Here is a 55,753-nt window from a genome sequence, read left to right as displayed (position 1 = left end):
ACATCGCGATCGGCGAAGTAATCCAGGCGGCCCCGTCCGGTGGGCGGTTCCCCGTGTCACGCGCCTCCGCGCCCCCGGCCGGGCGCCGCCGCGCCGGCACCGTCCTGCCACCGCCCCGTCGCCGGATATGGCGGCGATCCCCGTGACTACCATGGGGTACATGTCCTCCACACCCACCACCGAGCAGGTGAACGCGGCTCTGGCGACCGTCCAGGACCCCGAGATCCACCGCCCCATCACCGATCTCGACATGGTCAAGAGCGTCGAGATCGCCGAAGGCGGCGTCGTGCACGTCGGCATCTACCTCACGGTGGCCGGGTGCCCGATGAAGGGGCGCATCGAGAAGGACGTCACCGCCGCGGTGTCCAAGATCGAGGGCGTCTCGCGGGTCGCCGTCGAACTCGACGTCATGAGCGACGACCAGCGCAAGGCGCTGCAGACCAAGCTGCGCGGCGGCCAGGCCGAGAAGGAGATCCCCTTCGCCAAGCCGAACTCGCTGACCAAGGTGTTCGCGGTGGCCTCGGGCAAGGGCGGTGTCGGCAAGTCGTCGGTGACCGTCAACCTGGCCGCGGCAATGGCCGACCTCGGGCACAAGGTCGGCGTGGTCGACGCCGACATCTACGGGCACTCGGTGCCCCGCATGCTGGGGGTCTCCGACCTCCCCACCAAGGTCGAGGACATGATCCTCCCGCCCAGCGCCCACGGCATCAAGGTGATCTCGGTCGGCATGTTCACCCGGGGCAACCAGCCGGTGGTCTGGCGCGGCCCGATGCTGCACCGCGCGCTGCAGCAGTTCCTCGCCGACGTCTTCTGGGGCGACCTCGACATCCTGCTGATGGACCTCCCGCCCGGCACCGGCGACATCGCGATCTCCGTGGCCCAGCTGCTGCCCGGCGCCGAGATCCTGGTCGTCACCACCCCGCAGCAGGCGGCCGCCGAGGTCGCCGAGCGCGCCGGCGCCATCTCCGCCCAGACCCACCAGCGGGTGGCGGGCGTCATCGAGAACATGTCCTACTTCGTGGCGCCCGGCAGCACCGAGCGCACCTACCTGTTCGGCGAGGGCGGCGGCCAGACCGTCTCCGAGGGCCTGACCAAGGCGCTGGGCGCCCAGGTGCCGCTGCTGGGCCAGGTGCCGCTGGACGTCCGGCTGCGCGAGGGCGGCGACGAAGGCAGGCCGCTCGTGCTCACCGACCCCGACTCCGAGGCCGCGCAGGTGCTGCGCGGCGTCGCCGAGCAGCTGGCCGGCCGCCCCCGCGGCCTGTCGGGCATGCAGCTCGGCATCACCCCGGCGCGGCGCTAGCCCGCCGCACCCTCAGCGGGCCGCCGTCGCGTCGCGACGGCGGCCCGCGCCCGTTCGCGCCCCGGCACACCGGCGGCGCGGGTGCGGGCGCGCCGCGGGCCCGCCGCTACGATCGGTCCCGTTCCCGCGCGGACAGCGCGCCCGACCGCACCCGTTCCAGGAGGTATGGCCCATGACCGCACCCGGCACCGGCACGTTCGGCGACTGGCTGGCGATCGCCGTCGAGGAGGCCCGGGCCGGACGCGACGAGGGCGGGATCCCCATCGGCGCCGCGCTCATCGACCGCGACGGCACCGTGCTGGGGCGCGGCCGCAACCGCCGGGTGCAGGACGGCGACCCGTCAATCCACGGCGAGACCGCGGCCTTCCGCGCCGCCGGCCGGCGGCCCTCCTACCGGGGCACGACCATGGTCACCACGCTCTCGCCGTGCTGGTACTGCAGCGGGCTCATCCGCCAGTTCGGGATCTCGCGGGTGGTGATCGGCGAGGCCGGCACCTTCACCGGCGGGCACGACTGGCTGGCCGGGCACGGCGTGGAGGTCGTGGTGCTGGACGACCCCGAGTGCGCGGAACTGATGGCGGCGTTCGTCCGCGACAACCGCGAGCTGTGGCTGGAGGACATCGGCGCGGGCGGCGAGGACTGACCCCGCCGCCCGCGCGGCCCCGCCTGGGGCGGCTCAGTCGCCGGCCGCCCCGAGGGTGACCTCGGTGGTCTGCTCCCGGCCGTCGCGCTCGAACACCACCTCGACCCGGTCGCCGGGGGCGTGCTCGCCGACGATCCGCTGCAGGTCGGCGAAGTCGGCGACCTCCTCGCCGCCGATGGCCGTGATCACGTCGCCGGGCTCCAGCCCGGCCTGCTCGGCGGGGCTGCCGGGCGGCACGGCCGGGGAGCCGTCGGGGTTCTCCTCGGCGATGAGCGCTCCCCCGGTGTGGGTGGTGTCGAAGACCGCCCCGATGGCGGCCTGCTGGTCTCCCCCGGCGGGCGGCGGCGCGCTCCCGCCTCCGGCGATGATGTCGTCGACCACCTGCTCGACCTGCGAGGAGGGGATGGCGAAGCCCAGGCCGATGCTGCCGCCCTGCTCGCCGTCGGGCCCGCCGCCCAGCGTCGCGATGGCGGTGTTGACGCCGATGACCCGGCCCTGGGCGTCGACCAGCGGGCCACCGGAGTTGCCGGGGTTGATGGCGGCGTCGGTCTGCAGCGCCTCGATGGCCGCGCCCGGGCCCTCGCCCTCGCCGAGGCTCACCGGGCGGTCGACGGCGCTGATGATACCGGAGGTGACCGTGCCCGCCAGGCCCAGCGGGGCGCCGATGGCGATGACCTGGTCGCCCACCGTCACGCCGGCGGAGTCGCCGAACTCCAGCGGCTGGACGTCGATGGGGTCCGCCAGTTCCAGCACGGCGAGGTCGGAGGCGGGCTCGGTGCCCACGATGCGGGCGCCGCTGGCCCGGCCGTCGCTGTAGACGACCTCGATGTCGCTGCCGGCCAGCGCCGAGGCGACGTGGTTGTTGGTGACCACGTGGTCGTCCTCGATGACGAATCCGGAGCCGTTGCCGCTGAGCCCGCCCGAGCCGCCGTCCTGGATCAGCACCACGCTGGGGCTGACCCGCTGGGCCACGCCGGCGATGGTGTCGGGGGCGCGGCTGGGGGTGTCGGTGGGGATGGCGGTGTTCAGGCGGGGCGACTCCGAGCGGTCCGACGCGCCGGCCTGGACGCCCAGCGAGCCGCCCACGGCGCCGCCGATCCCGGCCGAGGCCAGGCCGACGACCAGCACGATGAGCAGCACCGCCCACACCGGCACGCCGCGCCGCGGGGGCCGCGGCGGCCCCGCGCCGAAGGGGGCGGAGTAGGCGCCGCCGGGCGGCGGGCCGCCGGGAGCGCCCGGTCCGCCCGAGCCGCCGGGGCCGCCGGGTGCGCCGGGACCGCCCGAGCCGCCCGGGCCCGCGGGCGGCTGCCGGTGCGCGGACGGCGGTGCCGCCCACTGGCCGGTTTCGGTCACCGACGCGCCCGAATGCGGTGCGCGGCCGTCGTCGGGCCGGGGGCCGGTCTGGCGGGGGTCGCCGCCCTCGGGGCGCGGCGGCCCGGCTCCGCCCGAGCCCGGCGCGGCGGGATCGCCGCTGCGCGCCCAGGGGGCGCCGGGATCGCGTTCGGGGGGCGGTCCGGGGCGGTCGTCGGCCGGGGGGTGCGGCCGCGCCCAACTGGGGTTCCCACCGGTGGCGGGGGGACGGGGTCCGGTGTCGTCGGTCATCCAGGTCTCCGTTTGTCGCCTCCGCCCCAGCCTGGAGCGTTCCGCGTAAGCCGTGCGTCAATCGGGCGCCGTGCGCGTCCGCGCCGCCAACGCCACCGGCGCACCCTATGCCCCGTTCGGGGGTGTTCGGGAACGGGTCCGCCCAATGCCGGAGGTGCCCTACGTGTCCGTGCCTGCCACCATTGTGCGCGGCGTCAGCCCTGAACGGCCGCTGTGAGCCGACCGAATCCCCGCATGACCCGCGCCCAGAACTCGGGCTCGCCGTCGGTGGGGAACCCCCGCTCGGCCGCGGCGAGCAGATCGGCGGGAGCCTCGCCCATGGCCGTGTAGACGAACCCGCGGGAGTCCCACACCCGCTGCGCGCCTCCGGCGCCGTCCTGGGCCAGGGTGTCGGCCGCCGCCTCGGCGCTCTGCCCGGACCCGCCCGGCAGCCGGCCGCGCTGCACGAACACCGACACCACCGACAGGCCGTCGGAGTAGGCCAGGTGCACCACGCGGCCCTCGGGGTCGTCCCGGGACCACGCGCGGATCAGCCGGAGGTTCCACGCCACGTGCTCGGGCAGCGGCCAGCCGTCCTCGCGCAGCGCCGTGAGTTCGCCCTCCGACAACTCGTCCTTCCAGGGCCTGGCCTCGACGCCGTCCTCGGGCAGCGGCCCGGGGTCGCCGCCGATCTCGACCTCGACGAACTCCGTCGCGTGCACCACCGCGCCGGTGTCGTCGAGGACCACCTTGCGCAGCGGCAGGGCGGTGCGCTGGTCGATCCACACCCGGGCGGCCGCGGTGCCGTCGGCGCGCAGCACCTCCAGCACCGCCGCGTTGCGCCCGCACACCACGCCTCCGCCGGTGCGCGTGACCCGGTAGTTGGCGGCCAGCTCGGCCAGCATGAGGTCGTCGACCTTGGTCAGCGGCGGGGACTGGCCGACCACCAGGTCGGCCCCCGCCGGGCTGACATCGCCGTAACCGGTGGCCTCGCCGGCCCGGTGCACGACGCTGACCAGCCGCTCGGAGCGCGTCCCCGCGCCGGTGGTGGTGACCCGCTGCACCCCCGAGAAGGAGACGTCGCCCAGCGACCGGGCGGCGCGCCGCAGCAGCGCCAGGCCGTCGTCCTCGCCGGGGGCGGGGACCTCGTGGGCGTCGGCGGCGTGGGAGGAGGTCAGCAGCACGACGACCACGAGCGACAGCGACAGCAGCACCACGGGCACCAGTCCGCGCCGGGGGAAAGAGCCCGCGGCGCTCACCGGGACCCGGTGGCCGGAGGGGTGTCCTCCAGCGCGGTCGTGACCACGGCGGTGCCGGCGTCGAAGTCGGGCACGGGGGCCTGGCGGGCGGTGACCGCGTGCTCCACGGCGTAGTCGCTCAGCTCGGGCTCGACCACGGGGCCCTCGCCGGGGTCGCCCCCGGCGACGAACGCGGTGCCCAGCGCGACCGCCACCACCGACGCCCCGGCCACGGCGAAGCGCGTGCGCTCCCAGCGCGGGCGCAGCACCGACAGCGGGCGCGGGCGGCGGAGGCGGCGCTCGCGGGCGGGCCGCGCCGGCTCGGGCGCGGGCCCGGCGACGGCGAGGGCGGTGCCGTCGACCGTGCGCGGCAGCCCGCCGCCCAGCGGGCGGCTGGAGCCCAGCGGCGGCAGGGAGCCGAACCCGCCGAAGGCCCCCGGACCGCCGCCCGGCGGATCGGGCGGGGGGTCGGCGGGCGGGCCGCTGAGCGCGGAGAGGCGGCCCAGGAAGTCCATGGAGGGCTCAGGGGTGTCGAGCCGGTGCAGCCGCCGCTTGAGTCGGCGCAGCATCTCGGCCTCGAAGCGGCAGGTCTCGCAGCCCGCGAGATGGATGAGCGCGCGGTCGCGCTCGGCGTGGCCCAGTTCGCCGTCGACGAGGGCGGACAGGCGTTCTCCCAAGTGGTCCATTCTCACTCCACCTCACCGGTCCGTGTGTGTCTCGGCCTGCGCACCGCCCTGCGGAAGGGGCCCGGCCCCGGGGGCGGGGCTCCCCTCGGCCAACTGGTCGGCCAGGCGCCGCCGGTGCTCCAGGGCCTTGCGCAGCTGCGCCCGGCCGCGGTGGATGCGGCTGCGCACCGTGCCCAGTTTGACGTCCAGCGTCGCGGCGATCTCCTCGTAGGAGAGCCCCTCGATGTCGCACAGGACGACAGGCGCGCGGAACTCGGCGGGCAGGGCGTCCAGCGCGGCCTGGATGTCGGCGTCGAAGTGGCGGTCGTCGTAGGACTGGGCCGGCGAGGGCTCGTGGCCCTGCAGGCGTTCGTCGGCGTTGTCGGACAGGCCCTCGAACCGGATGCGCGCCTTGCGCCGCGCCATGTCGAGGAAGAGGTTGGTGGTGATGCGGTGCAGCCACCCCTCGAAGGTGCCGGGGGTGTAGCTGGACAACGAGCGGAACACCCGGATGAAGACCTCCTGGGTGAGGTCCTCGGCGTCGTGCTTGTTGCCGGTGAGGCGGAACGCCAGCCGGTACACGCGCGCCGAGTGGTTGCGCACGACGTCGTCCCAACTCGGTGGCTCCCACTGCTCGAAGTCCACGGCAGCGTCGGAGTCTGCCACCGCCACTCCCTTCGCGAGTCTGCTGCGGCGCGCGGGCGCGCGGCGCGCCAAGGGGCGGCGCGCGACGCCCGGTCGCCTGGGTTCGGCCGGGGCGCGGACGCGCCGCGGCCGTGGCTGCGGGGCGACCCCCGCGTTGGTTGCAACGCTCGGCGGGGCCGATTAAGTTCCCCGGTGCCGCGAGCACACCGCGACCGCCCGGGGCAGGCTAGTCTGTGCCCTGGAACCCGGCCCATGGGTGATCGCGCGGGCACGCACGGTGACGGTCACCGCGGTCGCCGCGTCCGTTGGGAGCCCGGGCCGCTTCCGGCCCCCTCGGGGCCGCACGCCCCGGTCATGTCAGTCACACGCGCGGGGAGGCCGTCATCGCCGGTCGAGACGACACACTGGCCCACACTCTGGCCCATGTCGAGCAGTACGCCCAGGAGGACGACCCGCTGACCTCGGCGCGCGAGACCGGCCGGCGGGCCGAGTCCTCGCCGATCAGCGCGGCGGGCGGCGCGGCGCTGCGCTTCCTGGCGGCCGCCATCGGCGCCCGCTCCGTGGTCGAGGTGGGCACCGGCTGCGGCACCTCGGGCATCTGGCTGCTGCGCGGCATGCGCCCCGACTCCGTGCTGACCAGCGTCGACATCGAGCCCGAGTACCAGGAGCTGGCCCGCGCGGCCTACCGGCGGGCCGGGTTCGCCGCCAACCGGGTGCGGCTGATCCACGGCCGGGGGCTGGACGTCCTGCCCCGCCTCACCGACTGCGCCTACGACCTGGTGTTCGTCGACGCCGAACCCGCCGCCTACCCCACCTACCTCGACGAGGCGCTGCGGCTGCTGCGCGTGGGCGGGATCGTGGTGTTCAACAACGCGCTGGAGGGCGCCGAGCGGGCCGACGGCCCGCTGAGCGTGCCCGATCCCGGCACCGCCGGCGCGCGCGAGGTCGGCCGCCTGGTGCGCGCCGACTCCGCCCTGATCCCCCTGCTGCTGCCCATCGGCGAGGGCCTGCTCGCGGCGATCCGCGACCACTCCGCCGATTCCTGACCCGGCGCGGGGCGCACCGCCGCGCCGCGGGCGCCGGCCGCGCCGCCTCGGGGCTCGGCCGGTTCAGGCGGTCAGGCCGCGGCGCCGGTGCGGGGCAGCCCGGCCGGGTCGGCCAGCCAGCGCAGCAGGGTGCGGGTGGCGAACCCGGTGCCGCCCTTGGTCAGCACGCCGTCCTCGCCGCTGGAGCGGCCCGGCCCGGCGATGTCCAGGTGGGCCCACGGCAGGCCGCCGGTGAACTCCCGCAGGAACAGCGCGGCCTCGGTGGCGCCCGGCCGGCCGTAGTCGCCGGTGGTGCCGATGTTGGCGAGGTCGGCCACCCGGGAGTCGAGCGAGGGGCGGTACTCCTCGGTCAGCGGCAGCCGCCACAGCGGCTCCCCGGCCGCGCGCCCCGCCGCCGTGAGCGCGTCGGCCAGCGCGTCGTCGCTGGCGAACAGCGCGCCGGTGCCCAGCCCCAGGGCGACCTTGGCGGCGCCGGTGAGCGTGGCGACGTCCACAAGGGCGTCGGGCGCGAGCTCGGCCACCGCGTACCCCAGGGCGTCGGCCATGACCAGCCGCCCCTCGGCGTCGGTGTTGAGGACCTCGATGGTGCGGCCGTTGTAGGCGGTGATCACGTCGCCGGGCCGCTGGGCCGACCCGGAGAACGCGTTCTCGGCGATGGGCAGCAGCGCCGTGACCGCGGTCGGGACCTCCAGGCGCCGCAGCGCCGACATCACCCCCAGCACGATGGCCGACCCGCTCATGTCGGTCTTCATGAGCTTCATGTTGTCGTTGGGCTTCAGCGACAGGCCGCCGGTGTCGAAGGTGATGCCCTTGCCCACCAGGACGACGTGGCCGGCGGGGTTGTCGGGCCGGTGGTCCAGCCGCACCAGGCGCGGCGGGCGCAGCGAGCCCGCGCCCACCGCCAGGATCGCGGCGAAGCCGTCGGCGCGCAGCGCGGACTCGTCCCACACCCGGTGGTCCAGCCCGGACTCGGCCGCGACCGCCACCGCGCGCTCGGCGAGCCAGGCGGGGTCCTTGTCGGTGGAGGGCGTGTTGATGAGGTCGCGGGCCAGCGCGGTGGCCTCCGCGAGCGCGGTGCCGCGCGCCAGCGCGTCGGGGGCCGCGCCGGTGGTGCCGCCGACCAGCTCGACGGACTCGACCGGCGCGGGCCCCTTGGGGGAGGACGCCAGGGTGAAGCGGTAGGAGGCGAGCAGCACGCCTTCGGCGAAGGCGGCGAGCCCGGCTCCGGCGTCGTCGTGGGCCCGGTCCAGCAGCGCGACGGTGGTGGCCGCCGCGCGCCGCCCCTTGGCGGCACGCGCGAGGGCCGCGCCCGCGGCGCGCAGGTCGTCGGGCGTGGCGTCGCCGACACCGAGCAGGACCATCCGCACCAGGCCCCGCCCGAGGTCCACCGGGAACTGGGCGGTCTCGCCGGGCCGGCCGGCGAGATCGTAGTGCGCGACCAGCTCGGCGAGGGAGGCCGGCAGCCGCGCGTCCAGTTCGGCGGGGTCGAGACCGACACCGGCGGTCGCCGCGGCCGGCGTTTCGCCACCGCGCAGGACGGGGACGGCCACCAGCTCGGCGGCGGAATCGGTGAGGGCGCCCGAGACCGGGCGGATCTCCGTAGCGGCAGGCACGGATCGCTCGCAATCGTGGATCGGGTTGGCGCCGCGGGCGGTGGTCCGGTGTGGCGGGGCCTCCGGCTGGAGGCGCCTCGGGCGGCCGCCGCGCGCCCGGCTGGTCAGACGGTGGGGTCGCGACGGGGCCGCGGGTCAGCCGACCGCGCCGTCCAGGGCCTCCTTCAGTTCGGTGGCCTCGTCGGGCGTCAGCTCGACGACGAGCCGCCCGCCGCCCTCCAGCGGGACGCGCATGATGATGCCGCGGCCTTCTTTGGTGACCTCCATCGGACCGTCACCGGTCCTCGGCTTCATCGCCGCCATGCCGTATCCCCTTCCATAGGACTGTGTCGCGGGCTGAATGGGCCGATCCGGTGCAGATGCCCCTGCGTTCAGGGCGGCCGGTCCGGGGTCGCGCCGCATCCGCGTGACTCAGGGAATGAATCACTGTTCTGCCATTATCTCGGTTTTGGGAACCGATTGGGAACGATCGGACAGCGCCGGGACCTTCGGCCCCGAGGAATCCGAACAGTAAGGTTATAGCCGTCAGCGCCCCGCCGCGGTCGCTGGGACCTCAGCAGCACCCCCCACGAGCAGGGAGTTGGGCGTGTCCGAGTCAGACGCCGCAGACCGCGCCACCGGCACCGAGCGGCCCCGCGAGGCCGCCTCCGACGACCACGGGATCGAGTACGAACTCAGCGACGGCGTGGCCGTGATCCGGCTGAACCGGCCCGACTCCATGAACTCGCTGACGGTCGCCGCCAAGGAGGCGCTGCTGGCCGCCATCGAGCGCGCCAAGGCCGACACCGGCGCCCGCGCGGTGCTGCTCACCGGCACCGGCCGCGCCTTCTGCGCCGGGCAGGACCTGCGCGAGCACGCGGAGTCGCTGGAGTCGGGGCGCGGGCTGTCCGACACCGTCCGCGCGCACTACAACCCGATCGTGCTGGGCCTGGCCCGCATGCCCAAGCCGGTGGTCGCGGCCGTCAACGGCACCGCCGCCGGCGCGGGCGCCTCGCTGGCCTTCGCCTGCGACCTGCGCATCGCCTCGGAGAAGGCGTCGTTCCTCATGGCCTTCGCCAACGTGGGCCTGGGCGCCGACTCCGGCGCCTCGTGGACCCTGCCGCGCCTGGTGGGCCACGCCCGCGCCATGGAGATGCTGATGCTGGCCGAGCCGGTCAAGGCCGACCGCGCGCTGGAGATCGGCCTGGTCAACCGGGTGGTGCCGCACGACGACCTCGCCGAGGCCGCTCACGCGCTGGCGGTGCGCCTGGCCAACGGCCCCACGGTCGCCTACGCCGCCATCAAGGCCGAACTCACCTTCGGCTCCGGGCTCGACCTCGCCAACGCCCTGGAGATGGAGGCGAACCTGCAGGACCAGTGCGCCGACACCGCCGACCACGCCAACGCCACGCGCGCCTTCGTGCGCAAGGAGAAGCCGGTCTTCGAGGGGTCCTGACCCGCGCGCCGCGGCGGGGCCCGGCCGGCCTCAGCCGGCCACCGCGACGATGATGACCACCACCACGACCACCACGAGGATCGACAGGCCGGTCACCGCCGCGATGATCGCCCCGCCGCCGCCCCGGCCGCCGTCGGGGCCCCGCGACGCGGGGCCGCCCGGCCCCGCCGCCGGCCACTGGGCGCCGGTGTTCGCGCCGTAGCCGCTCTGCGGCCCGGTCGCGCGGAACGAGGGCTGGGCGCCCGTGAGGGGCGCGCCGCCGCCCGGGTAGGGCGGCTGGGGGCCCGAGTGCGGCGCGGCCGGGTAGGGCGGCTGGGCGGCCGAGGGGTGGGGCGTCTGCGGTCCGGAGTGCGGCCCCGGGCCGTAGGGGGCCTGCGGTCCCGAGTGCGGCTGCGAGCCGTAAGGGGCCTGCGGTCCCGAGTGCGGCCACGACCCCCCGCCCGGCCCGCTCGGCGCCGGGCCCCACGGGGCTGGGCCGCCCGTGCCTCCCGGGCCGGGCCCGTAGCCGGGCGCGCCGCCCGGCAGGGGCTGCTGGGGGCCGGAGTGCGCCGGCGGGGTCTGCGGCCCGCTCGGCGGCGCCTGGGGGCCGGGCGGCGCGTAGCCGGACCCGCCGCCGTAGTGCGGCCCCGGCCCGGCGGAGTACTGCGGCCCCGTGGCGCCGTGCTGGGGGCCGGGCCCCGCGGCGGGGGTGTACTGCGGGCCGGTGCCCGCGGGGTACTGCGGCCCGGTGCCGGCCGCGGGCTGGGGGCCGGTGGCGGGCGGACCCGGCGGGAACGAGCGGAAGAGGTCGCCGCCGGGCGGGTGGGGCAGGCTGTCGCGGATCTCCTCGACGGCCCGTTCGCGCGCCTCGGGCGCCGCTGCGGCCACCGCGCCGGTCGCCAGGGTCTGCAGCGGCACCTCCCCCGGCCGCTCCGGCTGGTCGGGGGCGTCGGCCACCGCCTCGGCGGCCTGGGGAGCGTCGGCCATGCCCACGCCCAGCACGCCCATCAGGGTCTCGGCGGCGGTGGGCCGGGCGGCGGGGTCCTTGGCCAGGCAGCGGGCGGCGATGTCGCGCAGCCGGCCGTCGAGCGCGCCGAGGTCGGGCGGCTCGTTGACGACGTTGTGCAGCACCTCGCGCAGGGAGTCCTGGCCGAAGGGGGCGAACCCGTTGGCCGCGTAGACCATGGTGGCGCCCCAGGCGAACAGGTCGACGGCCGGGCCCAGGGCCTCGCCGGCGACCTGCTCGGGCGCCATGTAGGCGGGGGTGCCGGCGATCTGGCTGGTCAGGATCGCCGTGCCCTCCAGCGCGCGGGCGATCCCGAAGTCGATCACGCGGGGGCCGTCGGGGCCCATCAGCACGTTGCCCGGCTTGAAGTCGCGGTGCACGATCCCGGCCTGGTGGATGGCCGCGAGCGCGGTGAGGGTGCCCACCGCCAGCCGCTCCAGGGCGGCGCCGGACATGGGGCCGTCGCGGCGGACGACCTCGCGCAGGCTCGGGCCCTCGATGTACTCGCTGACGACGTAGGGCGGGTCGGAGTCGATGTCGGCGGCCAGCACCTGGGAGGTGCAGAAGCGGGCGACCTTGCGGGCGGTCTCGACCTCCTCGGCCAGCGCGCGGCGCAGGCCGGCGGCGTCGAGGCCGTCGGCGTGCAGGGTCTTGACCGCGACCGGGGTGCGCTCGGGGTCGGCCTCCGGGTAGCCGAGGTAGACGACGCCCTGCCCGCCCTGGCCGAGCCGGCCGGTCAGGACGTAGCCGCCGATGCGCCGAGGGTCGTCGTCGGTCAGGGGTTGGGTACCGGTCATCTGTCCTCCCGGGCCCGGTCCGCCGGCCGCGGCGCCCTGCGGGCCTCAGCGGCCCACCCTAACGGAGAGTTCCGGTGGAGGTCATCGTCACGCCGCTGTGGGAGACCGCGGTCCACTCGGCGCTGAGGGTCCCGGCCGCGTCACCGCTCGTCAGGACCAGGCGGGACTCGTCCACGCAGCGCTCGTCGGGGTCGTAGGTCTCGACGTAGTCGAAGACCAGGCGGCCGCCGTCGCGCTCGCTGAGGGACAGGCTGCCGCGGCAGTCGAAGGTGTACCACTCCGAGACGCCGCGCTCCTCGCCCTGCTCCAGCTTGATCTCGGCGCCCCAGTCGGTGACGTGGTCGCCGTTGTCGTCGACCTGGCTCATCTCGCCGCGCCAGGTGCCGGCGTAGGACTCGGGCACGGTGGAGTCGCCGGCGGCGGTGCCGCGCAGCGCCCACAGCACGGCGCCCAGCCCCGCGCCCAGCACCACCACGACCGCCACGGCCAGGACGACGCTCCTGCGCCGCCGGGCGGTGTGGCGGGTCGAGCGCGGCGGCGGGTAGAGGGACAACTGCCGCACCGGGGAGTCGGCGGGCGGGCGCTCCCCGCGGGCGGGCGCCGGCCCCGCGCCCCGCACGTCGCTCACCGGGCGCTCCGGGGCACGCGTTGACCAGGGCCGTTCGAAGTGCTCATGGTTGCAAGACCTCCCAAGGCGAACCCGCCGAACCGGCGCGGTGGCCATTCGCGGTTCAGCGACAGAGAATAGGCCACACCGCCGCCCGGCGACGCCGGATTGCGGTGATGAGGAACACATGACCCGATCGGTGTGGTATGCCCGCTTTATGGCGGGACGGCCGGGTCCGCGCGGCGCCGCGTCCGGTGCCGGCCGCGCCGGGCGGGCGGGTCAGCCGCGGCCGGCGGCGCCGCGGAAGCAGTCGCGCAGGTGGTCGTCCACCACCCCGGCGGCCTGCATGGTGGCGTAGGCGGTGGTGGGCCCGACGAACCGGAAGCCGTGGCGCTTGAGCGCCTTGGACAGCGCGGTGCTCTCGGGGGTGGCGGCGGCCACGTCGGTGATGCGCTCGGGCGGGGTGTGGTGCTCGGGGGCGTGCTCCCAGACCAGCTTGGCCAGGCCGCCCGGCAGGTCCAGGGCGGCGCGGGCGTTGCCGATCACGGCCTCGATCTTGGGGCGGCTGCGGATCAGCCGGGGGTCGCCGAGCAGGCGCTCGACGTCGGCGGGGGTGAACTCGGCGACGGCGGCCGGGACGAACCCGGCGAAGACCTCGCGCAGCGCGGCGCGCTTGCGCAGCACCGTGAGCCACGACAGGCCCGCCTGGAAGCCCTCCAGGCTGACGCGTTCGAACATCGCGTCGTCGTCGGTGATCGCCACGCCCCACTCGGTGTCGTGGTAGTCCAGCAGGTCCTCGGTCGCCAGGGCCCAGTGGCAGCGCCGCCGGCCGTCGGGGCCGGGGCGCGCGGTGCCGTCGTCGTCGGTCACGGTGGTGTCCCTGTGCGGCTAGGAGGAGTGGGAGTCCGACGCGGGGGCGCCCTCGGAGCGGGCGCGGTCGGCCCCGGAGCCGGGTTCGGCCGGGCCGTCCTCGGCGGGGGTACCGCCGTCCGGGAGGTCGCCGCCGAGCGGGTAGGCGCCCGCCTCGGCGGCGTCGGCGGAGCCGTCGGAGTCGTCGAGTGGCGGGCCGCCGTCGTCGGAGAAGCGGTCGCCGGGCACGGGGTCGTCGGAGCCGGACTCGGCACCGGGTCCGGCCGAGGGCTCGTCGGGCGGGGTGCTCGCCTCCACGGTCACGGCGCCGTCGACCGCCACGGAGGCCGATCCGGAGTGCGGGGTGGGCCCGGCGAAGGCAGGCGGCGCCAACGCGGCACCGGGTCCAAAGCCCCGGGGCGGCAGCGGGAGCCCGGCCTCGACCAGGCGGCGCTCCAGTTCGGCGATACGGGCGTCGCGCTCGCCCAGCGCCCCGATCACCCGGCGCAGCACCTCGTCGACCGCGCGCACGTGGTAGCCCCACAGCGCCAGCGGCAGCAGGACGCGGCTGACGTCGGTTCCGGTCAGCGGCCGGTCGGCGGGGAGGTCCAGCGGCGGGTGGTCGGCGTCGAAGCGCGCGAGTTCGCCGCCCCTCCCCATGACCACGAACGCCACACCGGCGAGCACCGCCACCGCGGAGAGAGCGATCAGGCTGAGGATGATCGGAGACATTAGGCTCAATGGTGCCACAGCCGCGCGGCGGACTCGTGTGTCCGGCGGCCCGCCTGCGGCACGACGGAAGGGGCTGCGGGAGCGATGGAGGCCGGCGACGACTACCGCGTGGTGGGTCCCCACGACACCGTCGAGGGCGCGGTGGACCTCGGCCTCCGGCCCAGCCCCGAACGGGTCCGCGCCCTGGCCGAGGCGGGCCGCACCGTGCTGGTGCGCTGCTCCCCCGGCACCGGCGGCGCCGACGACGCCGCCGAATCCGCTGAGGCCGTCGCGCTCGCCGCGCTGTACGCCTGGCTGGGCGCGCGGGTGTTCGCCACCGCCCACGAGCGCCCGGTGCGCCAGGCGCTGGACATGGTGGCGTCGGTGCGGGGCCGCCGGCCGCCGGCCGCGGCCCGCCGGGGCCTGGCCTGAGAGGGCGGGGCCCCTCCCCGCCGCGGCGACCGCGCTCCTGGGGCGGCACGGCGGCCTGCCGCCCCAGGAGGGCGGTCGCGCAGGCGGAACGGGGACCGCGCCCGGCACGCGGCCGCCGCCGGTCCCCGTTTCCGGGCGCCGCCGCCCGCGCGTGGGCCGGCGGGCTATCCCTCCGAGGCGTCCTCGGCGGCGTGGACGCTGGCGGCCTCGTCCACCACCCGCGCCGCCTCGAACTCCCGGCGGGCGAGGTCCACGTGGGACTTGCGGATGATGTCCACGACCTCGTCGGGGTCGTCGGTGAGGTACATCAGGTCCGGGTCGTCCGGCGAGATCGTGCCCTCCTCCAGCAGCGTGCCGCGGATCCAGTCGACCAGACCGCCCCAGAAGTCGGTGCCCACCAGCACCACGGGGAAGCGGGTGACCTTCCCGGTCTGCACCAGGGTCACCGACTCGAACAGCTCGTCCAGCGTGCCGAACCCGCCGGGCAGCACCACGAACGCCTGGGAGTACTTGACGAACATGGTCTTGCGCACGAAGAAGTACCGGAACGTGACGCCCATGTCGATGTGGTGGTTGAGGCTCTGCTCGAAGGGCAGCTCGATGCCGAGCCCGATCGAGGTGCCCCCGGCCTCCTGGGCGCCCCGGTTGGCGGCCTCCATCACGCCCGGGCCCCCGCCGGTGATCACGGTGTAGCCGGCGTCGGCCAGCTTCGTCCCGATCTGGCGGCCCAGCTCGTAGTAGGGGGTGTCGGGCTTGGTGCGGGCGGAGCCGAACACGCTGACGGCGTGCCCGACCTCCGACAGCAGGCCGAAGCCCTCGACGAACTCGGATTGGATGCGCAGTACGCGCCAGGGATCGGTGTGGACCCAGTCGGTGGGCCCCCTTCGGTCGAGGAGGCGCTGGTCCGTTGTTGTCTCAGGTATGGCGTTTCCGCGGTAGGTCAGTGGTCCCGCACTTCGGACCTTTCGTGATTCCGTCATGAGGGCAAAGCTATCCGCATTGCCGGTGGTCCACGCTTAATCGCGGGCCACGGGCGGGCGTCCGGAGGCGGACGGGAGCGGTGCGGCCCCTGCTCCGCGGGCTCACCGGCCGGCGCCGGTCAGCCACGCGGCCATGCGCCGCTCGGCCTCGGAGACGGCCGCCAGGTCCACCCACTCGTCGCGGGTGTGGGCCAGGGTGGGGTCGCCGGGGCCGTAGTTGACGGCGGGCACGCCCAGCTCCGACATCCGCGCGACGTCGGTCCAGCCGAGCTTGGCGCGGGCCTGCCCCTGCCCCACCGCGGCCACGAACTCGGCGGCGGCGGGGTCGTCCAGGCCGGGCCGGGCGGGCGCGGCGGAGTCGGTCACCCGCACGTCGAACCCGGCGAACAGCTCGCGCAGGTAGACCTCGGCGGCGGCGGGGTCGCGGTCGGGGGCGAAGCGGTAGTTGACGGTGACCACGCACTCGTCGGGGATGACGTTGCCCGCCACGCCGCCGGACACGAACACCGCGTTGAGGCCCTCGTGGTACTCCAGGCCCTCGACCACGGGCCGGCGGGGCTCGTAGGCGCGCAGGATGTCCAGGACGGCCCCGGCCTCGTGGATGGCGTTGCGCCCCATCCAGGAGCGGGCGCTGTGGGCGCGCTCGCCGCGGGCGATGACCTCGACGCGCATGGTGCCCTGGCAGCCGCCCTCGATGACGCCGCCGGTGGGCTCCATCAGCACCGCGAAGTCGCCGGACAGCAACGCGGGCCGGGTGCGGGCCAGCCGCCGCAGGCCGTTGCGCTCGGCGTCGACCTCCTCGCAGTCGTAGAAGACGTAGGTGACGTCGTGCACGGGCTCGGCCACGGTGGCGGCCAGCCGCAGCTGCACGGCGACGCCGCTCTTCATGTCGGAGGCGCCGCAGCCGTAGAGCCGGCCGTCCTCGACGCGGGAGGGGACGTTGCCGGCCACGGGCACGGTGTCGATGTGTCCGGCGAGCACGACCCGGCGCCCGCGGCCCAGCGCGGTGCGGGCCACCACGGCGTCGCCGTCGCGCACCACCTCCAGGTGGGGCAGCGCGGCCAGCGCGCGCTCGATGTCGTCGGCCAGGGCGCGCTCGCCGCCGCTGACGGACTCGGTGTCCACCAGGGCGGCGGTGAGGTCGCGGACGTCGGCGGTGAGGTCCAGCATGGCGGGTGCGGCGGCCTTCCGGGTCGGTGCGGGGGCGGCCGGCCTCCGCCGTGCGGCGGAGGCCGGCCCGGGCGGGTCAGGCGTTGACGCCATGCTCCCGCAGCAGGTCGTTGAGCGCGAGCTTGTCGTGCTCCTGGCCCTCTTCGAGCCGCTTGAGGACGAGCAGGCAGGGCATGCCGAAGTCGCCGCCGGGGAAGCTCTTGATCCGGTTGGCGGTCACGCACACCGACCACGCCGGTGCCTCGCCGCGCGGCAGCTCCTCGCCGGTCTGGGCGTCGAAGACGCGCGTGGAGGAGGTCAGGATGGTGCCGGCGCCCAGCTTTGCGCCGCGGCGCACCCGGGCGCCCTCGACCACCATGCTGCGCGAGCCGAGGAAGGCGTCGTCCTCGATCACGACCGGGGACGCCTGCGGGGGCTCCAGCACCCCGCCCACGCCCACGCCGCCGGAGAGGTGGACGTTCTCGCCGACCTGGGCGCAGGAGCCCACGGTGGCCCAGGTGTCGACCATGGTGCCCGAGCCCACCCAGGCGCCGAAGTTGGTGAAGGACGGCATGAGCACCACGCCGGGCGCCAGGTAGGAGCCCCAGCGGGCGATGGCGCCGGGCACGACGCGGACGCCGTCGAAGCGGGTCTTCAGGGGGATGCGGTCGTGGTGGTGGAAGTCGCCGACCGCGGACTCGGTCATGCCCAGGACCCGGAAGCTGAGCAGGATGGCGCGCTTGGCGCGCTCGTCGACCACGACCTCGTCGGTGGCCTCGTCGACGAAGGCGACCCGGGCCTTGCCGGTGTCGAGGGCGTCGACCGCGCCCACGATGATGTCGCGGGCCTCGGCGTGGTCGGGGGTCAACTCGGTGCGGCGCTCCCAGAGGCCGTCGATCTCCTCGGGAAGCGGACTGGTGAACGCGGTGGTCATGGCCACGGAGCCTACCGGGAGTGAGCGCGCCGCCCGAACCCGGCGCGGCACCGCGCCGCCGCTCCGCCACGCGCTGTGACCGCGGCGCGGCGCTGCGCGCGCTCCCGGGCGCCTGTTCACCCGTACGCCTTACCATGCGTGCAGGGCCCCGCCCGGTGCCCGCGGCCACCCTGCGTCGCGGCCCGGCCCGGCGCGGCCTCCCCTGTCGAATCGGCGCGCGGCCGCCCCGCGGCCGCGCCCCCTGAACTCAAACGGTCTGCCTGTGCCCCGAAAGCTGCGAAGAGTCTCCGCGTTCTTCAAGATCCTGCTGGCGCTGACCCTGGTCTGCGGTGCGCTGGTCGCGGGCGGTTACTACGTGATGTCCTCGGTGGAGCCCATCGAGGTCCCCGAGCCCGAGCCCGCCGAGGCGTGCACGTTCGCCGCCGAGGGCGACGAGGACTCCATCGCCCCCGAGCAGGCGGCCAACGCCGCCACCATCGGCGGCGTGGCCTTCAGCAAGGACCTGTCCCGCCACACCGTGGTGATCGCCTACGCCACGGTCTGGCAGGAGTCGAAGTTCTACAACATCGAGTACGGCGACCTCGACTCGGTCGGCCTGTTCCAGCAGCGCCCCTCCCAGGAGTGGGGCGAGCCCGACCAGCTGATGGACCCCGTCTACGCCTCCTCGGCGTTCTACGACAAGCTCGTGGAGGTTCCCGGCTACTCCGAGGTCCCGGTCTACGAGGCGGCGCAGGCGGTGCAGCGCAGCGCCGACGGGTTCGCCTACGACCAGCACGAGCCGCTGGCGCGGGTGATGGCCGAGGCGTTCACCGGCGCGGCCGGGGCGGCGGTGTCGTGCGTGCTGCCCGACGGCGTGGGCGACCCGCGGCTCGACGAGGCGCGCGCGGAGATGGCGCGGGTGTTCGGCGTCGAGCCCTCGGCGATCCCGCCCGGCCCGGCCTACCAGACCGGCGACATCGGCTGGGCCATGGCGCAGTGGGCGGTGGCCAACGCCAAGGAGTACGGGATCTCGGCGGTGACCTACCAGGACCAGCGGTGGCGGGCCGAGGCCGGCGACCAGGGCTGGCAGACGGTGCCCGACGCCGCGCCGGACAACGAGGTGGTGCTGGACTAGCGCGCGGGCGGACGGCCGCCGCCGGCCCTTGTCAGGCCAGCGCCTCCAGGCGCTTGGCGGCGGCGGCCACCCGCTCGTCGGTGGCGGTGAGGGCCACGCGCACGTGCCGGGCGCCCGCGGGGCCGTAGAAGTCGCCGGGGGCCACCAGGATCCCGTGCTCGGCCAGCAGCGCCACCGATCCCCAGGCGTCGTGGTCGGGGTGGGACGCCCACAGGTACAGCCCGGCCTCGGAGTGGGTGATGGCCCAGCCGGCGCGCTCCAGCGCGGCGCGCAGCACGCGGCGGCGGGCGGCGTAGCGCTCCTTCTGCTCGCGGGCGTGGTCGTCGTCCTCCAGCGCCGCGCGCATGGCCGCCTGGACCGGCGCGGGCATAATCATGCCGGCGTGCTTGCGCAGGCCCAGCAGCTCCTGGACGAGGCCGGGGTCGCCGGCGGCGAACGCGGCGCGGTAGCCGGCGAGGTTGGACCGCTTGGACAGCGAGTGCAGCGCGAGCAGGTTGGCGTGGCTGCCGCCGCAGACGTCGGGGTGCAGCACCGAGACCGGCGCGGTGCCCTCCCAGCCGAGGTCGATGTAGCACTCGTCGGAGACGACGACGGCGCCGCGCTCGCGCGCCCAGTCCACGACCTTGCGCAGGTGGTCGACGCCCAGCACGCGGCCGGTCGGGTTGGCCGGGGAGTTGAGCCACACCAGGCGCACCGGCGCGGGGCCCAGCGCGGTGAGGCCGTCGGAGGCCACCGGCTCGGCGCCGCACATGCGGATCCCGATGTCGTAGGTGGGGTAGGCGAGTTCGGGGAAGACGGCGGTGTCGCCGGGGCCCAGGCCGAGCATGGTCGGCAGCCAGGCCACGAACTCCTTGGAGCCCACCGTCGGCAGCACGGCGGCGGGGTCGAGGTCGACCCCGTGCCGGCGGGCCAGCCAGCCGGCCGCCGCCGCGCGGAGTTCGGGCGTGCCGTAGGTGGCGGGGTAGCCGGGGCTGTCGGCTGCCTCGGCCAGGGCCCGCCGGACCAGCGGGGGGACGGGGTCCACCGGCGTGCCCACCGAGAGGTCGACGGCGCCGTCGGGGTGCGCCGCCGCGGTCTCCTTGTAGGGTGCCAGCCGGTCCCACGGAAAGACCGGAAGCCGGTCCACTACACGCCTGCGGTCGGCCACTGGATCAATCCCCCTCGTCTCACGCGCGGCGGCCCCGTGTCCGGGCACACCGCGCCACGCCCTGCCGCCGGGCGGCGCCGCTCGGGGCGGGCGCCCCGGGCGTTCGGGCCCCCGGTCCGGCCGCCGCCGTCGAACGCGCCCACGGCGGACGGCGGCCGTGCCTGCCTGTCGCCCTACTCCTCGGCCTGCGGCGGGAGCTTGGCCACCAGCGGGTGGTCGGCGTCGATCTGGCCGACCTTGGAGGCGCCGCCCGGGGAACCCAGCTCGTCGAAGAACTCCACGTTGGCCTTGTAGTAGTCCGACCACTGCTCGGGGAGGTCGTCCTCGTAGTAGATGGCCTCCACAGGGCACACCGGCTCGCAGGCGCCGCAGTCGACGCACTCGTCCGGGTGGATGTAGAGCATGCGCTTGCCCTCGTAGATGCAGTCGACGGGGCACTCCTCGATGCACGCCTTGTCGAGCACATCGACGCAGGGCTGCGCGATGACGTAGGTCACGTCGTACTCCTCTTCGGTCTTCGCCACGTTGACCGCGCGCGTAGATGTCTTCGCTGTCACATAGCCTGGGCGGTGCCGGGCTCCGGCACGCGGATCCGCCGGTCATCTGACACACGATTCGCAGTCTCCAGTATTGCGCCCGCAGGGCATTCCCGCGTAATTGGGGGGTAGATCCCATGGGGTTCACCTCGCGGCTCAGCGCCGAGCTGACCCCGGGGCACATCGGTCGGCGCGCCGTCGTGCGCGTCCGGCTGCCAGAGGGGGGCTTCCGGGATATCGTCGGGGTACTGGAATCCTGGCAGGACGGCGTGATACGCATGCGCAGGCGCGACGGTTCCGTGACGGAGGTCACGGCCGACGACGTCGCCGGAAGCCGTATCGTGCCGCAGCAACCACCGACACGCAGGCGGGGGCCCGACGGCCCGCGGGGCACGGGCTGAACCACCCGCCGCGGACCGGCGGACACCGCGCGGCCCGGCGGCTGAGGCGGGCCGCCGGCCGAGTTGAAGGGGGAGGTGGCGTACACGCCATGCAGGAGACCGTCGCTTCCGCCCTCGCCCAACTCGCCCGCGCCGACTCCCGCGCCGCCCAGGTCGCCGAGACCGCGCTGTCCACCCTCACCGACGGCCGCAACCTCGAAGCCCTCACCCAGCACGCCGTGCAGGAGTTCTGCTGGTACGTGCTGCCGGTGCGCTTCTCCACCGACTCCGCCGAGCGCCTGTTCGCGGCGCGCTCCCTGGGCCGGCTGTTCGCCCTGCTGGGCCTGGACCGCTACGCCGCCATCTGCACCTCCACGCGCACCCGCCAGATCCTTGAGGCCTACCGGATCAGCCACGACTCCGGGCGCCAGCTCTACCGGCGCGCCATGCGGGCGTCCTGCGTGGAGCCGCCCGACCTGCCGGAGCTGACCTGGGGCAGCGCCCTGGGCAAGGCCGAGATCGACGCCTACCAGGCCACCTCCGCCAGCCTGGAGATCGCCGTGGCCCTCGACGACATCCGCCCCGGCACCCCCGGCTGGCGCGCCGCCCAGCAGCAGCAGGCGCGGGCCTTCCTCACCCGGCCCGACCCCCAGGGCCGCAGCCGCCTGGACCGCGTGCGCGAGGAGCGGGTGCGCGGCTGGCTGGAGTCGCCCTCCCACCCGCACCGCCGGCGGCTGTGGCCGCTGCTGGGCCAGCTCATCACCGGCGCCGAGACCCCGCCCGACGCCGGCACGGCGCTCGCGCCGGTCGTGCGGCTGCTCGACTACGCCGACGACGGCATCGGCCTCACCCAGATCGGCTACATCTCCCCCAGCGTCGTGCGGGAGCTGTGCGCGGAGTTCGAGTGGTCCACCTCGCCCGCGCCGCCGCGCAGCGAGACCGACGTCACCCAGCTCATCGCGCTGCACAAGCTGCTGCGCACCATGCGGGCGGTGCGCCGCTCGGGCCGCCGCCTGGTGCTCACCCGCCGCGGACGCCACCTGCACGCCGACACCGAGGCGCTGTGGCGCGCCGTGGCCGAGAGCGTCCTGGACACCGACGGCTTCGCCCAGGCCGCCACCGAGACCCTGCTGGGGCTGCTGCTGTCGCGCTCGGCCCGGTCCACCGGCGTGCACGCCCGCCAGGACGAGCCCGACCTCGCCGAGGAGGCCCGGCTGGTGCTGGCCGACTCCGGCTGGGGGCACGACGGCCGCCTGCCCGACACCCAGCAGGTGGGCTCGGTGCTGATCACGGTCACCTGGCTGCTGGAGACCCTGGGGTTCGTGGTGGGCGGCGATCTTCTGGGCGGCGGCGGCCGGCACCGGCTCACCAAGGCCGGGCACGCGTTCTCGCTGACCGCCATGCACCTGTCGGCCACCACCCCGCCGACCTCGCTGTAGCCGCGCCGGGCGCGCCATCGCGCGAGCCGGTGCGGGGGCGCGCCGGGGTGCACCTAGCCTGGACACGGCGGCGCCGCCGCCCACGGGGCCGACCCGCCGCCGGGCACCGCGCCCGTCCGCCCGCAGCCCGAACCAGCCTCACGACCTGGAGCACCATGTCCGCGCCCGAGCCCACCGACCGCGACGACGCCAGCACCGAGCCCCCCGCCGCCCCGGCCGGGGGCGCGACCGCCACCGAGGCGGCCGCGGCGGCACCGGAGCAACCGGAGGCGGCCCAGGCCCCGGCGGAGGGCGGGACCGGCGCCCCCGCCGCGGCCGCCGCCCGCTCGCGGGCCGACCTCCTGCCCAGCCCGTTCTTTGTGCTGCTGGTGGGGGTCTGCGGTCTGGCCGGGTGGCTGAGCTGGACCCGCGCCGAGCTGTCCTGGGGCAACGACGGCGCCACCGTCTACGTGCCGGCCCTGTTCATCCTGACCGGCTGGGCGGTGTCGATCGCGCTGCACGAGTTCGGCCACGCCGCCACCGCCCACGCGCTGGGCGACCGCTCCCTGCGCGGCGGCGCCTACCTGCGGCTCAACCCGTTCGGCTACGGCGAGCTGTTCGCCAACCTGCTGATGCCGCTGGCGTTCGTGCTGTTCGGCGGGGTCGGCCTGACCGGGCCGGCCGGCTACGTCGACCACGCCGCCGTGGGCGGCCGGGGCCGGCGCAGCGCGGTGGCCGCCGCCGGGATCGGGGTGAGCCTGGTGCTGGCCGCCGCGCTGGCGGCGGCGGTTGCCGCGCTGGTGCCCGCCGGGATGTTCACCGACAACTGGATGCTCGGCGGGCTGATGTACCTGTGCTACCTCAACCTGACGGTGGCGCTGGTCAACGTGCTGCCCGTGCCGGGGCTCGACGGCTTCGACGTGGTGGCGCCCTTCCTGCCCGAGCGCCTGGTGGCGCGCGTGCGGCCCTGGGGCGTGTTCGGCGTCATCGCGGTCTTCGCCGTGCTGTGGGTGCCCACCGTCAACGTCGCGGTGCCCACCCTGCTGATCGACCTGTTCGCCGCCGTGGGGCTGCCGCAGATCGACATCGGCTTCGGCGAGGTGCTGCTGCGCTTCTGGGCGTGAGGGCGCGGGGCGGCCTCAGCGGCCGGGGTCGGTGAGGACCACGGCCATGCCCACCGCCGCGATCCCGCCGAAGAGGTAGCCGTAGGCCGCCACGCTGGAGGTCAGCACGATGTCGCCGCCGGCGCGCACCAGGACCAGCGAGAACACCGCCGCGGCCCAGCCCAGGGCGGGCAGCAGCGCGCCCAGGCGGGTGCCCATGCCCCATCCGGCGGCGCGGCAGCCGGCGAACATCAGGCCCAGCACCGCGACCAGGGTGACGGCGGCGACCCCCTGGCCCGCGGCGCCGGCCGCCCACAGGTAGGCCAGCCACCCGGCGAACACCGACCCGCCCAGGCCGACGGCCGCGCCCAGCAGCGCCAGGGACGCGTAGGCCAGGGCGGTGACGGCCGGCTCCGCCGCGCGGCGCAGGGCGCCGGGGGACGCCTGGGCGGAGCGCGCGTCGGTCGGCGGGGTCGCGGGCGGCTGTGCGGGCACGGTGCGTTCTTCCTGGCCGGCGGTGCGGGCGGGTGCGCCCGGTCGGACGCATCGACCGTACCGCCGCGGCCGGGGGCACGGGACCGCGCCGGCGCCCGCGGCGCGGGCACCGGGGCGGATCAGGCGAACAGGTCGGTCTCGTAGCCGTCGGGGCCGGGCCGGGGCGCCGAACCGCGCACCAGGGTGAAGTACTCCACGGCGCGGATCTCCTGGGCGATCCCGTTGGACAGCGCGAAGAGCTCGCCCTCCACGGTGATCTGGGTGGCGTGGGCGCGCATGGCCAGGGCCTTGGCCGGCCAGTGGGCGGTGCCGTCGATGCGGGCGGTGACCAGGTGGTCGGGTGTGGCCGGGCTGATGTCCTCGACCGCCGCGGGCGCGGTGAAGGGGCCCGGGGCCTCGGCGAGCCGTGCCACGGACTCCTCCAGCACCGAGCGCGGCTGGGCGATGGCGTAGAGCTTGCGGGTCTGCCACGGGGTGCCGGGCAGGGCGCGCTCGGCCGCCTTCTCAAAGGCGCGCAGGGTGACCCGGTGGGCCTGGATGTGGTCGGGGTGGCCGTAGCCGCCGTTGTCGTCGTAGGTGACGATGACGTCGGGGCGGACCTCGCGGATGACCATGGCCAGGGTGTGGGCGGCCTCCTCGACGTCGGCCCGCCAGAAGCACCCGGGGCGGTCGTTGGTGGGCGCGCCCATCATGCCGGAGTCGCGGTAGCGGCCGGGGCCGCCCAGGAAGCGGTGGTCGCGCACGCCCAGCGCGACGCACGCCTTGTCCAGTTCGCCGATGCGGTGCTCGCCGAGGGTGTCCTCGCGGTCGGGGCCCAGGTGGGCGAGGTCGGGCGGGATGATCTCGCCCTCTTCGCCGAGTGTGCAGGTGACCAGGGTGACCGCCGCGCCCTCGGCCGCGTACTTGGCCATCGTGGCGCCGGTGACGATGCTCTCGTCGTCGGGATGGGCGTGCACCAGCAGCAGTCGCCGATCTGTCATGTTCTGGACGATACCCCGGCACAGTTCGGAGTCCCGGCACCCGTGCCCAAAGTGCGCCGATCGGGCGGGGCGGCGCGGCGTGTCGGGCGCGTCGGACCCCCGGCGGCCGGGGCGGCCGCCGGGGGCGCAGGCGCCCCATGCGCCACAATCGACCCATGAGCTTTCCTCGGCAGCAGGCCCGTACCCGGCGCTTCACCATCGGCGTTCCGCGCGCCTTCCAGATCTCCCCCGACGGCCGCCGCGTGGCGTTCCTGCGCACCCGCGACGGCGACGACGGCCTCGCCTGCCTGTGGGTGCGCGACCTGGACACCGGCCGCGAGGACGTGGTGGCCGACCCCCGGGCCGTGGGCGGCGCCGCCGAGGAGGACCTGCCGCCCGAGGAGCGCGCCCGGCGCGAGCGACTGCGCGAGACCGGCGGCGGGATCGTCTCCTACACCGTCGACCGGGAGTTCACCCGCGCGGCGTTCACCCTGTCGGGCCGGCTGTACGCGGTCGACCTGGCCGGGGAGGACGGCGTGCGCGAACTGCCCGCCACCGCCCCGGTGGTCGACCCCGCGATCGCGCCCACGGGCACGGCCGTGGCCTACGTCAGCGGCGGCGCCCTGCGCGTGGTCGACGTCGAGGGCGGGCGCGACCGGCTGCTCGCCGCGCCGGACGCCCCCGGCATCACCTGGGGCCTGGCGGAGTTCATCGCCGCCGAGGAGATGGGCCGCTTCCGGGGGCTGTGGTGGGCGCCCGACGCCTCGGCGGTGCTGGCGGCGCGCGTGGACGAGTCCCCGGTGACCCGGTGGACCATCAGCGACCCCGCCAACCCCGAGGCCGCGGCGCAGACCGTGGCCTACCCGCCGCCCGGCACGGCCAACGCCGACGTCCGGCTGGCCGTGCTCCCCCTGTCCGGCGCCGGTTCGGCCCCCGAGGCCGCCGGCGCGCCCGAGCCGCGCTGGATCGAGTGGGACCGCGCGGCGCTGCCCTACCTGGTGACCGCCGGCTGGGCCGCCGTGCCCGGCGCGGCGCCCGAGGTCGTCTTCACCGCGCAGAGCCGCGACCAGCGCACGCTGCGCCTGCTGCGCGCCGACGCCGCCACCGGTGCCGTGCGCGAGGTTTGCGCCGAGACCGACCCGGTGTGGGTCGAGATCATGCCGGGGGTGCCCGCCCACACCGGCGCCGGCGAGACCGTGTGGATCGGGCTGTGCGCCGACAAGGCGGGCGGCGGGGTGCGCCGCGCCCTGTTCGTGGGCGACCGGGAGTTGGGGCCGCGCGCCGACTACCTGCGCGCGGTGGTCGACGTCGACGGCGACCACGTGCTGTACTCCGCGTCCCCGGCGGGCCGCCCGGGCGAGATCGGCCTGTGGCTGCTGGACATTCGCACCGGCGCGGCGCGCCGGGCGGCCGTGCCGGGCGCCGCGGACTCCCCCGGCGTGGAGTCCGGGCGGCTGCGCGGGGGCACCCTGGTGCTCCAGCGCCGCGACATGGACACCGACGGCGTGCGCACCGTGCTGCTGCGCGACGCCGCGTCGGACCGACCGCGCGAGGCCGGCGAGGTCCGCAGCCTGGCGCACGCCCCCGACCTCCCCCGGCCCCGGCCCCGGTTCTGGGCGGCGGGCGCGCGGGGGATCCCGGCGGCGCTGCTGCTGCCGTCCTGGTACGAGCCCGACCCCGCCGCGCCGCTGCCGGTGCTGATGGACCCCTACGGCGGCCCGCACGCCCAGCGCGTGGTGCGCAGCCGGGGCGCCCACCTCACCTCCCAGTGGTTCGCCGAGCAGGGGTTCGCCGTGCTGGTGGCCGACGGCCGGGGCACACCGGGGGTGGGGGTGGCCTGGGAGCAGGCGGTCCACGGCGACCTGGCCAACCCGGTGCTGGAGGACCAGGTCGCGGCGCTGCACGACGCCGCCGAGCGGTTCGGCTGCCTGGACCTGTCCCGGGTGGCGGTGCGCGGCTGGTCCTTCGGCGGCTACCTGGCGGCGCTGGCGGTGCTGCGCCGCCCCGACGTGTTCCACGCGGCCGTGGCCGGGGCGCCGGTCACCCTGTGGGAGCTGTACGACACCCACTACACCGAGCGCTACCTGGGCCTGCCCGGGGAGCGGGCGGACGCCTACGCGCGCTCATCGGTGCTGGAGGGCTGGGCGGAGCCCAGCCGCCCGCTGATGCTGATCCACGGCCTGGCCGACGACAACGTGGTGTTCGCGCACACCCAGCGGCTGTCGACGGCGCTGCTGGCGGCCGGGCGCGCCCACACGGTGCTGCCGCTGTCGGGGATCACGCACATGCCCACCGAGGAGACCGCGGCCGAGAACATGCTGCTGCTCCAGGTGGAGTTCCTGCGCACGGCGCTGGACCTGCCCGCCAAGCCGGAGGCGGCCGGATAGCCGCCGGCGCGCGCCGCCCCGGCCGGGCGGACGCGCCGCCGCACGCCGACCGGGCCACCCGCGCGACGCGCGGGTGGCCCGGTCGGTTGTCCGCACCCCCACACACGCGTGGCCGGATCCGGCCACGCGCGGGGGTTGCGGCAACGCTCGGTCACCGCGGCCGGCGCCGGGTCCGCGGGCCGCCGCGGGGCGCCGTTCCCCGCCGCTGCGCGGGGTGCGACCGAAGGCGGCCCCGCGGAGGCGGGGGGACACCGGCGGGACGACGCCAACCTTATGTCCCCCATCGGCGACTTGTAGTGATATGGCGTGTTCACCGGCCCTCTGTCGCGTTCTCTGCCGACGACTTATGGTTTCCGGGTGCTCACCGAGTGTCGGCGGGCACGGGTCGGCGTCCGGTCCCCCCGGTTCCGCCGGCCGGGGCCGGGCGCTGGGTCCCCGCTCGTCAGCGCCGGTCCCGCCCTTCCCCCACCCCCACACGAAAGGGCAGGAGTTGCGAAAGAACCCCGTCTCCCTCGCCGTGGGCGGCGCCGCCCTGGTCCTGGGCGTGGTCGCGGCCCCCGCGGCCGCGGCCGCCGACGACGCGCGCCCCGCGCAGGACGCCCCGCGGCCGACCGCCGCCTCCCAGACCGAGGCGCTCCAGCGCGACCTCGGACTCAGCGCCGAGCAGGCCGACACCCTGATGGCCGAGCAGCGGCGCGCCGCCGCGCTGGAGGACGAGCTGCGCGAGCGGCTCGGCGACTCCTTCGGCGGCGGCCGCTTCGACGTCGACACCGCCCGGCTCACCGTGGCCGTCACCGACTCCGGCGCCGCCCAGGAGGTGCGCGAGGCCGGCGCCGTCCCGCGGGTCGTGGAGCACGGCGAGGCCGTGCTCCACGCCGCCGTCGCCGACCTCAACCGCGAGGGCGCCGACCTCTCCGAGGGCATCACCGGCTGGTACCCCAGCACCGCGGCCGACCGCGTGGTGATCACCGTCCTGTCCGGCGCGGCCGGCGCCGAGGACGCCGCCCGCGCCTTCGCCGCCGACGCCGGCGTGGACGCCGACCTGGTGCGCGTCGAGGAGACCGCGGCCGCGCCCGAGCTGTACGCCGACGTCATCGGCGGCGACGCCTACACCATCGACGGCTCCGGCCGCTGCTCGATCGGGTTCGCCACCGAGACCGGGTTCGTCACCGCGGGCCACTGCGGCTCCACCGGCACCTCCGTCTCCAGCCAGGACGGCACGGGCACCGGCACCGTCACCGGCTCCGTCTTCCCCGGCGCGGACATGGCCGTGGTCGAGACCGACGCCAACTGGACCCCGGTTGGCCAGGTCAACGACTACGCCGGCGGCACCGTGGCGGTGGCCGGGTCCGAGGAGGCGCCCGAGGGCGCCGCCGTCTGCCGCTCGGGCTCCACCACCGGCTGGCACTGCGGCACCATCGGCGCCAAGAACCAGAGCGTGACCTACCCCGAGGGCAGGGTCGAAAGGCTGACCGAGACCGACGTCTGCGCCGAGCCCGGCGACTCCGGCGGCTCCTGGCTCAGCGGCGACCAGGCCCAGGGCGTGACCTCCGGCGGGTCGGGCGACTGCACCTCCGGCGGCACGACCTACTTCCAGCCCGTCAACCCGATCCTCCAGGAGTTCGGGGTCACCCTGCTGACCGGCTGAGGCACCCGTCCCGCCGCGGAGCGCGCGGCCGGCGTCCGCGAGGCGCCCGGCCGCGCGCTCGCGCGTGTCAGGCCGGCCCGCAGTCCTCGCCGCAGCCCCCGCCCGGCAGCCGCGCCAGCAGGTCGCGCAGCAGCACGCGTTCGTCGGGGCCCAGCGCGGCGAACAGCTCGGTCGCCTGGGCGTGGCCGCGCTCCCGGAGCACGGCCTGGCGGCGCCGCCCCTCGTCGGTGAGCACCAGCGCCTTGACCCGGCGGTCCTGCGGCGAGGGCTGACGCCCCACCAGCCCGCGGCGCTCCAGGGCGTCCACGATCTGGGTGACGTTGGAGGGGTCGCAGGCCAGCCACCGGGCGAGGTCGCGCATGGGCGCGGACTCGCGGAGGTTCACCAGCGCCGCGGCCTGCACCGGGGTGAGGCCCTGCTCGGCCGCCGCCGCGTTGAACGCGGCCCGCAGCCGCTCGGCCGCGCCCGTGACCAGGGTGCTGAGTTCGCGGACGTCGGGATCGGTTGGGGCGCTCATACCCCGATGGTACGCAACCGTTGAGCGCCGCCACGGTCGAGTCGGGCGAACGTGGTGTGCCACCACCGTCCCGTGGCAAAACGTTGAGATCTTCAACCAGTGGCGCTAGGCTGCCCAAATACTTGAGCTTCTCAACAATGATGATCGTCAAGGAGATACCATGGCCGCTGCCGCAACCCCCGCCGCCTCGACGGGCGCGTCCCGCTCCACGGGGCGCCTGCGCGCCCGGGCCCTGGCCGTGGCCGGATCCGTGGCCGCCGCGCTCGCGCTGTGGGTCGTGGGGGAACCCCTGCTCGGCTACGGCCTCGTGGTGGAGTCGCCGGGGGTGCCGCCGCGCGACCTCGGGGCCTCCGCGATCGCCGTCATGAGCCTGGCCCCCGCGCTGCTGGGCTGGGGGCTGCTCGAACTCCTGGAGCGGTTCACCCGGCACGCCCGCGCCGTCTGGACCACCGCCGCGCTGGTCGTGCTGGCCGCCTCGTTCCTCCCCTTCCTCGGGGTCACGGTGGACACCGGCGGCGCCGTGGTCCTGGCCCTGATGCACGTGGCCGTGGCGGCGGTGCTCATCCCCGTCTTCTGGCGCACGTCGACGCCCCGCGCCTGACCCGCGCCCCGCCCCCCTGCCGCCTCCGCGCCGCCCGACCGGGCGACCGGGCGATCGAAAGGACACCCCCGCATGACCGCGCACGACAGGGAACCCGTGGTGGACAGCCCGACCGGCTGGGTCGCCGACCACATCCGCGGCTATGTCGAGACCGACGGCGAAGAGGGGCACCTCTTCATGGGCTTCCCCACCCTGCTGCTCACCACGCGCGGCCGCCGCTCGGGCAAGCGGCGCCGCACCGCGCTCATCTACGGCGAGGACTCCGGCCGCCTCCTGCTGGTCGCCTCCAACGGAGGCTCCGACACCCACCCCGCCTGGTACCTCAACCTGCGGGAGCACCCCGAGGTCGAGGTGCAGGTGCGCGCCGACCGGTTCACCGCCACCGCCCGCACCGCCTCGCCCGAGGAGCGGCCCCGCCTGTGGGACCACCTCGTCGGCGTGTTCCCGCAGTACGCGGAGTACCAGCAACGGACCGACCGGACCATCCCCGTGGTGGTCCTGGAGCGCACCGACCGGGCCGCGCCCTGACCCGCCGCCCCCCGATCGCCCGACCCGCACGCGCCCCTGACCGGCGACGGCCTAGGTGTACTGACCCGAGAGGTTGGGTACGCGGGTGGCGGGTGGGCCGCCGATCGCGGTGTGGAACCGGTGGTGATTGTAGTGGTGGAGCCAGCCCGGGAACGCTTCTCTGCGTTCGGCCTCTGAACGGTAGGGGCGGGCATAGGCCCATTCCTCGGCCAGGGTGCGGTGGAACCGCTCGACCTTGCCGTTGGTCTGGGGCCGGTAGGGCCGGGTGCGCTTGTGCGTGATCTGGGCCCGGGCCAGGGCTTCCCGCCACATCCGGGACTTGTAGCAGGACCCGTTGTCGGTCAGCACCCGCTCCACCGCGATGCCCACCGAGGCGAAGTAGGCGCCCGCCCGCGCCCAGAACGCGGTGGCGGTCTCCTTCTTCTCGTCGGTGAGGATCTCGGTGTAGGCCAGGCGGGTCCGGTCGTCGATGGCGGTGTGCAGGTAGCCGTGGCCGATCACCGGTGAGCCGTGCTTGCGGGCGGCGGTCGTGGCCTGCTTGTTGCGCACTCCGGCGTAGCGGCCCACCGCGCGGTGGCCGCCGCCGTCGGGGATGTTGCCGAGCTTCTTGACGTCGACGTGGACGAGTTCGCCGGGGCGGGCGCGTTCGTAGCGGCGCACGGCAAGGCCGGTGGCGCGGTCGGTGCAGGACAGGCGGGGCATGCGGTAGCGGGTCAGGATGCGGTGGACGGTGGAGGCCTCCATGTGCAGGTGTCCGGCGATGCGGGCGGGCCCCCAGCGCTTGATGAGGCGGAGTTTGACGACGCGGCGCTCGCGGCGGGCGGGGGTGCGCCGGGGCGAGCGGTGGGGGCGGCTGGAGCGGTCGCCCATGGCGGCCGCGCCGTGGGTGCGGTAGCGGCTCGCCCAGCGCTGGGCGGTGGCCACGCTGGTCTGGAAGCGTTCGGCGGCCCGGCGCAGCGGCCAGCCGTCCTCGACGACGCAGCGGGCCAGGGCCAGACGCCCGGCGGGGGTCAGGCGGGCGTTGGCGTGGGTAGTGTGGGGCATCGAGGGCCTTCCGGGCGGTGGGACGTCAGACATCCACACCGATACCGGAGGCCCTCTTCGTTGTTTTTGCCGGGGCCGGTGTTACCAACCTCCGTGGTCAGTACACCTAGGCTGGCGGCATGCGCTCACCGGTGACCGCCCTCGTGCTCGACGTGCTCTGCGTCCTGGCCTTCGTGCTGATCGGCCGCGCCAACCACGCCGAAGGGCTGGCTCCGGCGGGGGTGGCCGCCACGGCCTGGCCGTTCCTGGCCGCGCTCGCGGCCGCCTGGCTGCTGTGCCTGGCCTGGCGCCGCCCGGCGGCGCCGGTGCCCACCGGGGTGGTGGTGTGGCCGGTGACCGTGGCGGGCGGCATGGCCCTGCGCGCGGCCGCCGGGGGCGGCGTGCAGGTCTCCTTCGTCGTGGTCGCGGCGGTGTTCCTCGGCCTGGTGCTGGTGGGCTGGCGCGCACTGGCGCTGCTGCGGCGGCCCCGGCACGGCGCCGCCGAGGGCTGAGCCGCCGGGCCGGCCGGGGCCGGGCCGGCACCGGCGCGGCACGGGCCCGATCACGCGGAGCCATGGCGCGCGGGCAGCGCGTGGAGGACCATGGAGGCGTCCCTTCGTCTGTGGAACCGGGAGTGCTCGTGGTCGACCAGGTCCTGATCGCCATCGCCGCCGCCGTCGCCGGCAAGGCCGTGGAACCCTTCACCGAAGGCGCGGTGGACCTCCTGCGCCGACTGCGCGGCGCCGTCATCGCCCGCTTCCGCCGCGACCCCGAGCCGCACGCCGCCCTGGAGGCCGCGCAGATCGACTACGACGACACCGAGGCGGTCGCGGCCCTGGCCGCCCACATCGGGGCCGCCGCCGAGCACGATCCCGGCCTCCGGCGGCTTGTCGAGGAACTGCGGCCGTACTTCACCTCGGGCGGACCCGAGGTGGTCAACACCGTCGTCGGCGAGGTGTCGGGCAACGTCGTCCAGGCCCGCGACATCGTCGGCGGCATCGACCTCGGCCGCTGACCCCGCACCGCCCCGCGTCCCCCTCGGTGGACCGCCGCACCCACGGCGTCTCACAATGCGAGACGGATGTCTCATTTAACGCCCACGCCAAAGTAGGCTATAGCGGTCATCACCCTACGAAGTGGGAGGAAGCGGCCATGGCCGTGCGGACTCCAGAGGACGCGAGCGAACCCGAAACGGGCCCCGCCCCGGCCAACCGGCCGGGGCGGGTGATCCTCGCCAGCCTCGTCGGGACATCGATCGAGTTCTACGACTTCTACGTCTACGCGACCGCGGCCGTACTCGTCTTCCCGCACCTGTTCTTCCCCGCCGACAACCCCACGGCGGCGACCCTCCAGTCCCTGGCCACCTTCGCCATCGCCTTCGTGGCCCGCCCGGTGGGCTCCGCCCTCTTCGGCCACTTCGGCGACCGCATCGGCCGCAAGGCCACCCTGGTGGCCTCGCTGCTGACCATGGGCATCTCCACCGTGGTGATCGGCCTGCTGCCCAGCCACGCCTCCATCGGCATCGCCGCGCCGCTGCTGCTGGCGCTGTGCCGGTTCGGCCAGGGCCTGGGCCTGGGCGGCGAGTGGGGCGGCGCGGCCCTGCTGGCGACCGAGAACGCCCCGCGCCGCAAGCGCGCGCTGTTCGGCACCTTCCCCCAACTGGGCGCGCCCATCGGCTTCTTCCTGGCCAACGGGGTGTTCCTGGCGCTGTCGGGCTCGATGGACGATTCCACGTTCCTGGCCTGGGGCTGGCGCGTGCCGTTCCTGCTCTCGGCCGTGCTGATCGTGGTGGGCCTGTGGGTCCGCCTCAGCCTGCACGAGACCCCCGCCTTCGCCAAGGTCCTGGCCGCCAACGCGCGCGCCCGCACCCCGGTGGTCGAGGTCTTCCGCACCAGCACCCGCGGCATCGTCCTGGGCACGCTGATCATGGTCGCCACCTACGTGCTCTTCTACCTGATGACCGTGTTCTCCATGACCTACGGCACGGCGCCCGAACCCGGCGGGCTGGGCTACGGCTACTCCCAGTTCCTGGTGCTCCTGCTGGTCGGCGTGGTGTTCTTCGGCGCCTTCACCCCGGCGGCCGGCCTGCTGGCCGACCGGTTCGGCCGCCGTCCGGTGCTGCTCGCCGTGACGGCCGCCATCATGGCCTTCGGGCTGGCGCTGGGCCCCCTGCTGGGCTCGGGCTCCACGCCGCTGGTGCTGCTGTGCCTGATCCTGGGCCTGTCCCTGATGGGCCTGACCTTCGGCCCGATGGGCGCGCTGCTGCCCGAACTGTTCCCGACCAACGTCCGCTACAGCGGCGCGTCGATCTCCTACAACCTGGGCGGGCTGCTCGGCGCCTCGTTGGCGCCCTACGCCGCCACCTGGCTGGCCGCCGAGTTCGGCCTGTGGGCGGTGGGCGGCTACCTGATCGGCGCCGGGGCGCTGACCCTGGTGGCCCTGCTGCTGTCGCGCGAGACCCGCGACGACTCCCTGGACGAGGTCCCCGCCGGCGCCACCGCCTGAGCCCGGCCGGCCGGTCCCCGCGGGCCCGCCGCCCCGGTGCCCCCAGCGCGCCGGAGCGGCGGGCCCGCGCCGTGCCTAAGCTGGACGGCGTGACCGACCAGGCCCTTCCCGACTCCCCCGCCGACCGCGCCGAGCCGACCGACCCCGCCGGCGCCGCCGCCGACCGCCCCGAGGTCGGGGTGGGGCCGTGGCCGGGGCCCTGGCCCGAAGGCGACCACTACGACCCCGAACTCCTGGCGCGCGGCGACCGGCGCAACGTGGTCGACCGCTACCGCTACTGGCGCAACGACGCCATCGTCGCCGACCTCGACACCCGGCGCCACCCCTTCCACGTGGCCGTGGAGAACTGGGAGCACGACTTCAACATCGGGTCGGTGGTGCGCACCGCCAACGCCTTCGCCGCCGAGGCGGTGCACATCGTGGGGCGGCGCCGGTGGAACCGCCGGGGCGCCATGGTCACCGACCGCTACCAGCACGTGCACCACCACCCCGGCACCGCCGACCTGGTGTCCTGGGCCGCCGAGCGCGGCCTGCCGCTGATCGGTGTGGACAACCTGCCCGGGTCCGTGCCGCTGGAGACCTACCCGCTGCCGCGCGCCTGCGTGCTGGTGTTCGGCCAGGAGGGGCCGGGACTGTCGGAGGAGGTCCGCGCGGTGTGCGCGGCGGTGCTGTCCATCGGCCAGTACGGCTCCACCCGCTCCATCAACGCCGGGGCGGCCGCGGCCGTGGCCATGCACGCCTGGATCCGGGCGCACGTGTTCGACCAGCACCCCTGATGCCCCGGGCGGCGCCGCCCGCGCTTCCCGCCGCACGGCCCGGCGCCCGGACAGCGCTAAGGGGCCGCCCCGCGCGCACGCGGGACGGCCCCTTAGCGGTTGCGGCCTACTCGGCGCGGCCGCTGGCCAGCGCCCCCAGCAGGTCGCGGTTGAGCTGGGAGATCGTGTCCAGCGGGATGCCCTTGGGGCACACCGCCGCGCACTCGCCGATGTTGGTGCAGCCGCCGAAGTCCTCCTCGTCGTGCTGGTTCACCATCTTGATCACCCGCGCCTGCCGCTCGGGCTGGCCCTGGGGCAGCATGCCCAGGTGGGTGACCTTGGCGGCGGTGAACAGCATGCCCGAGGCGTTGGGGCAGGCGGCCACGCAGGCACCGCAGCCGATGCAGGTGGCCGCGTCGAACGCGCGGTCGGCGTCGGCCTTGGGCACCGGCATGGCGTGGGCGTCGGGCGCGGTGCCGGTCGGCGCGCTGATGTAGCCGCCGGCCTGGATGATCCGGTCGAAGGCGCCGCGGTCCACGACCAGGTCCTTGATCACCGGGAACGCCTTGGCCCGCCACGGCTCCACGGTGATGGTGTCGCCGTCCTTGAAGCTGCGCATGTGCAGTTGGCAGGTCGTGGTGGTCTCGGGCCCGTGGGCCTCGCCGTCGATGACCACGCCGCAGGCACCGCAGATGCCCTCGCGGCAGTCGTGGTCGAACGCCACCGGTTCCTCGCCCTCAAGCTGGAGCTTCTCGTTGAGGACGTCGAGCATCTCCAGGAACGACATGTCCGGCGACACGTCCTCGACCTGGTAGGTGACCATCCGACCCTTGTCGTCGGGGCCCTTCTGGCGCCACACGCGCAGGGTGATGTTCACTTGTAACTCCGCTGCTTCATCTCGACGTATTCGTATTCCAGGGCTTCCTTGTGCAGCACCGGCGGCTGGCCCGTCTCGGTGTACTCCCACGCCGCGACGTAGGCGAACTCGTCGTCGTGGCGCAGGGCCTCGCCGTCCTCGGTCTGGCTCTCGGAGCGGAAGTGGCCGCCGCAGGACTCCCGGCGGTGCAGGGCGTCGATGCACATCAGCTCGGCCAGCTCCAGGAAGTCGGCCACCCGGCCGGCCTTCTCCAGGGCCTGGTTCAGCTCCTCGTTGGTGCCCAGCACGCGGACGTTGCGCCAGAACTCGTCGCGCAGCTCACGGATGCGCTCGATGGCCTTGCGCAGGCCCTCCTCGTTGCGCTCCATGCCGCAGTAGTCCCACATGATGTGGCCGAGTTCCTTGTGGAAGGAGTCCACGGTGCGGTCGCCCTTGATGGAGAGCAGCTTGTCGATGCGCGCGCGCACCGCGTCGGCCGCCTCCTTGGCCGCGGGCGTGTTCTCGTCCAGCTTCTCGAACGGGCCGCCGGCCAGGTAGTCGTTGATGGTGTTGGGCAGGACGAAGTAGCCGTCGGCCAGGCCCTGCATCAGCGCGCTGGCGCCCAGGCGGTTGGCGCCGTGGTCGGAGAAGTTGGCCTCGCCGGTCACGAACAGGCCCGGGATGGTGCTCTGCAGGTCGTAGTCGACCCACAGGCCGCCCATGGTGTAGTGCACGGCGGGGTAGATGCGCATCGGGACCTCGTAGGGGTTCTCGCCCGTGATGCGCTGGTACATGTCGAAGAGGTTGCCGTACTTGGCCTCGACGGCCGGGCGGCCCATGCGCTTGATGGCGTCGGCGAAGTCCAGGTAGACGCCCAGACCGCCGGGGCCGACACCGCGCCCCTCGTCGCACACGTTCTTGGCGGCGCGCGAGGCGATGTCGCGCGGCACCAGGTTGCCGAAGGACGGGTAGATGCGCTCCAGGTAGTAGTCGCGCTCGTCCTCGGGGATCTCGCGGGGGTCGCGGTCGTCACCGGTCCGCTTGGGCACCCAGATGCGGCCGTCGTTGCGCAGCGACTCGCTCATCAGGGTGAGCTTGGACTGGTAGTCGCCGCTGACGGGGATGCACGTCGGGTGGATCTGGGTGAAGCAGGGGTTCGCGAACAGCGCGCCCTTGCGGTGCGCGCGCCACGAGGCGGTGACGTTGCAGCCCATGGCGTTGGTCGAGAGGTAGAACACGTTGCCGTAGCCGCCTGTGGCCAGGACCACGGCGTCGGCGAAGTGGGTCTCGATCTCGCCGGTGACCATGTCGCGGGCGATGATGCCGCGCGCGCGGCCGTCGACGACGATCAGCTCCAGCATCTCGTGCCGGGTGTTCATCTCGACGGTGCCGGCCGCCACCTGCCGCTCCAGCGCCTGGTAGGCGCCGATCAGGAGCTGCTGGCCCGTCTGGCCGCGCGCGTAGAAGGTGCGCGAGACCTGCACGCCGCCGAAGGAGCGGTTGTCGAGCAGGCCGCCGTACTCGCGCGCGAAGGGCACGCCCTGGGCCACGCACTGGTCGATGATCTCGACGCTGACCTGCGCGAGCCGGTAGACGTTGGACTCCCGGGAGCGGAAGTCGCCGCCCTTGACGGTGTCGTAGAACAGCCGGTAGATGCTGTCGCCGTCGTTGCGGTAGTTCTTGGCGGCGTTGATGCCGCCCTGCGCGGCGATGCTGTGCGCGCGCCGCGGGCTGTCCTGGTAGCAGAAGGACTTGACGCGGTAGCCGGCCTCGCCCAGCGTGGCCGCGGCCGACGCCCCGGCCAGGCCGGTGCCGACGATGATGACCGACAGCTTGCGCCGGTTGGCCGGGTTGACCAGCTTGGCGCCGAAGCGGCGCTTGTCCCAGCGCTCGGCGATGGGACCTTCGGGCGCCTTCTCGTCGCGGATCGGGTCGCCTTCGGTGTACAGGTCGATCATTTATTCCACCAGCCCCAGGGTCACGGACAGCGGCCCCAGCAGGAAGCCGACCGTCAGCACGAACGCGATCGCGGTCGCGATGATGTTGAGGGAGCGCTGCCGGCTCTGCCGGTTGGCGCCGAGGGTGGTCAGCGCGCTCCAGATGCCGTGGCGCAGGTGGAACCCGACGGCGATCACGGTGAGGACGTAGAAGAGGGTGACGTACCAGAACTCCGGCTGGAAGCCGTTCACGAACCGCTCGTAGGGGCTGTCGGAGGCCCCGCCCGGCGCGATGTGGTTGGTCGTCAGGTGGAGGATGTGGAAGACCACGAACAGCGCGATGAGCACACCGCCGTACCGCATGGTGTAGGAGGAGTAGCTGCGCTGGACCCGCTTGGTGACCTGGTAGCGGACCGGGCGGGCCGTGCCCGCTCGCCGCCACAGGGCCACCGCGGCGTAGATGTGGATGAGGACGCTCGCCAGCAGCACCACGCGCACGATCCACAGGAAGCCGCCGTGGGGCAGCATGGGCTCGCCGAACACGCGCAGGTGGTGGGAGTAGTTGTCGAAGGCCTCCTGGCCCGCGAACACGTTGAGATTGCCGTACATGTGCACGACCAGGAAGAGCGCCATGATCACGCCGGTGACCGCCATCGCGGACTTGAGGGCCACCGTGGAACCGAGCGCCTCCGATCGCTGCTTGGTCAGGGTACTGTTCGCCACAACTCGTCACTTTAAATCTTGATAAACAAAGTCGTCTAAGTCATCACAACGCTGGTCTCCATAGCCGTAGGCTATGGACGTGCAGTTCCAGCAGCTGGCCTACTTCCTCGCGGTGGCCGAGACACGCCATTTCACCCGCGCAGCCGAGCTTTCCCGCGTCGCGCAGCCCAGCCTCAGCAAGCAGATCCGCAACCTCGAAGAGGAGCTGGGCGCCTCCCTCTTCAGCCGGGCCCGGGGAAATATCACACTCACCCCGGCCGGCGAGGCGCTGCTCCCGCTGGCCCAGCGCATCGTCACCGACATGGAGACCGCCCGGCGCGAGGTGCAGGAGCTGGCGGGCATGCGCCGCGGGCGGCTGCGGCTGGGGGCCACCCCCTCACTGTGCGCGGGCCTGATCGCCGAGGCGCTGGCCGGCTACCACGACCGGTTCCCCGGGATCGAACTCCAGGTCGAGGAGAGCGGGTCGCGCGACCTCATCCGCGCGCTCGGCCACGGCGAGCTCGACCTCGCGCTGATCATCCTGCCGCTGCAGAGCAGCGACCCCGCGTTCGTGACCACCCCGATCCTGCGCGAGAACCTGGTGGTGGTGCACGCCGCCGGCGACGCCCCGCCCACCGACCGCGCCACCATGCGCATCACCGACCTGCGCGACCGCCCGCTGGTGATGTTCCGGCACGGCTACGACGTGCGCGAGGCCACCCTGTACGCCTGCCGCTCGGCCGGGTTCGAGCCGCGCCTGGCGGTGGAGGGCGGCGAGATGGACGCCGTGCTGCGGTTCGTGGAGGCCGGCCTGGGGATCGCCGTGGTGCCCAGCATGGTGCTGAAGAACCGCCCGGGGCTGCGCGGGATCCCGCTCAGCCAGCCGCGCCTGCTGCGCACGATCGCCCTGGCCCACCGCAAGGACGTCGACCCCTCGCACACGGCCAAGGCGTTCCGCCGCCACCTCATGGCCTACCTGACCCAGCTCACCCGCGAAGAGGTGGGCGAGGACCTGGAGGTCATCGCGGCCCTTCGGCCCTAGCGGCCACGTCCGCGAAGGCGGGGGAACGGGGGCCGCGCGCGGTTCCGCCGAAAAACACGATAAGTTTCTTTCATGAAGGCTGGACTTACCTTCACATAACACCCACCGATTAACACGCGCACCATAGGACACATAAAGCGCATTTAATTACATTTCGCTCTTTTTGGCGGCAAACTCCGGCACCGAAAACAGCCGACGTGGCATTTTTCACATTCATTTCGCGTGAATTTCGAGCTGAATTCGTGATGGCCGCGGCCTAACGTGGCATGCCTAACACGTCCGCACTCCCTGATCACACGGTTGCGAGAGCGGCCCGCGCCCCGCGTCGTCCCGTCCGCGCTGGGGCCGCCCCCGCCAAGATGGAGACGCAGCGAAATGACATCGACGCTTCCCCCGCCGGAGCGCGCCGGACTGGCCCGCGCCCGGATATCCGCCCGCACCTTGCGCACCGACCGATGGTGGGTCGCCCCGCTGCTGACGACTCTCGGACTCACCGCGTTCCTGGTCTACGGCCTGGCCCGCGCGCTCCAGCAGGACCACTACTGGGCCGCCGACCACGGCTACCTCACGCCGTTCTACTCGCCCTGCATCGCCGCCCAGTGCGCGCCCGAGGCCGCGCACTTCGGCCGACTGCCCTTCGAGTTCCCCTGGTGGCTGCCCTACGCCGCGATCAGCCTGCCGTTCCTGCTGCTGTTCCGGTTCACTTGCTACTACTACCGCAAGGCCTACTACCGCTCCATCTGGCAGGCCCCCACCGCCTGCGCGGTGCGCGAGCCGCACAGGCGCTACACCGGCGAGTCGCGGTTCCCCATGATCGGGCAGAACCTGCACCGCTACTTCTTCTACATCGCCCTGGTCATTTCGGTCGTCAACACCTATGACGCCGTTCTCGCCCTGTTCCACGGCGAACGCGGCGGATTCGGAATCGGACTGGGCAACCTGGTCCTGCTCGGCAACGTCGTCCTGCTGTGGTGCTACACGCTCAGCTGCCATTCCTGCCGGCACGTCTTCGGCGGGCGCATCAACAGCTTCGGGCGCAGCCCCGTGCGGTATTGGCTGTGGACCCAGATCACCCGGCTCAACACCCGGCACATGACATTCGCCTGGATCACGCTGGGCACGCTGGTGGTAACCGACCTCTATGTCGCCCTTGTCGCGAGCGGGACCGTTTCCGACCCCCGCATCTTCAACTAAGGCGACCCCGCACCCCTCCACCGGCGGTACGCGCGGCACCGCGCCGACGCGTCGTTTCGCCCGTTGCGCCCGTTGGCACGCGCACCGCCGCGATCGAAAGTCAGGAAGATGTCCGAGACAACACGGCACAACTACGACGTGGTGGTGATCGGGGCCGGCGGCGCCGGGCTGCGCGCCGCGATCGAGGCCCGCCAGCAGGGCAGGAAGACCGCGATCATCTCCAAGTCGCTCTTCGGCAAGGCCCACACGGTCATGGCCGAGGGCGGCGCCGCGGCCGCGCTGGGCAACGTCAACGCCAACGACAGCTGGCAGGTGCACTTCCGCGACACCATCCGCGGCGGCAAGTTCATGAACAATCCGCGCATGGCCGAGCTGCACGCCAAGGAGGCCCCCGAGCGCATCCTGGAGCTGGAGTACTGGGGCGCGCTGTTCGACCGCACCCGCGACGGCCGCATCAGCCAGCGCAACTTCGGCGGCCACGAGTACCCGCGGCTGGCGCACGTGGGCGACCGCACCGGCCTGGAGCTGATCCGCACCCTCCAGCAGCGTGTCGTCCAGCTCCAGCAGGCCGACGCCGCCGAGCTGGGCCATCCGGAGGCGATGCTGCGGGTGTTCGCCGAGACCACCGTCACCGAGCTGCTCACCGACGGCTCCGGGCGCATCGCCGGCGCGTTCGGCTACGTCCGCGAGACCGGGGAGTTCTGCGTCTTCGAGGCACCGGCGGTCATCCTGGCCACCGGCGGGATCGGCAAGTCCTTCAAGGTGACCTCCAACTCCTGGGAGTACACCGGCGACGGCCACGCGCTGGCGCTGCGCGCGGGGGCCGCGCTCATCAACATGGAGTTCGTGCAGTTCCACCCCACCGGGATGGTCTGGCCGCCCTCGGTCAAGGGCATCCTGGTCACCGAGTCGGTGCGCGGCGACGGCGGGGTGCTGCGCAACTCCGAGGGCGAGCGGTTCATGTTCGGCTACGTGCCCGACGTGTTCCGCGACCAGTACGCCGAGACCGAGGAGGAGGCCGACGGCTGGTACGCCGACCCGGCCAACCACCGCCGGCCGCCCGAGCTGCTGCCCCGCGACGAGGTCGCCCGGGCCATCAACAACGAGGTCAAGGAGGGGCGCGGCTCGCCCCACGGCGGCGTGTTCCTGGACGTGTCCACCCGCATGCCCGCCGAGGAGATCATGCGGCGGCTGCCGTCGATGCACCACCAGTTCAAGGAGCTGGCCGACGTCGACATCACGGCCGGGCCCATGGAGGTCGGCCCCACCTGCCACTACGTCATGGGCGGGGTCGAGGTCGACGCCGACACCGGCGCCGCGCGGGTGCCCGGCCTGTTCGCCGCGGGCGAGGTCGCCGGCGGCATGCACGGCTCCAACCGGCTGGGCGGCAACTCCCTGTCGGACCTGCTGGTGTTCGGGCGGCGCTGCGGGATCGGCGCGGCCCGCTACCTGGACGGGCTGGGCGGCGACCGCCCCAGGCCGTCCGACGCCGACGTGGCGCGGCTGGCCGAGGAGGCCGCGGCCCCGCTGCGGCGCGACACCGGCGAGAACCCCTACCAGCTCCACCAGGAGCTGCAGCAGACCATGAACGACCTGGTCGGGATCATCCGGCGCGGCCCCGAGATGGAGCAGGCGCTGGAGGCGCTGGAGAAGCTGCGCGAGCGGGTGGCGACCGTGCGCGCCGAGGGCGGCACCGCCTACAACCCGGGCTGGCACCTGGCGCTGGACCTGCGCAACATGCTCGCGGTGTCCGAGGCCGTCGCGCGCTCGGCGCTGGCCCGCGAGGAGTCGCGCGGCGGGCACACCCGCGACGACTTCCCGGCGATGTCCGCCCAGTGGCGCCGCACCGTGCTCGCGGCGAGCCTGCGCGGCGGCCGCGTGGAGCTGGACCGGCGGCCGCTGGACACCCTGCGGCCCGACCTGCTGGCGCTGTTCGACCGCGCGGAGCTGACCAAGTACCTCACCGAGGAGGAGCTGCCCCCGGCCGAGGGCGCCGACTCCGCGTCGAAGGAGGAGAAGTGATGACCAAGCGGACGTTCCACGTGTGGCGCGGCGACGGCGGCGCGGGCTCCCTGGCGGCCTACGAGGTCGAGGTCAACGAGGGCGAGGTCGTGCTCGACGTCCTGCACCGGCTGCAGGCCACCCAGGCGCCCGACCTCGCCGTGCGCTGGAACTGCAAGGCCGGCAAGTGCGGGTCGTGCTCGATGGAGATCAACGGCCGGCCGCGGCTGGCGTGCATGGCGCGGATGTCGACGTTCGGGCCCGACGAGAGCGTCACGGTGACCCCGATGCGGACCTTCCCGGTCATCCGCGACCTGGTCTGCGACGTGTCGTACAACTACCAGAAGGCGCGCGAGATCCCCTCGTTCACGCCGCCGCCCGGCTCCGCACCGGGCGACTTCCGCATGCGGCAGGCCGACGTGCAGCGCATGCAGGAGTTCCGCAAGTGCATCGAGTGCTTCCTGTGCCAGAACGTCTGCCACGTCATCCGCGACCACGAGGAGAACAAGGAGAGCTTCTCGGGGCCGCGGTTCTTGATGCGGGTGGCCGAACTGGAGATGCACCCCGAGGACACCGCCGACCGCCGCGCGATCGCCCAGGACGAATTCGGCCTGGGCTACTGCAACATCACCAAGTGCTGCACCGAGGTGTGCCCCGAGCACATCAGGATCACCGACAACGCGCTGATCCCGCTCAAGGAGCGCGTCGCCGACCGCAAGTACGACCCGCTGGTGTGGCTGGGCAGCAAGATCGGGCTGCGCAAGGGCGCCGACACCCCGCTGCCGCCCAACACGCGCGCCACCACCACCGGTCCCGAGCAGTAGCGCCCGCCGGGGGCCGCCCGCGGGCGGCCCCCGGCCGGTGTCAGTAGCCCTCCCAGGCGCCGCGCTCGTAGTCGAGGATGCGCGGCCGCAGCAGGGTGGAGGGCTCCGAACCGGTGGGGCGGCGGTCCTTGGGGAACGTCTGGGCGGCGCGCAGCGTGGCCGCGTCGAGGAACCGCAGCGGCGGGTGCTCCTCGGGCAGCGCCACCGCCGGCGCGCCGCGCTCCCGGGGCGCCGCCAGGAAGAACCCCCAGTTGCCGAAGCTGGGCACGTCCACGTTGTAGGGGGTGGCGGCCCAGCCCGCCGCGCGCAGCCCGGCGCCCACGCTCCAGAACGCCTCCGGCGCGAAGTAGGGCGACCCCGCCTGCACGGCCATGCGGCCCCGCTCGGCAAGGGCGCCCCGCGCCAGGGTGTAGAACTCCGCGGAGTAGAGCTTGGCGGTGGCGGCGTCGTCGGGGTCGGGCATGTCGGCCAGGATCACGTCGAAGCGGTCGCGGTTGTCCCGCAGCCAGGTGAACGCGTCGGCGTGGACGATGCGGACCCGCTCGTCGTCGAGCGCGCCGCCGTTGAGCGCGCGGATCTCGGGCATGGTGCGGGCCAGCCGCGTGACGGCGGGGTCCAGGTCGACCAGGGTGACCGACGCGACGTCGGCGTAGCCCAGGAGTTCGCGCACGGCCAGGCCGTCGCCGCCGCCCAGCACGAGCACGTCGCCGTGCGGGCCGTTCATGGCGGGGTGCACGAGCGACTCGTGGTAGCGGTACTCGTCCAGCGAGCTGAACTGGAGGTCGCCGTTGAGGAACAGCCGGGTGTCGGCGCCCGAGAGGGTCTGGGTGACCACGATCTCCTGGTACTCCGACCGCTGGGCGTGCACGATCGGGTCGCGGTAGAGGGCCTGGCGCGCGCTGATCTCGAAGCGGTCGGCGAGCGCGAACGAGGCCGCCAGCACCGCCAGGACCACCACCAGGCCGACGGCGGGCAGGGCGCGGCCGCGCGGGGACAGCGTGCCGCGGAACAGCCACAGCACCACCAGCACGCCGACCACGGCGTTGAGCGCGCCCACCAGCAGGGTGCCCTTGAGCAGGCCGAACACCGGCAGCAGCGCAAAGGGGAACGCCAGGCCGCCCAGCAGGCCGCCCACGTAGTCGGCGGCGAACATGTCGGCCGCCGCGTCGGCGGCCTCCTGGCGGCGGATCCGCTGGATCAGCGCCATCAGCAGCGGGATCTCGGCGCCGATGAGGGCGCCGATGAGCGAGGCGAGCAGCACCAGCGCCGGCTGGTACAGCGAGAACCAGGCGAAGGCGGCGTAAAGCACCGGCACCGACAGCCCGCCGACGATCGACAGGCCCCCCTCGATGACGGCGAACCAGAACGCCGGGCGGCCGGTGAGCCGCTTGGACAGCAGCGAGCCGATGCCCATGGCGAACACCATCACCGCCAGCACCACCGACGCCTGCACGACGGTGTCGCCCAGCAGGTAGCTGCCCAGCGCCACCAGCGCCAGTTCGTAGACGAGGCCGCACGCGGCGCACACGAAGACCGCGAACAGCACGAGCAGCCGCGCGGCGCGGGGCGGCACCGGCAGGCCCGGCGGCCGCCGGGCGGTTCCGGAGGCTGCGGCGGGGTGGTCCACCGCGGCCATCAGGAGATGGCCGCGGCGACCATGACCGCGATGGCCACGTGGGCGGAGCAGTTCACCCACACGGCGGGGTGGGTCTCGTCGGCCGTGAGGACGTCGCCGAGCCGGCCCGGGGTGATGGCGTCGATCAGCAGGAAGGACGCCGCCATCAGGGCCAGCCCGATCAGGCCGTAGACGCCCGCGCTGGCCAGGCCGACGGCCAGGCCGCCGGTGCTGACGTAGATGGCGGTGGCGACCACGATGGCCACGCCCAGCAGGTTGGTGGCCAGCAGCAGCGAGGCGTTGCGGTTGCGGTGCTCCCAGACCAGTTCATGCAGCTTGCCGGGGGTGAGCAGGTCCACGACCAGGTAGCCGAGCACCATGAGCACGATACCGAGGACGCCGTAGGCCAGGCTGGCGGCGGCTTCGTAGAGGAGGATCGACATGGCGCTTCCTTGTCTTGCGCTGCGGTACGGGGAGGGAGGGTGGGGCGGCGGGGTTACCGGGTGGGGCCCGGCGGGGTCACTTGCCGAAGCCGGGGCCGCCGCCGCGCGTGCTCGCGCCGAAGCCGCCGCCGTCCCGGGTGTCGGAGTAGGAGTCGCTGGAACCGGTGGTGCCGCTGTAGCCGGTGGACCCGCCGGACCCGGTGTAGCCGGTGGACCCGCCGGACCCGGTGTAGCCGGTCCCGCCTCGGGGGCGCGACCCGTCGGAGCAGCCGACGAACTCGAACTCGCCGGGGCCCGTCTTGCGGTACTCGCCCTCGCCGGGCTCGTACTCGTAGTCGAAGCCGTCGTTGCCCTGCTCGATCCGGGAGCCGTCCACCAGGACGTCCTCGACGTCGGCGCGGTCGTAGTCGCCGCAGGTGTCGCCCTGGGAGGGGAGCACGAACGCTCCGACCAGGCCGAAGATCGCGAGTCCCGCGATCAGCGCGATACCGCGCCAGACGTTGCTCCGTGACACGGTACTCACGCGTCCTTTCCGGACCGGTGGTGGGCGAGGGGGAGGTCGCAGGTGGTCGTGGTGGTGACCAGCTCCCCCGTCTGGGGGTAGGCGTGCCAGGTCCGCCACCGCACGCGCCCGGGGGCCGCGGCCTCCGGCAGCAGCGCGGTGACGGCGTGCGGGTCGCCGGGGAAAGCCGCGGCCACACCGCCCGGATCGCCCTCGACCCGGACGCGGACGCGCTCCACCCGGTCGGCGAACGCGGTGCGGGCCAGGGTGGCGACGGAGCTGGTGAAGGTGTAGGCGGCGAGCCCGGCGACCGCGGGACGCGTGTGCCCGGGAAGTCCGCCCGGGGTGCCGGGCAGGCAGGCGACGGTCTCGGTCAGCAGCGGCGCGGCCGCGCCGGGCGCGGCCAGCACCACCTGGTGGGAGGCGCCGAGCACGCGCAGCTCCACCCGGTGGCCGGCCACGCGGCGGGTCCGGGTCAGCAGCGCGGGCAGCGCGGGGGCGGCCAGCGTCCAGGTGAGGTCGGCGGCGCGGGTGTCGACGAAGGGGGCGGACAGCGCGGTGGCCACCGGTCAGCCACCCCCGGGGTAGACGGTGAACTCCGCGCGGGTGATCGGCACGCCGGTGCTGGGCTCCCACCGGCCGTGGTCGAACCGCTCGAAGGAGAGCAGGCGGCCGTCCGCGGACTCGTAGTCGGCGTAGTCCATGCCGCCCTCGGCGCGCAGCCCGGTGGTGCCCTCGGAGCGGTAGGAGGCGCTGCCGCGCTCGGTGAGCCGGTAGCGGACACCGTCGAGCTCGACCTCGGGGCCGTGCGGGGTGAGGTCGAGGTCGGGGCGGCCGGTCCACAGCGCCATCTGCACGTCGGGGTCCTGCTCCACCGAGAGCCACCGCCGGCCGCCCTCGACCTCGATGAAGTGCTCGGCCCACACGGCGCCGCCCTCGGCCAGCCGCAGGGTGCCGCGGATCCAGGTGCGTTCGACGCCGAAGTCGAGCATGTCGCCGACCTTGAGGCCCAGGGGGTCGCCCTGGGTCTCGCCGATGTCGGCGAACGGGTCGGCCGGAGGGGACGGCCGGGGAGCGGACTCCGGGCGGCGGCGCGCGTTGCGCAGCACCACCGCGGCCACGGCGACCGCTGCGGCGGCCAGCAGCACCGCGACCACAGGCAGGATCAGGGAGGAGTTCGGCATCGGCTCGGCATTCTTCACGACGGCGGGCGGCGGGCGGCCCGCGCGGAGCCGACCACACAAATGCGACGCACGGGACACCTCGGACGTTCCCACACGGGGAAAACGACTCGGTAACGAACGCGGCGCCGGCCCGCAACCGGCGCGAAGCGGCCACAGCGCGGCCGACCGGGCGTCGGCCCGGCCGTTCCCCCGGCCTCAGCCCTCCGCGGGCGGGCGCCAGTCGTCGGCGGGGCGGGTGTAGCGGGCCAGCAGGCGCGGCGCCACCAGGCCCAGCGCGCCGGCGGCGGTGTCGCGCACCCGCGCCGCCAGCGGGGAGTCGCTCTGCACCGCCTCGGCCAGCTGCGCCGAGCGCTGCACCAGCGCGCTGGTGCGCGGCAGCCGGGCGTCGGTGTAGGACTGCAGCGCGGTCGGCACGTAGGCCATGGACCCGCTGATGTGGTGGGCCAGCACGACCGCGTCCTCCAGCGCCTGGGCGGCGCCCTGGCCGAGGTTGGGGGTCATGGCGTGGGCGGTGTCGCCCACCAGCGCCACGCGGCCCTTGTGGTAGGCGGGCAGCGGGGTGTCGACGTGCCAGACGTCGGTGCGCCGCACCGCCTCGGGGCGGGCGGCGGCCGCGAGCGCGGGCAGCGGCGCGTGCCAGTCGGCCAGCCGGGCCAGGAGCGCGCCGCGCTCGTCCTCGGCGCGCTCGCCCGCCGGCGCGTTGGCGGTGGCGTAGCAGTAGACCTCGTCGCCGGTCAGCGGCAGCACCCCGGCGATCCCGCCCTGCCCCCAGGTCTCGGCGAAGGGGAGGCCGGGGCCGGGGCTGGGCACCACGGCGCTCAGCCAGGCGAACCCGGCGTAGACCGCACCGGGGTGCTCCAGGAACAGTTCGGCGCGCAGCCGGGACCGGGCGCCGTCGGCCAGCACCACGAGGTCGGCGGTGTGGTCGGCGGCGTCGGTCACGACGCGGGCGGGGCGGCGGGTGTCGCCGGGTTCGACGGCGGTGGCGGTGGTGCCGGTGCGCACGGCCGCCGCCGGCAGCCGCTCCAGCAGCACACCGCACAGCTCGGCCCGGCGCAGTACGCACACGGGGTCGCCGTGGCGGCGCCGCGCCTGCTCGGGCGTGGTGCGCAGCAGCCAGCGGCCGTCCTGGCGGCGCAGCGCCGCGATGCCCTGGTGCGCGGAGCGCTTGCGGACGTCCTCGCCGACGTCGAGGGTGTCCAGGGCGCGCAGGGCGTTGGGCGCGAGGGCGACCGCGTGGTCGGCGAACTCCAGCACGGGGGCGCGCTCACACACGGTCACGGCCCAGCCCACCCGGTGCAGCGCCAGCGCGGCGGCCAGTCCGGCGATCCCGCCGCCGACCACCACCGCGTGCGGATCTGCCATGGGGGCGCCCTCCGGGGGTCGGCACGCGGTCCCGCCCGGCGCCTCGGGCGCCCGGGACCCTGGTGCCCCAAGGCTAGGCGGGCATCGCGCGCGGCGCCACAACCTGGGGCGGCCGCACCCGGCGCGGCCCGGCCGACCGGCACGGTTCCGCGGTCGGCCGGGTGGCCGGGCCCGGCGGCCCGGCCACCCGGTCGGGGTATCAGCCGCGCTTGGTGCGGGCGGCCATGCGGCCGCGCTCCTTGGAGTCGAGGACGACCTTGCGGATGCGCACGGCGTCGGGGGTGACCTCGACGCACTCGTCCTCGCGGCAGAACTCCAGCGCCTGCTCCAGCGACAGCCGGCGCGGCGGCACCAGCCGCTCCAGCTCCTCACCGGTGGAGGAGCGCATGTTGGTGAGCTTCTTCTCCTTGGTGATGTTGACGTCCATGTCGTCGGCGCGGGAGTTCTCGCCGACGATCATGCCCTCGTAGACCTCGGTGCCGGGGTCGACGAACAGGATGCCGCGCTCCTGCAGGTTGAACATGGCGTAGGCCATGGCCTGGCCGGAGCGGTCGGCCACGAGGGAGCCGGTGGGGCGGGTGCGCAGGTCGCCGAACCACGGCTCGAAGGTCTCGAACACGTGGTGGGCGATGCCGGTGCCCCGGGTCTCGGTGAGGAACTCGGTGCGGAAGCCGATCAGACCGCGCGAGGGCACCAGCCAGTCCATGCGCACCCAGCCGGTGCCGTGGTTGGTCATCTGCTCCATGCGGCCCTTGCGGACGCTGAGCATCTGGGTGATGGCGCCCAGGTACTCCTCGGGGGCGTCGACGGTCAGCCGCTCGACGGGCTCGTGCAGCTTGCCGTCGATCTCGCGGGTGACCACCTGGGGCTTGCCCACGGTCAGCTCGTAGCCCTCGCGGCGCATCTGCTCGACCAGGATCGCCAGGGCGAGTTCGCCGCGGCCCTGGACCTCCCAGGCGTCGGGGCGCTCGGTGGGCAGCACGCGCAGGCTGACGTTGCCGACGAGTTCGCGGTCGAGGCGGTCCTTGACCAGCCGCGCGGTGACCTTGGCGCCCTTGACCCGGCCCACCAGGGGCGAGGTGTTGGTGCCGATGGTCATGGAGATCGCGGGCTCGTCGACCGTGATCAGCGGCAGCGGGCGGGGGTCCTCGGGATCGGCCAGGGTCTCGCCGATCATGATGTCGGGGATGCCGGCGATCGCGATGATGTCGCCGGGGCCGGCCTTCTCGGCGGGCTTGCGCTCCAGGGCCTCGGTCATCAGCAGCTCGGTGATGCGCACCTGCTGGACGCTGCCGTCGCCGCGGATCCACGCCGCCTGCTGGCCCTTGACGATCTCGCCCTGGTGCACCCGGCACAGCGCCAGGCGGCCCAGGAACGGCGAGGCGTCGAGGTTGGTGACGTGCGCCTGCAGCGGGGCGCCGGGGGTGTACTCGGGCGCCGGGATGGTCTCCAGGATGGTGCGGAACAGCGGGGTGAGGTCGGGGCTGTCGGGCACCTGGCCGTTGTCGGGGCGCTCCAGCGAGGCCTTGCCGTCGCGGGCGCAGGCGTAGACGATCGGAAACTCGATCTGGGACTCGTCGGCGTCGAGGTCCAGGAACAGCTCGTAGGTGTCGTCGACGACCTCGGCGATGCGGCTGTCGGGGCGGTCGACCTTGTTGATCACCAGGATCACCGGGAGCTTGGCGGCCAGGGCCTTGCGCAGCACGAACCGGGTCTGGGGCAGCGGGCCCTCGCTGGCGTCGACCAGCAGCACCACGCCGTCGACCATGGACAGCCCGCGCTCGACCTCGCCGCCGAAGTCGGCGTGGCCGGGGGTGTCGATGATGTTGATGACGACGTCGTCGCCGTCGGGCGTGGTGTAGTGGACGGCGGTGTTCTTGGCGAGAATGGTGATGCCCTTCTCGCGCTCCAGGTCGTTGGAGTCCATGACGCGCTCGTCCACGTCCTGGTTTGCCCGGAAGACACCCGACTGCCAGAGCATGGCATCGACGAGGGTGGTCTTGCCGTGGTCGACGTGGGCGACGATGGCGACGTTGCGGATGTCAGTCCGACGTGCGGAGCCGTCGACGGTCGTGGCGCTGGACATGCGAAAGTCTCGATCTCGTGTGGTGGGAAGAACCGCGAGTCCCGCGGCCGGAACCCCAGTCTATGCGGCCCCGCCCACCCCGCAGGGAGACGTGCGACGCACCGGGACCCGCCGGACCGGGCCGCGGACCCCGCCTTGCCTGCGGCTCAGCTCTCCAGGTGGACCCGGATCGGGTCCAGGAACGGCCGGTCGGCGGGCAGCCAGTCCACGTCGGCGAGGGCGCGGGCGCCCAGCCAGCGCAGCGCCAGGTGCTCGCGCGGCTCGGGCTCGGGCTGGCCCTCGGGCAGCTCGGCCAGCCACACGCGCAGCACGGCGGGCGGGCCGCCGGGGCGCGGCGGGAAGGCGACGTCGGAGCCGATGCGCAGCAGCGGGCGGATGATCACGCCCAGCTCCTCCTCGCACTCGCGCACGAGGGCGACGGTGTCGGTCTCGCCGGGGTCCACCTTGCCTCCGGGCAGCTCCCAGCGCCCGCGCGCGGCGGCCGGGTGGGAGCGCTGGGCGGCCAGTACCGCGCCGCCGCGCACGATGGCGGCGCCCACGACGATCTGGGTCCAGGTCACGGGCCAACGGTAGCCCCGGGGGTGCGGGGTCGGGGTCGGCGGGGCGGGGAACCCGCCGCCCCCGCGCCGCGTCCAAGACGCGTCCACGCCCCTGATCTGCTTGGAGTGCTTCGCGGTGTTCGGAATCCTGCGCCCCTGCCGACACACGCTGCCCGGGGACCTCGCCCGCGACTGGATGTCGCACATGTGCGGCCTGTGCCTCGCGCTGCGCGACGACCACGGGCAGCTGGCCCGGGTCGCCACCAACTACGACGGCCTGGTGATCTCCGTCCTGACCTCGGCGCAGGCGCCGAAGGCGGCAGTGCGGGCGGCCGGGCCGTGCCCGCTGCGGGGGATGCGGCGGGCCGACGTCGCCGAGGGCGAGGGCGCGCGGCTGGCGGCGTCGGTGTCGCTGCTGCTGGCGGCGGCCAAGGTGGACGACCACGTGGGCGACGGCGACGGCGCCTACGCGCGGCCGCCGGTGCGCGCGGTGGCGCGGCGGGTGGCCGGGCGCTGGCAGCGGCAGGCGCGCTCCTCCGGGAGCGGGCTGGGGTTCGACGGCGGTGCGCTGGTGGCCGCGCTGGAGCGCCAGGCCGACGCGGAGGCGGCGGCCGAGGCAAACGGCGCGATCCTGACCGCGACCGAGCCGACCGAGTTCGCCACGGGCGAGGCGTTCGCCCACACGGCCCTGCTGGCGGGGCGGCCGGGCAACGAGGCGCCACTGCGCGAGGCGGGGCGGCTGTTCGGGCGGATCGCGCACCTGCTGGACGCGGTGGAGGACCAGGAGGACGACCGCGCGTCGGGGGCGTGGAACCCGATCACGGCCACCGGCACCGGGATGGCGGAGGTGCGGCGGCTGTGCGACGACGCCGTGCTGGGGGTGCGGCTGGCGCTGGGCGAGGCGGAGTTCACCGACGACCGGCTCGTGCGCGCGCTCCTGGTGCGCGAACTGGAGCGGTCGGTGTCGCGGACGTTCGCGCGGGCGGGGTACCCCGGCCACGGCGGCGCGCACGGGCACGTCCACGGGGACGGGCACGCGCCCGGCGGTCCGGGTGCCGGGTATGTCGGGCACGACGGGCACGTCCACGGGGAAGGCGGCCACGGCGGGAGCGGCGGGGGGCCGGGCCACCCGCACGGGCCGGGCGGGCCGGGTGGCACTCCCGGCCCCGGCGACGGCAAGGGCGGGAAGGGCGGGAGCGGGGGTCGGCGCAGGCGGCGGCGCGGCGACCACGACCAGGGCGGCTGCGTGTGCTGCTGCAACTGCGAGACGCCCCGGATCCACCGCCCGCCCCGGCCCCGGGGAGCGCTGGCCGGGTGCGCCGTGGCGCTGTTCATGTGCTGCACCTGCCAGCAGTGCTGCCGCGACCCGCACCCGGGCCCGTGGTCGGGCCGACCGGAGGAGGCGTGGTGCGACGGCTGCGCCGACATCTGCGAGGGATGCGGTGAGTGCTGCCGGTGCTGCAGCGTCTGCGAGAAGTGCGACGGGTGCGACTGCGGGTGCGACTGCTAGAGCGCTGACGGGGCTTTCCCGGAAACGCGGGCGGCGCGCCCGGTGTGCGGACGCGCCGGGTGCCCGGTGCCGGAGTCCGCGGACCGCGCGGCTGCGGGTGGCGCCGGGGCGGCGCCGGCGGCCGCGCGGGTCAGGCGGCGGTGCGGGCCAGCAGCGGGCGGTCGGCCACGCCGAGGAGGCGGGCCACGCCGTCGGGGTCGGCGGCGGGGTGGGTGACCTGGGCGCCGGAGGAGTCGCGCCAGCGGAACTGGCCGCCCCAGCACCACACGGTCAGTCCGGGCCGCAGGGAGAGCAGCGCCACACGGCCGAGCTCGCCCGCGTACATGCGCTGCCATCCGGCGGCCATGAGGCGACCGTGCAACTGATGGACGGCCTGAGCGGGCGTCACCGGCGCCGAGCCGGTGATCGTGGAGAGCGTACCCACGGACGCGAGCCTTTCCAGACGGCACCTGCGGGCGGCACATCGGCGGCACTGCCCGCGTCTGCATTGGTGCGGCGTACGGAACAACCGTCGCCAGCGACGCTAATCCCCCGTTCCGGGCCTGCGCAAACAATTCCCTTCAATTCGATCACGCCTGGATCACAACGTCACCGGCCGACTACAGCCGCGGCGGCGAGGGGTTCCCCGGTGGGGCACGCCGCATGCGGCGTGCCCGGAACCGGCCGCGGCCGCGTGGCGGCCGGGGCGCGGGGGTTCCCCCCGGGCGGGGGTGCCGGCGCGGGCCCGTTCCCGGTGGTCAGCGCCATGGTCGTACGAGGACCGGCCGCACACCGCCGGAAAGGGGCCGGCAGAACCGCCCGCAGCCCTCGGGCGCCGGCGCGGAGCCGGCGCCCGAGGTGGCCGACGCTCTCCGGGGGGAGTGGAAAGAGCGTCAGCGTCCAGGGAGGCTGCGTGTGCGGTCCACCGGTTCACCCCGCGGCCCCGCGCGGATGGGCTCCGTGCGGAGACCGCGCCGGTGCGCGGTGGTCCGAAGGGAGACCGGTGGCGGGAGGTCCCGCCGTGCGGCTCAGGACCCCGGGGAGGGCGCACGGGCGGTACGACGACTCAGCCGCCGGATTCCCGTCCGGTTTCCGCTTCATAAAGCTGAGCCTATTCATCTCCGAGCGCCCGCGGGGCGGAAACTCGAAAAACCGCGGCCGGGTGCCGGAGAACGGGCCGGGAACCGCCGCCGCGCGCCGGTTTCCCTTCCCGAGGAGGCGGGTCCCTACCTTCTCGGGGGCGGCGGCCCCGACCCCGCCGGACACGACCGGGGCGATCCCGGACAGGCCCGACGCGCGGGTGTGCGCACCGGGAGAGGGGAGCGGCGCCGCACCCGCTCCCCCCACGGTAGGGCACTCCCCCGCGGAATTCCTATGTCCGGTTGCACGAATCTTCCCGTTCTGTTGGCTTATACGATGAGGCCGTCTCGCGGCCATTAGCGCATAGGCGCGGAATGGTTTGCTGAAACGTCGCTTCAAACGCGTTTTTACCGGTTTATGAGGTGTGCGGCGCGGCGCGCCGAATCGGTGGTTCGGGACAGGAGTCAAGAATCGGCGAGCCGGTGCGCGAGGGCCGTGTGCCGCCGCCCGGCGGTGGCGTTGCGCACGGCCTGGGCCACCGCCCGGCGCGAACCGACCAGGACCACCAGCTTCTTGGCGCGCGTGATGGCGGTGTAGAGCAGGTTGCGCTGCAGCATCATCCAGGCGCTGGTGGTGATGGGAATCACAACGGCGGGGTACTCGCTGCCCTGGGAGCGGTGGACCGTCACGGCGTAGGCGTGCACCAGCTCGTCCAGCTCGGCGAAGTCGTAGGAGACGTCCTCGTCCTCGTCGGTGCGCACCGTCACCGCCTGCTCCACGGAGTCGATCCCGGTGATCACCCCCAGCGTGCCGTTGAAGACGCCGTTGGCACCCTTGTCGTAGTTGTTGCGGATCTGGGTGACCTTGTCGCCGACGCGGAAGGTCCGCCCGCCGAACCGGCGCTCGGGCGTGCCCTCGCGCGCGGGTGTCAGGGCCTCCTGCAGCAGGGTGTTGAGGTTGCCCGCGCCGGCCGGGCCCCGGTGCATGGGCGCCAGCACCTGGACGTCGCGCCGGGGGTCCAGGCCGAACCTGCGGGGGATGCGGTTGGCGACGACGTCGACGGTGAGGTGGGCGGTGGCCTCGGGGTCGTCGCTGGGGAACAGGAAGAAGTCGGTCATGCCCGCGAGTTCGGGCGGCCGGCCGGTGTTGACCCGGTGGGCGTTGGTGACCACCCCCGACTGCTGGGCCTGGCGGAAGACGTGGGTGAGCCGCACGTTCGGCAGCGGGGAGCGGTCGTGGAGCAGGTCGCGCAGCACCTGCCCGGCACCGACGGAGGGGAGCTGGTCGACGTCGCCCACCAGCAGCAGGTGCGCGCCCGGGGGGACCGCCTTGGCGAGCTTGTTGGCCAGCAGCAGGTCGAGCATTGACGCCTCGTCGACGACGAGGAGGTCGCAGTCGAGCGGGCGGTCGCGGTCGTAGGAGGCGTCGCCGCCGGGCTTGAGCTCCAGCAGCCGGTGCACGGTGGAGGCGTCGTGGCCGGTCAGCTCGGTCATGCGCTTGGCGGCCCGGCCGGTGGGGGCGGCCAGGATGATCTTGGCGCGCTTGGCGGCGGCCAGGGTGATGATCGAGGCGACCGTGAAGGACTTCCCGCAGCCGGGCCCGCCGGTGAGGACCGCGACCTTGCGGGTGAGCGCCAGCCGGACCGCCTGCTCCTGCTCGGGGGCCAGCGCCGCGCCGGTGCGTTCGCCCAGCCACTTCAGCGCGACGTCCCAGTCGACGTCGGCGAAGGCGGGGAGGCGGTCCTCGGCGGCGGAGAGCAGCCCGCGCAACTGGGCGGCGAGGGCGGCTTCGGCGCGGTGGAAGGGCACCAGGTAGACGGCGGTGACGGGTTCGCCGTCGGGGCCGGGGACCTTCTCGGTCACGACCCCCTCCTCGGCCACCAGGGTGGCCAGGCACTCGATGACCAGGCCGGAGTCGACCTGGAGGATCTTCACGGCCTCGGCGATCAGCCGCTCCTCGGGCAGGTAGCAGTGGCCCTCGGAGGTGGACTCCGACAGCGTGAACTGGATGCCGGCCATGACCCGCTGCGGGCTGTCGTGCGGAATTCCCACGGCCTGGGCGATGGTGTCGGCGGTCTTGAAGCCGATGCCCCAGACGTCGGCGGCCAGCCGGTAGGGCTCGGTGCGCACGACGTCGATGGCGGAGTCGCCGTACTTCTTGTAGATGCG

Annotated in this window: 54 protein-coding genes (1 of these 54 running past the window's edge); 22 read left to right on the top strand and 32 right to left on the bottom strand. The window is 74.6% G+C overall.

Annotation, left to right across the window (positions count from 1 at the left end; genetic code table 11):
• Positions 1 to 160: 160 nt before the first annotated feature.
• Positions 161 to 1,300: an Mrp/NBP35 family ATP-binding protein gene (locus HNR12_RS20700; protein ID WP_179769144.1), complete on the top strand. Its 1,140-nt coding sequence runs from the start codon at positions 161 to 163 to the stop codon at positions 1,298 to 1,300.
• 172 nt (positions 1,301 to 1,472) lie between these two features.
• Positions 1,473 to 1,943: a nucleoside deaminase gene (locus tag HNR12_RS20695; RefSeq protein ID WP_179769143.1), complete on the top strand. Its 471-nt coding sequence runs from the start codon at positions 1,473 to 1,475 to the stop codon at positions 1,941 to 1,943.
• Between the two features lie 33 nt (positions 1,944 to 1,976).
• Here the strand turns inward: HNR12_RS20695 and HNR12_RS20690 are convergent, their stop codons facing one another.
• The 4 genes from HNR12_RS20690 to sigE all read right to left on the bottom strand — a co-directional run bounded on the left by HNR12_RS20690 (position 1,977) and on the right by sigE (position 6,072).
• Positions 1,977 to 3,545 (bottom strand): trypsin-like peptidase domain-containing protein, encoded by a 1,569-nt coding sequence (locus tag HNR12_RS20690; RefSeq protein WP_179769142.1) that lies wholly within the window; start codon positions 3,543 to 3,545, stop codon positions 1,977 to 1,979.
• A gap of 194 nt (positions 3,546 to 3,739) precedes the next feature.
• Positions 3,740 to 4,783, bottom strand: coding sequence for a sigma-E factor regulatory protein RseB domain-containing protein (locus HNR12_RS20685; protein ID WP_179769141.1), 1,044 nt, complete (start codon positions 4,781 to 4,783; stop codon positions 3,740 to 3,742).
• Entirely contained in the window at positions 4,780 to 5,448 is a 669-nt protein-coding gene (locus HNR12_RS20680; protein WP_179769140.1) for a zf-HC2 domain-containing protein, read from the bottom strand. Before HNR12_RS20680 ends, HNR12_RS20685 begins: the two co-directional genes overlap by 4 nt.
• 12 nt (positions 5,449 to 5,460) lie before the next feature.
• The gene (sigE, locus tag HNR12_RS20675; protein ID WP_179770770.1) at positions 5,461 to 6,072 is read right to left on the bottom strand and encodes an RNA polymerase sigma factor SigE; all 612 of its coding nucleotides are present in this window, start codon (positions 6,070 to 6,072) and stop codon (positions 5,461 to 5,463) included.
• 416 nt (positions 6,073 to 6,488) lie between these two features.
• Between sigE and HNR12_RS20670 the strand changes: the two genes are divergently transcribed.
• A complete protein-coding gene (locus HNR12_RS20670) occupies positions 6,489 to 7,118 on the top strand; it encodes an O-methyltransferase (protein ID WP_246425664.1) in 630 nt (209 codons plus the stop codon).
• A gap of 71 nt (positions 7,119 to 7,189) precedes the next feature.
• On the opposite strand, the gene HNR12_RS20665 is transcribed toward HNR12_RS20670, so the two are convergent.
• Both HNR12_RS20665 and HNR12_RS20660 read right to left on the bottom strand, forming a co-directional pair.
• The gene (locus HNR12_RS20665; protein ID WP_179769139.1) at positions 7,190 to 8,731 is read right to left on the bottom strand and encodes a leucyl aminopeptidase; all 1,542 of its coding nucleotides are present in this window, start codon (positions 8,729 to 8,731) and stop codon (positions 7,190 to 7,192) included.
• 135 nt (positions 8,732 to 8,866) lie between these two features.
• Positions 8,867 to 9,034 (bottom strand): DUF3117 domain-containing protein, encoded by a 168-nt coding sequence (locus tag HNR12_RS20660; protein ID WP_179769138.1) that lies wholly within the window; start codon positions 9,032 to 9,034, stop codon positions 8,867 to 8,869.
• 358 nt (positions 9,035 to 9,392) lie between these two features.
• On the opposite strand from HNR12_RS20660, the gene HNR12_RS20655 reads away from it, so the two are divergent.
• A complete protein-coding gene (locus tag HNR12_RS20655; RefSeq protein ID WP_338119849.1) occupies positions 9,393 to 10,166 on the top strand; it encodes an enoyl-CoA hydratase-related protein in 774 nt (257 codons plus the stop codon).
• A 30-nt stretch (positions 10,167 to 10,196) separates the two neighbouring features.
• On the opposite strand, the gene HNR12_RS20650 is transcribed toward HNR12_RS20655, so the two are convergent.
• From HNR12_RS20650 to HNR12_RS28650, 4 genes are all read right to left on the bottom strand, one after another.
• A complete protein-coding gene (locus HNR12_RS20650; protein WP_246425140.1) occupies positions 10,197 to 11,948 on the bottom strand; it encodes a serine/threonine-protein kinase in 1,752 nt (583 codons plus the stop codon).
• A gap of 58 nt (positions 11,949 to 12,006) precedes the next feature.
• A complete protein-coding gene (locus HNR12_RS20645; protein WP_308118545.1) occupies positions 12,007 to 12,576 on the bottom strand; it encodes a hypothetical protein in 570 nt (189 codons plus the stop codon).
• Positions 12,577 to 12,834: 258 nt separating this feature from the next.
• Positions 12,835 to 13,425, bottom strand: coding sequence for a DNA-3-methyladenine glycosylase I (locus HNR12_RS20640; RefSeq protein ID WP_179769137.1), 591 nt, complete (start codon positions 13,423 to 13,425; stop codon positions 12,835 to 12,837).
• Between the two features lie 18 nt (positions 13,426 to 13,443).
• Positions 13,444 to 14,136, bottom strand: a complete 693-nt coding sequence (locus HNR12_RS28650) for a hypothetical protein (protein ID WP_246425139.1) — start codon at positions 14,134 to 14,136, stop codon at positions 13,444 to 13,446.
• A gap of 84 nt (positions 14,137 to 14,220) precedes the next feature.
• Between HNR12_RS28650 and HNR12_RS20630 the strand changes: the two genes are divergently transcribed.
• Complete coding sequence (locus HNR12_RS20630; RefSeq protein WP_179769136.1) at positions 14,221 to 14,547, top strand: hypothetical protein; 327 nt, start codon at positions 14,221 to 14,223, stop codon at positions 14,545 to 14,547.
• Between the two features lie 164 nt (positions 14,548 to 14,711).
• Here HNR12_RS20630 and HNR12_RS20625 read toward each other — a convergent pair whose 3' ends face one another.
• From HNR12_RS20625 to HNR12_RS20615, 3 genes are all read right to left on the bottom strand, one after another.
• The gene (locus HNR12_RS20625; RefSeq protein WP_179769135.1) at positions 14,712 to 15,527 is read right to left on the bottom strand and encodes an LOG family protein; all 816 of its coding nucleotides are present in this window, start codon (positions 15,525 to 15,527) and stop codon (positions 14,712 to 14,714) included.
• A gap of 102 nt (positions 15,528 to 15,629) precedes the next feature.
• A complete protein-coding gene (gene dapE, locus HNR12_RS20620; protein WP_179769134.1) occupies positions 15,630 to 16,697 on the bottom strand; it encodes a succinyl-diaminopimelate desuccinylase in 1,068 nt (355 codons plus the stop codon).
• A gap of 76 nt (positions 16,698 to 16,773) precedes the next feature.
• Positions 16,774 to 17,610: a 2,3,4,5-tetrahydropyridine-2,6-dicarboxylate N-succinyltransferase gene (locus HNR12_RS20615; RefSeq protein WP_179769133.1), complete on the bottom strand. Its 837-nt coding sequence runs from the start codon at positions 17,608 to 17,610 to the stop codon at positions 16,774 to 16,776.
• 262 nt (positions 17,611 to 17,872) lie between these two features.
• On the opposite strand from HNR12_RS20615, the gene HNR12_RS20610 reads away from it, so the two are divergent.
• Positions 17,873 to 18,724 (top strand): hypothetical protein, encoded by an 852-nt coding sequence (locus HNR12_RS20610; RefSeq protein ID WP_179769132.1) that lies wholly within the window; start codon positions 17,873 to 17,875, stop codon positions 18,722 to 18,724.
• 31 nt (positions 18,725 to 18,755) lie between these two features.
• Here HNR12_RS20610 and dapC read toward each other — a convergent pair whose 3' ends face one another.
• On the bottom strand, positions 18,756 to 19,871 hold the full coding sequence (dapC, locus tag HNR12_RS20605; RefSeq protein ID WP_338119807.1) for a succinyldiaminopimelate transaminase: 1,116 nt from the start codon (positions 19,869 to 19,871) through the stop codon (positions 18,756 to 18,758).
• Between the two features lie 173 nt (positions 19,872 to 20,044).
• The gene (gene fdxA / locus HNR12_RS20600) at positions 20,045 to 20,368 is read right to left on the bottom strand and encodes a ferredoxin (RefSeq protein WP_179770766.1); all 324 of its coding nucleotides are present in this window, start codon (positions 20,366 to 20,368) and stop codon (positions 20,045 to 20,047) included.
• 176 nt (positions 20,369 to 20,544) lie between these two features.
• Here fdxA and HNR12_RS29905 point away from each other — a divergent pair, with 176 nt between their 5' ends.
• From HNR12_RS29905 to HNR12_RS20590, 3 genes are all read left to right on the top strand, one after another.
• A complete protein-coding gene (locus tag HNR12_RS29905) occupies positions 20,545 to 20,808 on the top strand; it encodes a putative acetyltransferase (protein ID WP_246425138.1) in 264 nt (87 codons plus the stop codon).
• Between the two features lie 89 nt (positions 20,809 to 20,897).
• On the top strand, positions 20,898 to 22,226 hold the full coding sequence (locus HNR12_RS20595; protein WP_179769130.1) for a hypothetical protein: 1,329 nt from the start codon (positions 20,898 to 20,900) through the stop codon (positions 22,224 to 22,226).
• A gap of 155 nt (positions 22,227 to 22,381) precedes the next feature.
• Positions 22,382 to 23,329, top strand: coding sequence for a site-2 protease family protein (locus tag HNR12_RS20590; RefSeq protein ID WP_179769129.1), 948 nt, complete (start codon positions 22,382 to 22,384; stop codon positions 23,327 to 23,329).
• 15 nt (positions 23,330 to 23,344) lie between these two features.
• Here HNR12_RS20590 and HNR12_RS20585 read toward each other — a convergent pair whose 3' ends face one another.
• Both HNR12_RS20585 and mshB read right to left on the bottom strand, forming a co-directional pair.
• Complete coding sequence (locus HNR12_RS20585) at positions 23,345 to 23,803, bottom strand: DUF6113 family protein (protein WP_179769128.1); 459 nt, start codon at positions 23,801 to 23,803, stop codon at positions 23,345 to 23,347.
• A gap of 119 nt (positions 23,804 to 23,922) precedes the next feature.
• Complete coding sequence (mshB, locus tag HNR12_RS20580) at positions 23,923 to 24,783, bottom strand: N-acetyl-1-D-myo-inositol-2-amino-2-deoxy-alpha-D-glucopyranoside deacetylase (protein ID WP_179769127.1); 861 nt, start codon at positions 24,781 to 24,783, stop codon at positions 23,923 to 23,925.
• 155 nt (positions 24,784 to 24,938) lie between these two features.
• Here mshB and HNR12_RS20575 point away from each other — a divergent pair, with 155 nt between their 5' ends.
• On the top strand, positions 24,939 to 27,149 hold the full coding sequence (locus HNR12_RS20575) for a S9 family peptidase (protein ID WP_179769126.1): 2,211 nt from the start codon (positions 24,939 to 24,941) through the stop codon (positions 27,147 to 27,149).
• Between the two features lie 490 nt (positions 27,150 to 27,639).
• The gene (locus HNR12_RS20570; protein WP_179769125.1) at positions 27,640 to 28,797 is read left to right on the top strand and encodes a S1 family peptidase; all 1,158 of its coding nucleotides are present in this window, start codon (positions 27,640 to 27,642) and stop codon (positions 28,795 to 28,797) included.
• Between the two features lie 67 nt (positions 28,798 to 28,864).
• Here the strand turns inward: HNR12_RS20570 and HNR12_RS20565 are convergent, their stop codons facing one another.
• Entirely contained in the window at positions 28,865 to 29,314 is a 450-nt protein-coding gene (locus tag HNR12_RS20565; RefSeq protein ID WP_179769124.1) for a MarR family winged helix-turn-helix transcriptional regulator, read from the bottom strand.
• Between the two features lie 160 nt (positions 29,315 to 29,474).
• On the opposite strand from HNR12_RS20565, the gene HNR12_RS20560 reads away from it, so the two are divergent.
• Together HNR12_RS20560 and HNR12_RS20555 are read left to right on the top strand one after the other, a co-directional pair.
• Positions 29,475 to 29,915: a DUF6069 family protein gene (locus tag HNR12_RS20560; protein ID WP_222600621.1), complete on the top strand. Its 441-nt coding sequence runs from the start codon at positions 29,475 to 29,477 to the stop codon at positions 29,913 to 29,915.
• Between the two features lie 72 nt (positions 29,916 to 29,987).
• Positions 29,988 to 30,443 (top strand): nitroreductase family deazaflavin-dependent oxidoreductase, encoded by a 456-nt coding sequence (locus HNR12_RS20555; protein WP_179769123.1) that lies wholly within the window; start codon positions 29,988 to 29,990, stop codon positions 30,441 to 30,443.
• 51 nt (positions 30,444 to 30,494) lie between these two features.
• Here the strand turns inward: HNR12_RS20555 and HNR12_RS20550 are convergent, their stop codons facing one another.
• On the bottom strand, positions 30,495 to 31,487 hold the full coding sequence (locus HNR12_RS20550) for an IS481 family transposase (RefSeq protein WP_179769122.1): 993 nt from the start codon (positions 31,485 to 31,487) through the stop codon (positions 30,495 to 30,497).
• A 119-nt stretch (positions 31,488 to 31,606) separates the two neighbouring features.
• Between HNR12_RS20550 and HNR12_RS20545 the strand changes: the two genes are divergently transcribed.
• From HNR12_RS20545 to HNR12_RS20530, 4 genes are all read left to right on the top strand, one after another.
• Complete coding sequence (locus HNR12_RS20545) at positions 31,607 to 31,978, top strand: DUF3054 domain-containing protein (RefSeq protein WP_179769121.1); 372 nt, start codon at positions 31,607 to 31,609, stop codon at positions 31,976 to 31,978.
• Positions 31,979 to 32,106: 128 nt separating this feature from the next.
• Positions 32,107 to 32,481 (top strand): hypothetical protein, encoded by a 375-nt coding sequence (locus tag HNR12_RS20540; protein WP_179769120.1) that lies wholly within the window; start codon positions 32,107 to 32,109, stop codon positions 32,479 to 32,481.
• A gap of 137 nt (positions 32,482 to 32,618) precedes the next feature.
• On the top strand, positions 32,619 to 33,971 hold the full coding sequence (locus HNR12_RS20535; protein WP_179769119.1) for an MFS transporter: 1,353 nt from the start codon (positions 32,619 to 32,621) through the stop codon (positions 33,969 to 33,971).
• A gap of 89 nt (positions 33,972 to 34,060) precedes the next feature.
• The gene (locus tag HNR12_RS20530; protein WP_372451064.1) at positions 34,061 to 34,747 is read left to right on the top strand and encodes a TrmH family RNA methyltransferase; all 687 of its coding nucleotides are present in this window, start codon (positions 34,061 to 34,063) and stop codon (positions 34,745 to 34,747) included.
• Between the two features lie 106 nt (positions 34,748 to 34,853).
• On the opposite strand, the gene HNR12_RS20525 is transcribed toward HNR12_RS20530, so the two are convergent.
• The 3 genes from HNR12_RS20525 to HNR12_RS20515 are packed head-to-tail and all read right to left on the bottom strand — an operon-like array spanning position 34,854 to position 38,242.
• Complete coding sequence (locus tag HNR12_RS20525; RefSeq protein WP_179769118.1) at positions 34,854 to 35,603, bottom strand: succinate dehydrogenase/fumarate reductase iron-sulfur subunit; 750 nt, start codon at positions 35,601 to 35,603, stop codon at positions 34,854 to 34,856.
• On the bottom strand, positions 35,600 to 37,540 hold the full coding sequence (locus HNR12_RS20520; RefSeq protein WP_179769117.1) for a fumarate reductase/succinate dehydrogenase flavoprotein subunit: 1,941 nt from the start codon (positions 37,538 to 37,540) through the stop codon (positions 35,600 to 35,602). The genes HNR12_RS20525 and HNR12_RS20520 overlap by 4 nt, the downstream gene beginning before the upstream one ends.
• Positions 37,541 to 38,242 carry a succinate dehydrogenase cytochrome b subunit gene (locus HNR12_RS20515; RefSeq protein WP_179769116.1) on the bottom strand — a complete coding sequence of 234 codons (702 nt, stop codon included), beginning with the start codon at positions 38,240 to 38,242 and terminating at the stop codon, positions 37,541 to 37,543. It lies immediately after the preceding gene.
• Between the two features lie 79 nt (positions 38,243 to 38,321).
• On the opposite strand from HNR12_RS20515, the gene HNR12_RS20510 reads away from it, so the two are divergent.
• The 4 genes from HNR12_RS20510 to HNR12_RS20495 all read left to right on the top strand — a co-directional run bounded on the left by HNR12_RS20510 (position 38,322) and on the right by HNR12_RS20495 (position 43,282).
• Positions 38,322 to 39,263 carry a LysR family transcriptional regulator gene (locus HNR12_RS20510; RefSeq protein ID WP_179770763.1) on the top strand — a complete coding sequence of 314 codons (942 nt, stop codon included), beginning with the start codon at positions 38,322 to 38,324 and terminating at the stop codon, positions 39,261 to 39,263.
• A 375-nt stretch (positions 39,264 to 39,638) separates the two neighbouring features.
• Complete coding sequence (locus tag HNR12_RS20505) at positions 39,639 to 40,457, top strand: hypothetical protein (protein WP_179769115.1); 819 nt, start codon at positions 39,639 to 39,641, stop codon at positions 40,455 to 40,457.
• A 108-nt stretch (positions 40,458 to 40,565) separates the two neighbouring features.
• Complete coding sequence (locus tag HNR12_RS20500; protein ID WP_179769114.1) at positions 40,566 to 42,479, top strand: fumarate reductase/succinate dehydrogenase flavoprotein subunit; 1,914 nt, start codon at positions 40,566 to 40,568, stop codon at positions 42,477 to 42,479.
• A complete protein-coding gene (locus tag HNR12_RS20495; protein ID WP_179769113.1) occupies positions 42,479 to 43,282 on the top strand; it encodes a succinate dehydrogenase/fumarate reductase iron-sulfur subunit in 804 nt (267 codons plus the stop codon). The genes HNR12_RS20500 and HNR12_RS20495 overlap by 1 nt, the downstream gene beginning before the upstream one ends.
• Positions 43,283 to 43,322: 40 nt before the next feature.
• Here the strand turns inward: HNR12_RS20495 and HNR12_RS20490 are convergent, their stop codons facing one another.
• From HNR12_RS20490 to HNR12_RS28640, 8 genes are all read right to left on the bottom strand, one after another.
• Positions 43,323 to 44,918: a polyamine aminopropyltransferase gene (locus HNR12_RS20490; RefSeq protein WP_179769112.1), complete on the bottom strand. Its 1,596-nt coding sequence runs from the start codon at positions 44,916 to 44,918 to the stop codon at positions 43,323 to 43,325.
• The gene (locus HNR12_RS20485) at positions 44,918 to 45,340 is read right to left on the bottom strand and encodes a DUF350 domain-containing protein (protein ID WP_179769111.1); all 423 of its coding nucleotides are present in this window, start codon (positions 45,338 to 45,340) and stop codon (positions 44,918 to 44,920) included. The genes HNR12_RS20490 and HNR12_RS20485 overlap by 1 nt, the downstream gene beginning before the upstream one ends.
• Before the next feature lie 76 nt (positions 45,341 to 45,416).
• Positions 45,417 to 45,854 (bottom strand): hypothetical protein, encoded by a 438-nt coding sequence (locus HNR12_RS20480; protein ID WP_179769110.1) that lies wholly within the window; start codon positions 45,852 to 45,854, stop codon positions 45,417 to 45,419.
• Between the two features lie 5 nt (positions 45,855 to 45,859).
• Entirely contained in the window at positions 45,860 to 46,408 is a 549-nt protein-coding gene (locus tag HNR12_RS20475; protein WP_179769109.1) for a DUF2617 family protein, read from the bottom strand.
• A 3-nt stretch (positions 46,409 to 46,411) separates the two neighbouring features.
• Complete coding sequence (locus HNR12_RS20470) at positions 46,412 to 47,026, bottom strand: DUF4178 domain-containing protein (protein ID WP_179769108.1); 615 nt, start codon at positions 47,024 to 47,026, stop codon at positions 46,412 to 46,414.
• Between the two features lie 195 nt (positions 47,027 to 47,221).
• On the bottom strand, positions 47,222 to 48,391 hold the full coding sequence (locus HNR12_RS20465) for an FAD-dependent monooxygenase (RefSeq protein ID WP_179769107.1): 1,170 nt from the start codon (positions 48,389 to 48,391) through the stop codon (positions 47,222 to 47,224).
• Positions 48,392 to 48,590: 199 nt separating this feature from the next.
• Positions 48,591 to 50,477, bottom strand: a complete 1,887-nt coding sequence (typA, locus tag HNR12_RS20460) for a translational GTPase TypA (RefSeq protein WP_179769106.1) — start codon at positions 50,475 to 50,477, stop codon at positions 48,591 to 48,593.
• A gap of 146 nt (positions 50,478 to 50,623) precedes the next feature.
• Positions 50,624 to 51,037 (bottom strand): (deoxy)nucleoside triphosphate pyrophosphohydrolase, encoded by a 414-nt coding sequence (locus HNR12_RS28640; protein WP_338119806.1) that lies wholly within the window; start codon positions 51,035 to 51,037, stop codon positions 50,624 to 50,626.
• A 115-nt stretch (positions 51,038 to 51,152) separates the two neighbouring features.
• Between HNR12_RS28640 and HNR12_RS20450 the strand changes: the two genes are divergently transcribed.
• Positions 51,153 to 52,526 carry a DUF5685 family protein gene (locus tag HNR12_RS20450; protein WP_179769104.1) on the top strand — a complete coding sequence of 458 codons (1,374 nt, stop codon included), beginning with the start codon at positions 51,153 to 51,155 and terminating at the stop codon, positions 52,524 to 52,526.
• Between the two features lie 130 nt (positions 52,527 to 52,656).
• Here HNR12_RS20450 and HNR12_RS20445 read toward each other — a convergent pair whose 3' ends face one another.
• Positions 52,657 to 52,950, bottom strand: coding sequence for a hypothetical protein (locus HNR12_RS20445; RefSeq protein WP_179769103.1), 294 nt, complete (start codon positions 52,948 to 52,950; stop codon positions 52,657 to 52,659).
• A 1,099-nt stretch (positions 52,951 to 54,049) separates the two neighbouring features.
• Positions 54,050 to 55,753, bottom strand: the 3' portion of a protein-coding gene (recD2, locus tag HNR12_RS20440; RefSeq protein WP_179769102.1) for an SF1B family DNA helicase RecD2. The gene runs 537 nt beyond the window's last position; 1,704 of the gene's 2,241 nt are visible here — the last part of the coding sequence; its start codon lies off the right edge, out of view; the stop codon is at positions 54,050 to 54,052.

It is taken from the genome of Streptomonospora nanhaiensis, from assembly GCF_013410565.1.
Lineage (GTDB): Bacteria > Actinomycetota > Actinomycetes > Streptosporangiales > Streptosporangiaceae > Streptomonospora > Streptomonospora nanhaiensis.
Note: the sequence above shows the minus strand (reverse complement) of the source record. Positions and strands in the feature narration are given on the sequence as shown.

Excerpts from the sequence above, each read along its gene's own strand:
- HNR12_RS20700 (WP_179769144.1), top strand. The coding sequence starts at position 161 with ATGTCCTCCACACCCACCACCGAGCAGGTGAACGCGGCTCTGGCGACC.
- HNR12_RS20695 (WP_179769143.1), top strand. The coding sequence starts at position 1,473 with ATGACCGCACCCGGCACCGGCACGTTCGGCGACTGGCTGGCGATCGCC.
- HNR12_RS20690 (WP_179769142.1), bottom strand. The coding sequence starts at position 3,545 with ATGACCGACGACACCGGACCCCGTCCCCCCGCCACCGGTGGGAACCCC.
- HNR12_RS20680 (WP_179769140.1), bottom strand. The coding sequence starts at position 5,448 with ATGGACCACTTGGGAGAACGCCTGTCCGCCCTCGTCGACGGCGAACTG.
- HNR12_RS20660 (WP_179769138.1), bottom strand. The coding sequence starts at position 9,034 with ATGGCGGCGATGAAGCCGAGGACCGGTGACGGTCCGATGGAGGTCACC.
- HNR12_RS20650 (WP_246425140.1), bottom strand. The coding sequence starts at position 11,948 with ATGACCGGTACCCAACCCCTGACCGACGACGACCCTCGGCGCATCGGC.
- HNR12_RS28650 (WP_246425139.1), bottom strand. The coding sequence starts at position 14,136 with ATGTCTCCGATCATCCTCAGCCTGATCGCTCTCTCCGCGGTGGCGGTG.
- HNR12_RS20630 (WP_179769136.1), top strand. The coding sequence starts at position 14,221 with ATGGAGGCCGGCGACGACTACCGCGTGGTGGGTCCCCACGACACCGTC.
- HNR12_RS20625 (WP_179769135.1), bottom strand. The coding sequence starts at position 15,527 with ATGACGGAATCACGAAAGGTCCGAAGTGCGGGACCACTGACCTACCGC.
- dapE (WP_179769134.1), bottom strand. The coding sequence starts at position 16,697 with ATGCTGGACCTCACCGCCGACGTCCGCGACCTCACCGCCGCCCTGGTG.
- HNR12_RS20615 (WP_179769133.1), bottom strand. The coding sequence starts at position 17,610 with ATGACCACCGCGTTCACCAGTCCGCTTCCCGAGGAGATCGACGGCCTC.
- HNR12_RS29905 (WP_246425138.1), top strand. The coding sequence starts at position 20,545 with ATGGGGTTCACCTCGCGGCTCAGCGCCGAGCTGACCCCGGGGCACATC.
- HNR12_RS20595 (WP_179769130.1), top strand. The coding sequence starts at position 20,898 with ATGCAGGAGACCGTCGCTTCCGCCCTCGCCCAACTCGCCCGCGCCGAC.
- HNR12_RS20590 (WP_179769129.1), top strand. The coding sequence starts at position 22,382 with ATGTCCGCGCCCGAGCCCACCGACCGCGACGACGCCAGCACCGAGCCC.
- mshB (WP_179769127.1), bottom strand. The coding sequence starts at position 24,783 with ATGACAGATCGGCGACTGCTGCTGGTGCACGCCCATCCCGACGACGAG.
- HNR12_RS20575 (WP_179769126.1), top strand. The coding sequence starts at position 24,939 with ATGAGCTTTCCTCGGCAGCAGGCCCGTACCCGGCGCTTCACCATCGGC.
- HNR12_RS20565 (WP_179769124.1), bottom strand. The coding sequence starts at position 29,314 with ATGAGCGCCCCAACCGATCCCGACGTCCGCGAACTCAGCACCCTGGTC.
- HNR12_RS20560 (WP_222600621.1), top strand. The coding sequence starts at position 29,475 with ATGGCCGCTGCCGCAACCCCCGCCGCCTCGACGGGCGCGTCCCGCTCC.
- HNR12_RS20555 (WP_179769123.1), top strand. The coding sequence starts at position 29,988 with ATGACCGCGCACGACAGGGAACCCGTGGTGGACAGCCCGACCGGCTGG.
- HNR12_RS20550 (WP_179769122.1), bottom strand. The coding sequence starts at position 31,487 with ATGCCCCACACTACCCACGCCAACGCCCGCCTGACCCCCGCCGGGCGT.
- HNR12_RS20545 (WP_179769121.1), top strand. The coding sequence starts at position 31,607 with ATGCGCTCACCGGTGACCGCCCTCGTGCTCGACGTGCTCTGCGTCCTG.
- HNR12_RS20535 (WP_179769119.1), top strand. The coding sequence starts at position 32,619 with ATGGCCGTGCGGACTCCAGAGGACGCGAGCGAACCCGAAACGGGCCCC.
- HNR12_RS20520 (WP_179769117.1), bottom strand. The coding sequence starts at position 37,540 with ATGATCGACCTGTACACCGAAGGCGACCCGATCCGCGACGAGAAGGCG.
- HNR12_RS20505 (WP_179769115.1), top strand. The coding sequence starts at position 39,639 with ATGACATCGACGCTTCCCCCGCCGGAGCGCGCCGGACTGGCCCGCGCC.
- HNR12_RS20500 (WP_179769114.1), top strand. The coding sequence starts at position 40,566 with ATGTCCGAGACAACACGGCACAACTACGACGTGGTGGTGATCGGGGCC.
- HNR12_RS20495 (WP_179769113.1), top strand. The coding sequence starts at position 42,479 with ATGACCAAGCGGACGTTCCACGTGTGGCGCGGCGACGGCGGCGCGGGC.
- HNR12_RS20490 (WP_179769112.1), bottom strand. The coding sequence starts at position 44,918 with ATGGCCGCGGTGGACCACCCCGCCGCAGCCTCCGGAACCGCCCGGCGG.
- HNR12_RS20485 (WP_179769111.1), bottom strand. The coding sequence starts at position 45,340 with ATGTCGATCCTCCTCTACGAAGCCGCCGCCAGCCTGGCCTACGGCGTC.
- HNR12_RS20470 (WP_179769108.1), bottom strand. The coding sequence starts at position 47,026 with ATGCCGAACTCCTCCCTGATCCTGCCTGTGGTCGCGGTGCTGCTGGCC.
- HNR12_RS20465 (WP_179769107.1), bottom strand. The coding sequence starts at position 48,391 with ATGGCAGATCCGCACGCGGTGGTGGTCGGCGGCGGGATCGCCGGACTG.
- typA (WP_179769106.1), bottom strand. The coding sequence starts at position 50,477 with ATGTCCAGCGCCACGACCGTCGACGGCTCCGCACGTCGGACTGACATC.